Annotated in this window: 56 protein-coding genes, 1 tRNA gene, 1 pseudogene and 3 riboswitches (1 of these 61 cut by a window edge); of the genes and pseudogenes, 23 read left to right on the plus strand and 35 right to left on the minus strand. The window is 69.8% G+C overall.

Features of this window, described 5'->3' with window-relative positions:
- The 5 genes from EFL95_RS17950 to EFL95_RS17970 form a co-directional block, all read right to left on the minus strand.
- Positions 1-246: hypothetical protein (locus tag EFL95_RS17950; RefSeq protein WP_148045099.1), on the minus strand; the 246-nt coding region annotated here is incomplete at its 3' end.
- Between the two features lies 1 nt (position 247).
- Complete coding sequence (locus tag EFL95_RS17955; RefSeq protein WP_123235497.1) at positions 248-2,200, minus strand: M13 family metallopeptidase; 1,953 nt, start codon at positions 2,198-2,200, stop codon at positions 248-250.
- A gap of 82 nt (positions 2,201-2,282) precedes the next feature.
- A complete protein-coding gene (locus tag EFL95_RS17960; protein WP_123235498.1) occupies positions 2,283-2,756 on the minus strand; it encodes a hypothetical protein in 474 nt (157 codons plus the stop codon).
- Positions 2,757-2,883: 127 nt separating this feature from the next.
- Positions 2,884-3,357: a hypothetical protein gene (locus EFL95_RS17965; protein ID WP_123235499.1), complete on the minus strand. Its 474-nt coding sequence runs from the start codon at positions 3,355-3,357 to the stop codon at positions 2,884-2,886.
- Between the two features lie 35 nt (positions 3,358-3,392).
- Positions 3,393-4,370 carry an NADPH:quinone oxidoreductase family protein gene (locus tag EFL95_RS17970; RefSeq protein ID WP_123235500.1) on the minus strand — a complete coding sequence of 326 codons (978 nt, stop codon included), beginning with the start codon at positions 4,368-4,370 and terminating at the stop codon, positions 3,393-3,395.
- 70 nt (positions 4,371-4,440) lie between these two features.
- Between EFL95_RS17970 and EFL95_RS17975 the strand changes: the two genes are divergently transcribed.
- The gene (locus tag EFL95_RS17975; protein ID WP_123235501.1) at positions 4,441-5,199 is read left to right on the plus strand and encodes an ABC transporter permease; all 759 of its coding nucleotides are present in this window, start codon (positions 4,441-4,443) and stop codon (positions 5,197-5,199) included.
- Here EFL95_RS17975 and EFL95_RS17980 read toward each other — a convergent pair.
- The 7 genes from EFL95_RS17980 to EFL95_RS18010 form a co-directional block, all read right to left on the minus strand.
- On the minus strand, positions 5,196-6,383 hold the full coding sequence (locus EFL95_RS17980) for a M15 family metallopeptidase (protein ID WP_123235502.1): 1,188 nt from the start codon (positions 6,381-6,383) through the stop codon (positions 5,196-5,198). The genes EFL95_RS17975 and EFL95_RS17980 overlap by 4 nt on opposite strands.
- Positions 6,384-6,443: 60 nt before the next feature.
- Positions 6,444-7,085, minus strand: a complete 642-nt coding sequence (locus EFL95_RS17985; RefSeq protein WP_123235503.1) for a TetR/AcrR family transcriptional regulator — start codon at positions 7,083-7,085, stop codon at positions 6,444-6,446.
- 34 nt (positions 7,086-7,119) lie between these two features.
- Entirely contained in the window at positions 7,120-7,311 is a 192-nt protein-coding gene (locus EFL95_RS17990) for a ferredoxin (protein WP_123235504.1), read from the minus strand.
- Positions 7,312-7,316: 5 nt separating this feature from the next.
- Complete coding sequence (locus EFL95_RS17995) at positions 7,317-8,825, minus strand: fatty acid desaturase (RefSeq protein ID WP_123235505.1); 1,509 nt, start codon at positions 8,823-8,825, stop codon at positions 7,317-7,319.
- Between the two features lie 119 nt (positions 8,826-8,944).
- Positions 8,945-9,379 carry a hypothetical protein gene (locus EFL95_RS18000; RefSeq protein WP_123235506.1) on the minus strand — a complete coding sequence of 145 codons (435 nt, stop codon included), beginning with the start codon at positions 9,377-9,379 and terminating at the stop codon, positions 8,945-8,947.
- A gap of 9 nt (positions 9,380-9,388) precedes the next feature.
- On the minus strand, positions 9,389-9,982 hold the full coding sequence (locus EFL95_RS18005; protein WP_123235507.1) for a nitroreductase family protein: 594 nt from the start codon (positions 9,980-9,982) through the stop codon (positions 9,389-9,391).
- Positions 9,983-10,054: 72 nt separating this feature from the next.
- A complete protein-coding gene (locus EFL95_RS18010) occupies positions 10,055-10,393 on the minus strand; it encodes a hypothetical protein (protein WP_148045100.1) in 339 nt (112 codons plus the stop codon).
- 251 nt (positions 10,394-10,644) lie between these two features.
- Here EFL95_RS18010 and EFL95_RS18015 point away from each other — a divergent pair, with 251 nt between their 5' ends.
- Complete coding sequence (locus EFL95_RS18015; RefSeq protein WP_123235509.1) at positions 10,645-10,962, plus strand: GNAT family N-acetyltransferase; 318 nt, start codon at positions 10,645-10,647, stop codon at positions 10,960-10,962.
- Positions 10,959-11,855, plus strand: coding sequence for an SDR family NAD(P)-dependent oxidoreductase (locus EFL95_RS18020; protein ID WP_221176499.1), 897 nt, complete (start codon positions 10,959-10,961; stop codon positions 11,853-11,855). The genes EFL95_RS18015 and EFL95_RS18020 overlap by 4 nt, the downstream gene beginning before the upstream one ends.
- Here the strand turns inward: EFL95_RS18020 and EFL95_RS18025 are convergent.
- The 5 genes from EFL95_RS18025 to EFL95_RS18045 all read right to left on the minus strand — a co-directional run bounded on the left by EFL95_RS18025 (position 11,852) and on the right by EFL95_RS18045 (position 17,380).
- Positions 11,852-12,490 (minus strand): maleylpyruvate isomerase family mycothiol-dependent enzyme, encoded by a 639-nt coding sequence (locus EFL95_RS18025; protein ID WP_123235706.1) that lies wholly within the window; start codon positions 12,488-12,490, stop codon positions 11,852-11,854. The two genes, EFL95_RS18020 and EFL95_RS18025, sit on opposite strands and share 4 nt — an antisense overlap.
- A gap of 40 nt (positions 12,491-12,530) precedes the next feature.
- Complete coding sequence (locus tag EFL95_RS18030; protein ID WP_123235510.1) at positions 12,531-14,678, minus strand: MMPL family transporter; 2,148 nt, start codon at positions 14,676-14,678, stop codon at positions 12,531-12,533.
- A gap of 112 nt (positions 14,679-14,790) precedes the next feature.
- Complete coding sequence (locus EFL95_RS18035; protein ID WP_123235511.1) at positions 14,791-15,411, minus strand: response regulator; 621 nt, start codon at positions 15,409-15,411, stop codon at positions 14,791-14,793.
- Complete coding sequence (locus tag EFL95_RS18040) at positions 15,408-16,814, minus strand: sensor histidine kinase (RefSeq protein WP_183407258.1); 1,407 nt, start codon at positions 16,812-16,814, stop codon at positions 15,408-15,410. Before EFL95_RS18040 ends, EFL95_RS18035 begins: the two co-directional genes overlap by 4 nt.
- A gap of 23 nt (positions 16,815-16,837) precedes the next feature.
- Positions 16,838-17,380: a hypothetical protein gene (locus tag EFL95_RS18045; protein WP_123235513.1), complete on the minus strand. Its 543-nt coding sequence runs from the start codon at positions 17,378-17,380 to the stop codon at positions 16,838-16,840.
- Positions 17,381-17,689: 309 nt separating this feature from the next.
- On the opposite strand from EFL95_RS18045, the gene EFL95_RS20085 reads away from it, so the two are divergent.
- Positions 17,690-17,812 carry a hypothetical protein gene (locus EFL95_RS20085; protein WP_281272238.1) on the plus strand — a complete coding sequence of 41 codons (123 nt, stop codon included), beginning with the start codon at positions 17,690-17,692 and terminating at the stop codon, positions 17,810-17,812.
- 168 nt (positions 17,813-17,980) lie between these two features.
- Here EFL95_RS20085 and EFL95_RS20165 read toward each other — a convergent pair.
- The 4 genes and pseudogenes from EFL95_RS20165 to EFL95_RS18065 all read right to left on the minus strand — a co-directional run.
- Positions 17,981-18,133 (minus strand): annotated as a pseudogene (locus tag EFL95_RS20165) (LbetaH domain-containing protein); the annotation flags it as partial.
- A 402-nt stretch (positions 18,134-18,535) separates the two neighbouring features.
- Entirely contained in the window at positions 18,536-18,982 is a 447-nt protein-coding gene (locus tag EFL95_RS18055; RefSeq protein WP_123235515.1) for a TlpA family protein disulfide reductase, read from the minus strand.
- A 71-nt stretch (positions 18,983-19,053) separates the two neighbouring features.
- Entirely contained in the window at positions 19,054-20,226 is a 1,173-nt protein-coding gene (locus EFL95_RS18060) for a thiolase family protein (RefSeq protein WP_123235516.1), read from the minus strand.
- Positions 20,227-20,241: 15 nt separating this feature from the next.
- A complete protein-coding gene (locus tag EFL95_RS18065; protein WP_123235517.1) occupies positions 20,242-20,931 on the minus strand; it encodes an SDR family oxidoreductase in 690 nt (229 codons plus the stop codon).
- Positions 20,932-21,044: 113 nt separating this feature from the next.
- Here EFL95_RS18065 and EFL95_RS18070 point away from each other — a divergent pair, with 113 nt between their 5' ends.
- The 3 genes from EFL95_RS18070 (at position 21,045) to EFL95_RS18080 (ending at position 23,169) form a co-directional block, all read left to right on the plus strand.
- A complete protein-coding gene (locus EFL95_RS18070; RefSeq protein WP_123235518.1) occupies positions 21,045-21,512 on the plus strand; it encodes a winged helix-turn-helix transcriptional regulator in 468 nt (155 codons plus the stop codon).
- Positions 21,513-21,688: 176 nt separating this feature from the next.
- Positions 21,689-22,657 carry a hypothetical protein gene (locus EFL95_RS18075; protein WP_123235519.1) on the plus strand — a complete coding sequence of 323 codons (969 nt, stop codon included), beginning with the start codon at positions 21,689-21,691 and terminating at the stop codon, positions 22,655-22,657.
- A gap of 53 nt (positions 22,658-22,710) precedes the next feature.
- Positions 22,711-23,169 carry a hypothetical protein gene (locus EFL95_RS18080; RefSeq protein ID WP_148045101.1) on the plus strand — a complete coding sequence of 153 codons (459 nt, stop codon included), beginning with the start codon at positions 22,711-22,713 and terminating at the stop codon, positions 23,167-23,169.
- 90 nt (positions 23,170-23,259) lie between these two features.
- Here EFL95_RS18080 and EFL95_RS18085 read toward each other — a convergent pair whose 3' ends face one another.
- Complete coding sequence (locus EFL95_RS18085) at positions 23,260-24,360, minus strand: XRE family transcriptional regulator (RefSeq protein WP_123235521.1); 1,101 nt, start codon at positions 24,358-24,360, stop codon at positions 23,260-23,262.
- A complete protein-coding gene (locus EFL95_RS18090; RefSeq protein ID WP_123235522.1) occupies positions 24,357-25,112 on the minus strand; it encodes a hypothetical protein in 756 nt (251 codons plus the stop codon). Before EFL95_RS18090 ends, EFL95_RS18085 begins: the two co-directional genes overlap by 4 nt.
- A 169-nt stretch (positions 25,113-25,281) precedes the next feature.
- Between EFL95_RS18090 and EFL95_RS18095 the strand changes: the two genes are divergently transcribed.
- A complete protein-coding gene (locus EFL95_RS18095; protein WP_123235523.1) occupies positions 25,282-25,512 on the plus strand; it encodes a DUF2188 domain-containing protein in 231 nt (76 codons plus the stop codon).
- 184 nt (positions 25,513-25,696) lie between these two features.
- Here the strand turns inward: EFL95_RS18095 and EFL95_RS18100 are convergent.
- A tRNA-Leu gene (locus EFL95_RS18100) sits at positions 25,697-25,779 on the minus strand.
- A gap of 154 nt (positions 25,780-25,933) precedes the next feature.
- Here EFL95_RS18100 and EFL95_RS18105 point away from each other — a divergent pair.
- The 6 genes from EFL95_RS18105 to pknB all read left to right on the plus strand — a co-directional run bounded on the left by EFL95_RS18105 (position 25,934) and on the right by pknB (position 33,231).
- Positions 25,934-26,635 (plus strand): FHA domain-containing protein, encoded by a 702-nt coding sequence (locus tag EFL95_RS18105; RefSeq protein ID WP_342773226.1) that lies wholly within the window; start codon positions 25,934-25,936, stop codon positions 26,633-26,635.
- Positions 26,636-27,112 carry an FHA domain-containing protein FhaB/FipA gene (locus tag EFL95_RS18110; protein ID WP_123235525.1) on the plus strand — a complete coding sequence of 159 codons (477 nt, stop codon included), beginning with the start codon at positions 26,636-26,638 and terminating at the stop codon, positions 27,110-27,112.
- Positions 27,113-27,119: 7 nt separating this feature from the next.
- Positions 27,120-28,481, plus strand: coding sequence for a PP2C family protein-serine/threonine phosphatase (locus tag EFL95_RS18115; RefSeq protein WP_123235526.1), 1,362 nt, complete (start codon positions 27,120-27,122; stop codon positions 28,479-28,481).
- Between the two features lie 50 nt (positions 28,482-28,531).
- Positions 28,532-29,917, plus strand: coding sequence for an FtsW/RodA/SpoVE family cell cycle protein (locus EFL95_RS18120; protein WP_425463977.1), 1,386 nt, complete (start codon positions 28,532-28,534; stop codon positions 29,915-29,917).
- A complete protein-coding gene (locus tag EFL95_RS18125) occupies positions 29,914-31,431 on the plus strand; it encodes a peptidoglycan D,D-transpeptidase FtsI family protein (protein ID WP_123235528.1) in 1,518 nt (505 codons plus the stop codon). Before EFL95_RS18120 ends, EFL95_RS18125 begins: the two co-directional genes overlap by 4 nt.
- Before the next feature lie 69 nt (positions 31,432-31,500).
- Entirely contained in the window at positions 31,501-33,231 is a 1,731-nt protein-coding gene (gene pknB / locus EFL95_RS18130; RefSeq protein WP_123235529.1) for a Stk1 family PASTA domain-containing Ser/Thr kinase, read from the plus strand.
- Here the strand turns inward: pknB and EFL95_RS18135 are convergent.
- Positions 33,228-34,460: a YibE/F family protein gene (locus tag EFL95_RS18135; protein ID WP_123235530.1), complete on the minus strand. Its 1,233-nt coding sequence runs from the start codon at positions 34,458-34,460 to the stop codon at positions 33,228-33,230. The two genes, pknB and EFL95_RS18135, sit on opposite strands and share 4 nt — an antisense overlap.
- A gap of 19 nt (positions 34,461-34,479) precedes the next feature.
- A complete protein-coding gene (locus EFL95_RS18140; protein WP_148045102.1) occupies positions 34,480-35,289 on the minus strand; it encodes a DUF881 domain-containing protein in 810 nt (269 codons plus the stop codon).
- Between the two features lie 57 nt (positions 35,290-35,346).
- On the opposite strand from EFL95_RS18140, the gene EFL95_RS18145 reads away from it, so the two are divergent.
- Entirely contained in the window at positions 35,347-35,823 is a 477-nt protein-coding gene (locus EFL95_RS18145) for a cell division protein CrgA (RefSeq protein WP_246005040.1), read from the plus strand.
- A gap of 55 nt (positions 35,824-35,878) precedes the next feature.
- Here the strand turns inward: EFL95_RS18145 and EFL95_RS18150 are convergent, their stop codons facing one another.
- Both EFL95_RS18150 and EFL95_RS18155 read right to left on the minus strand, forming a co-directional pair.
- Entirely contained in the window at positions 35,879-36,811 is a 933-nt protein-coding gene (locus EFL95_RS18150; RefSeq protein WP_246005041.1) for a rhomboid family intramembrane serine protease, read from the minus strand.
- A gap of 17 nt (positions 36,812-36,828) precedes the next feature.
- Entirely contained in the window at positions 36,829-37,341 is a 513-nt protein-coding gene (locus tag EFL95_RS18155; RefSeq protein WP_123235532.1) for a peptidylprolyl isomerase, read from the minus strand.
- Positions 37,342-37,442: 101 nt separating this feature from the next.
- On the opposite strand from EFL95_RS18155, the gene EFL95_RS18160 reads away from it, so the two are divergent.
- Positions 37,443-38,099 (plus strand): hypothetical protein, encoded by a 657-nt coding sequence (locus EFL95_RS18160; RefSeq protein ID WP_123235533.1) that lies wholly within the window; start codon positions 37,443-37,445, stop codon positions 38,097-38,099.
- Here EFL95_RS18160 and EFL95_RS18165 read toward each other — a convergent pair.
- The 5 genes from EFL95_RS18165 to EFL95_RS18185 form a co-directional block, all read right to left on the minus strand.
- Positions 38,085-38,441: a DUF3817 domain-containing protein gene (locus tag EFL95_RS18165; RefSeq protein ID WP_123235534.1), complete on the minus strand. Its 357-nt coding sequence runs from the start codon at positions 38,439-38,441 to the stop codon at positions 38,085-38,087. The genes EFL95_RS18160 and EFL95_RS18165 overlap by 15 nt on opposite strands.
- Before the next feature lie 24 nt (positions 38,442-38,465).
- Positions 38,466-39,200, minus strand: a complete 735-nt coding sequence (gene cobF, locus EFL95_RS18170) for a precorrin-6A synthase (deacetylating) (RefSeq protein ID WP_123235535.1) — start codon at positions 39,198-39,200, stop codon at positions 38,466-38,468.
- Positions 39,193-42,822: a cobaltochelatase subunit CobN gene (gene cobN / locus EFL95_RS18175; RefSeq protein ID WP_123235536.1), complete on the minus strand. Its 3,630-nt coding sequence runs from the start codon at positions 42,820-42,822 to the stop codon at positions 39,193-39,195. The genes cobF and cobN overlap by 8 nt, the downstream gene beginning before the upstream one ends.
- Before the next feature lie 34 nt (positions 42,823-42,856).
- Positions 42,857-43,015, minus strand: a riboswitch (cobalamin riboswitch).
- Positions 43,013-43,588: a GNAT family N-acetyltransferase gene (locus EFL95_RS18180; RefSeq protein WP_123235537.1), complete on the minus strand. Its 576-nt coding sequence runs from the start codon at positions 43,586-43,588 to the stop codon at positions 43,013-43,015. Its footprint overlaps the riboswitch before it by 3 nt.
- On the minus strand, positions 43,589-44,299 hold the full coding sequence (locus tag EFL95_RS18185; protein ID WP_221176500.1) for a (2Fe-2S) ferredoxin domain-containing protein: 711 nt from the start codon (positions 44,297-44,299) through the stop codon (positions 43,589-43,591).
- A 113-nt stretch (positions 44,300-44,412) separates the two neighbouring features.
- On the opposite strand from EFL95_RS18185, the gene EFL95_RS18190 reads away from it, so the two are divergent.
- The 5 genes from EFL95_RS18190 (at position 44,413) to EFL95_RS18210 (ending at position 50,839) form a co-directional block, all read left to right on the plus strand.
- Positions 44,413-46,818 carry a hypothetical protein gene (locus EFL95_RS18190; RefSeq protein ID WP_123235538.1) on the plus strand — a complete coding sequence of 802 codons (2,406 nt, stop codon included), beginning with the start codon at positions 44,413-44,415 and terminating at the stop codon, positions 46,816-46,818.
- Between the two features lie 18 nt (positions 46,819-46,836).
- The gene (locus EFL95_RS18195) at positions 46,837-47,673 is read left to right on the plus strand and encodes a nitrite reductase (RefSeq protein ID WP_183407259.1); all 837 of its coding nucleotides are present in this window, start codon (positions 46,837-46,839) and stop codon (positions 47,671-47,673) included.
- Positions 47,655-47,837: riboswitch (cobalamin riboswitch) on the plus strand. Its footprint overlaps the gene before it by 19 nt.
- 10 nt (positions 47,838-47,847) lie before the next feature.
- The gene (locus EFL95_RS18200; protein WP_123235539.1) at positions 47,848-48,510 is read left to right on the plus strand and encodes a precorrin-8X methylmutase; all 663 of its coding nucleotides are present in this window, start codon (positions 47,848-47,850) and stop codon (positions 48,508-48,510) included.
- The gene (locus tag EFL95_RS18205; RefSeq protein WP_123235540.1) at positions 48,507-50,051 is read left to right on the plus strand and encodes a precorrin-2 C(20)-methyltransferase; all 1,545 of its coding nucleotides are present in this window, start codon (positions 48,507-48,509) and stop codon (positions 50,049-50,051) included. The genes EFL95_RS18200 and EFL95_RS18205 overlap by 4 nt, the downstream gene beginning before the upstream one ends.
- Positions 50,052-50,092: 41 nt before the next feature.
- Positions 50,093-50,839, plus strand: a complete 747-nt coding sequence (locus EFL95_RS18210; RefSeq protein WP_123235541.1) for a DUF2470 domain-containing protein — start codon at positions 50,093-50,095, stop codon at positions 50,837-50,839.
- A 59-nt stretch (positions 50,840-50,898) separates the two neighbouring features.
- Here the strand turns inward: EFL95_RS18210 and cobM are convergent, their stop codons facing one another.
- Together cobM and cbiE are read right to left on the minus strand one after the other, a co-directional pair.
- Positions 50,899-51,675 (minus strand): precorrin-4 C(11)-methyltransferase, encoded by a 777-nt coding sequence (gene cobM / locus EFL95_RS18215; protein ID WP_123235542.1) that lies wholly within the window; start codon positions 51,673-51,675, stop codon positions 50,899-50,901.
- Positions 51,672-52,892 (minus strand): precorrin-6y C5,15-methyltransferase (decarboxylating) subunit CbiE, encoded by a 1,221-nt coding sequence (gene cbiE / locus EFL95_RS18220; RefSeq protein WP_123235543.1) that lies wholly within the window; start codon positions 52,890-52,892, stop codon positions 51,672-51,674. The genes cobM and cbiE overlap by 4 nt, the downstream gene beginning before the upstream one ends.
- A gap of 17 nt (positions 52,893-52,909) precedes the next feature.
- A riboswitch (cobalamin riboswitch) is annotated at positions 52,910-53,072 on the plus strand.
- A gap of 89 nt (positions 53,073-53,161) precedes the next feature.
- Between cbiE and EFL95_RS18225 the strand changes: the two genes are divergently transcribed.
- Positions 53,162-55,135, plus strand: a complete 1,974-nt coding sequence (locus EFL95_RS18225) for a VWA domain-containing protein (protein WP_221176501.1) — start codon at positions 53,162-53,164, stop codon at positions 55,133-55,135.
- Positions 55,135-55,588, plus strand: the 5' portion of a protein-coding gene (gene cobO, locus EFL95_RS18230; RefSeq protein ID WP_123235545.1) for a cob(I)yrinic acid a,c-diamide adenosyltransferase. The gene runs 161 nt beyond the window's last position; 454 of the gene's 615 nt are visible here — the first part of the coding sequence; its start codon is at positions 55,135-55,137; its stop codon lies off the right edge, out of view. The genes EFL95_RS18225 and cobO overlap by 1 nt, the downstream gene beginning before the upstream one ends.

The raw sequence follows: 55,588 nt of genomic DNA on the forward strand, positions 1-55,588 counted from the left end.
TGAACCCGACCCCGGCGCGCACGGTGCGACCGGCGTCCCCATCCGACCGACCGCGGCAGACAGCGTCGCGAGGTGCTCGTCCTCGGAGAAGCGGGACGGCGCCACCAGCGGACTCGTGGCCCGCACCGGGCCCGCGCACCGCGGTGCCGGGCCCGAACCGCGGTTCACCAGCAGCACGACCGCGAGCCCGGTGATGACCAGCGCCGCGACCACTCCGAACGGGAGCCAGGTGCGGCGCTCGTTCACCTCACCAGATCCGGACACGGTCCTCGGGCTCGAGCCAGAGCCCGTCACCGGGCTGGGTGCCGAAGGCGTCGTGGAACTCCTGCAGGTTCCGCGCGATGTTGGCGCGGAACTCCGGCGGGCTGTGCGGGTCGGTGGTCAGGTACTGACTGGCCAGCTCCTTGCGACGCTTGGTCCGCCAGACGTAGCTCCAGTTCAGGAACAGCCGCTGGATGCCGGTCAGGCCCTCACGCTCCGGAACGGCAGCGCCGTCGAGCGAGATCTCGTAGGCCTTGTGCGCGATCGTCAGACCACCGAGGTCGCCGATGTTCTCGCCGACGGTCAGCGCGCCGTTGACGTGCTCGCCCGGAAGCTCCCGCGGCTCGAAGTCGTCGTACTGGGAGATGAGCGCCTGCGACTTCTTCTCGAAGGCAGCCTTGTCGTCCGCGGTCCACCAGTCGTTGAGGTTGCCCGCGCCGTCGTACTGGGCGCCCTGGTCGTCGAAGCCGTGGCCGATCTCGTGACCGATCACCGCGCCGATGCCGCCGTAGTTCTCGGCCGGGTCCGCGTCCGCGTCGAAGAACGGCTTCTGCAGGATGCCGGCCGGGAAGCAGATCTCGTTGGTGCCCGGGTTGTAGTAGGCGTTCACCGTCTGCGGCAGCATGAACCACTCGTCGCGGTCGACCGGGGCACCGATCTTGGCCAGCTGCCGATCGGTCTCGAACGCGGAGATCGCGTTGACGTTGGCGACCAGGTCGTCGGCGGAGATCTCCAGGGCGGAGTAGTCGCGCCACTTCACCGGGTAGCCGATCTTCGGCCGGAACGAGTCGAGCTTCTCGAAGGCCTTCTGCTTGGTCTCCTCGCCCATCCAGTCCAGCGCGGTGATGCTCTGCCGGTAGGCCTGGAGCAGGTTGTCGACGAGCCCGTCCATCAGCTCCTTGGAGCGCGGCGGGAAGTGCCGCGCGACGTACTCGCGACCGACCGCCTCACCCAGGCCGCCCTCGACGAGCCCGACGCCGCGCTTCCAGCGCGCACGCAGCTCGGGCGTGCCCGAGAGCGTGCGGCCGTAGAAGTCGAAGTTCGCCTGGACGAACGCGTCCGGCAGGTACGCCGCGGCCGAACGGACGATGCGCACCTCGAGGAACGCACGCCACGCCTCGATCGGGGCTTCCTTGAGCACCGTCTCCAGGTGCACCAGGAACGACGGCTGGCGGACGACCGTCTCGGCCAGCGTCTGCGCGTCGCCCCCGAGGTTGCGGACGTAGACCTCGAAGTCGAAGGAGGGCAGCGCCGCCTTCAGGTCCGCGTACGACGTCAGGTTGTAGGTCTTGATCACGTCGCGCGTCTCGGCGCGTTCCCAGTGACCCTCGGCGATGCGCTTCTCCAGGGCGAACACGGTCTCCGCGGTCGCCCGCGCGTCGGGGCGCTCGGCGAGGGTGAGGATCTTCTCGAGGTAGTCGACGTACTTGGTGCGGATCTCCTCGAACTTGTCCTCGCGGTAGTACGACTCGTCCGGCAGGCCGAGACCGCCCTGGGTCACGTTCACCAGGTAGCGGTCGGAATCGCGGTCGTCGGTGTCGATGTACGAGCCGAAGATGCCGCCCCCGCCGTCACGCTCGAAGTGGCCGAGGAAGGCGGCGAGGTCGAGCAGGCTGTGGACGTTCTCGACCGAGGTCAACGCAGCCTGGATGGGCTGGGCGCCGAGCTGCTCGACCCGGTCGGCGTCCATGAAGCTGGCGAACAGGTCGCCGATCTTCTTGGCGTCGACACCGTCGACCTTGCCCGCGCTGCAGTCCTCGATGATGTCGCGGACCTGCTGCTCGCACGTGTCGGCGAGCATCACGAACGGCCCCCACGACGCTCGGTCCGACGGAATCTCGGACTCGGCGAGCCAGGTGCCGTTCACGTGGCCGAACAGGTCGTCCTGCGGCCGGATGGAGAGGTCCATGCCCTCGCGGGCGTCATCAAGAATCGTCACCCCGGCAGCCTAACCGGGGACCCGGCACGTCAGGTCGCGAACGGATTCCGCCGTCAGCGAACCTGGCGGGCCGGGGCTGTGCCTACGAGGCGCAGGTGTCCAGACCGAGGTCCTTCGCCTTCTGGTCGGACTCGGCGAACACGCCGTGATCCACGTCGAGAGCGTTCAGGTCGTCGACCGAGCCAACCGCCGAGAACTCCTCACCCGCGGCACGCAGGCTGTCCAGCATGCTGTCGACCTCGGTCTTGAGGTCCGCGGGCACCTTCAGCTCGTCGATGTCGCTGATCAGCTTGGTGTTCCGCGCCACGAGCTGCGTGATCACGGCCTTGACCTCAGCATCAGAGGAGTCCGGTCCGAGATCCGCGCCGATCTTCTCCACGTCGTCGTTGAGATCGCCGCAGAGCTTGTTGGCCTGCTCCTGGAACTGCGCCTTGGTCAGCGTCGTGGCGTCACCGGACTTGTCGTCCGAGGACTTGTCGCTGCTACCGCACCCGGCCAGTGCCGTGCTGATCAGGACGGCCGCGCCCGCGGCGGCAAGCGTGCGGGACAGGGTCATGGCGATCTCCTCGTGTTTGCGCTGACCCGATGTCAGCGCAGCGCGGTCAGTCTGACGGACCCGGTCGGGAACGTCCACGGAAAAGGAAAAGGGGCCGCGTCGCAGCTGCGACGCGGCCCTTCCGCGATCAGGAGGCGCAGGTGTCGAGGCCGAGAGCCGCGGCCTTCTCGTTGGCGGTCTTGAACACGGTCGCGTTCGGGTCGAACGACATCATGTCCTTGACCGAGGAGACCTTGTCGAGCTCCTGGTCGGCCGCGCGGACCGCGTCGAGCATCGAGGTGACGTCGTCCTGGATGTCCTTCGGAGCCTTCAGCGCGGCGATCGCGTCGACGAGCTCGTCGTTGCGCTTCACCGTCTTGTCGATCGCATCCGCCACGTCGGAGTCGCTCGACTTCTCGGTGATGTTGGCGCCGTAGGTCTCGGTGTCCTTGTTCGCCTGGTCGCAGAGCTTGTTGGCCTGCGTCTGGAACTCGGTCTTGGTCAGTGTCTTGGCGTCACCGGACTTGTCGTCCGAGGACTTGTCGCTGCTGCCGCACCCGGCGAGCGCGGTGCTGATCAGGACGGCCGCGCCCGCGGCGGCAAGCGTGCGGGACAGGGTCATGGTGATCTCCTCGCGTCGTGTGTGCCGACCCGATGTCAGCGCACGCGCAGGACAGTCTTGCCGAGGGTCTTCCGCTCGTCCATTTCCTGCAGCGCGCGTCCCATGTCCTCGAGGTCGTAGACCGCGCCGATCGGGGGGTCGATGACACCGGAAGCCATCATCGGCAGCAGCTCGCGCCACTGCTGCGCCATGTAGCCGGGGCGCCGCATCGCGTACTCGCCCCAGGCGGCGCCGCGGACGTCGGTGTTGTCGAGCAGCAGCCGGTTGACCTTGACCTCGGGGATGGCACCGCCGGCGAAGCCGACCACCAGCAGTCGGCCCTGGGTCGCGAGCGTGCGCAGCGAGTCGGTGAAGGTGTCACCGCCGACGACGTCGACGACCATGTCGACACCCTGGCCGCCGGTCAGCTCCTTGACCGCGTCGCGGAACCCCTCGACCATCACGGTCTCGTCGGCGCCGGCCTTCTTCGCGATCTCGGCCTTCTCCTCCGAGGACACCACTCCGATCACCTTCGCGCCGTAGCCCTTGGCGACCTGGATGGTCGCGGTGCCGACGCCGCCGGCGGCACCGTTGACCAGGATGGTCTCGCCCTCGCGCAGGTGACCACGCTCCTGGAGGACGAACTGCGCGGTCAGGTAGTTCATCGGCAGCGCCGCGCCCTGCTCGAAGGACAGGTTGTCGGGCAGCGGGAAGATGTTGTCGGCGCCGAGGCCGACGACCTCGGCGGCGCCGCCGACGCCGCCGCAGGCAGCCACGCGGTCCCCGGCAGCGAATCCGGTCCCCTCCGGCGCGCTGCGGATCACGCCGGCGATGTCGACACCCAGGGTGAACGGCGGGTCCGGCTTGAGCTGGTACTCACCCTTGGACATCAGCAGGTCGGGGAAGCTCACGCCGACGGCGTGCACCTCGATCAGGATCTGGGGTCCGAAGATGCCGTTCTCGGTCGGCTCGTCGATCTCGTTGATCTCGACGGCGAGGGGTCCGTCGAGCCGGGTCACCTGGGCTGCACGCATGGGGCGCACGTTACAGCCCGGCCTCGCCGGTTGAGCCTGTCGAAACCTCGTGACCTCTACTGTGACTCTCGTGACCATCGACCCGGGATGGCAGGTCGGCCTCGCGCTCGCGCTGCTGCTGGCGCTTGCCCTGGTCACCCACCTGTACGCCGGCTACGGGCTGGCGCGGTCGGCCCTGATCGCCGGGGTGCGGGCCCTCGCCCAGCTCGCCATCGTGGCCCTGCTCATCAAGGCGGTCATCGACAACCTCGCTCTCTCGTGGCTGTTCGTGCTCGCGATGTTCGCGATGGGCGTGCTCACCACCTCGAAGCGGATCGAGGCGCCCCAGGCCTGGTTGTGGTCCGCGGCCGCGATGGCCGCCGGCATCGCCCCGGTCCTGCTCATCGTGCTGGGCAGCGGTGCTGTCCCGTTCCAGGGCATCGCGATCATCCCGGTCGCGGGCATCATCGTCGGCAACGCGATGACCGCGAACACGCTCTGCGGGCGCCGGTCCTTCGCGGCGCTCCGCGAGGAGCACGCCCAGTACGAGGCATCGCTCTCCCTCGGCATGCGGCCCGCCGACGCCATCGACCTGAGCATCCACCGACGTGCACCCGAAGCGCTGCTCCCGGGCCTGGACCAGGTCACCACGACCGGCATCGTCACGCTGCCCGGTGCGTTCATCGGCGTGATGCTGGGCGGAGGCTCACCGGTTCAGGCCGCCACCGCTCAGCTGCTGGTGCTGTTCGGGATCATGGCGGCGCAGACGATCACCGTGGTGGTCGGTGAGCACCTGATCGAAGGACGCCGGTTGCTGCCGGAGGACCTGCGGGTCTCGCTGATCGACTAACGAACGGCCACGATCCGAGCCAGTTCGAAGTGCATCGGGTCGGTGTAGTGCCAGTTCCCGCCCCAGTTGAAGCCCCACTTCTCGAAGATCTTCACCACGGTCCGGTCCATCGTGCCGACGGTGCCGCGCTGGTTGCCGGGGACGTTGAGGTCGATGGCCGTGCCGAAGGTGTGGAACGACAGCCCCTGGGCTGGGTCCTTGGCGATGTAACGCGGCACGTAGCAACCGCCGTACTCGTTCTTGTGGATCTTCGAGGCGAGGCCGCGGGCGACGACCTCGTTCAGGGCTGCCCGCAGCTGCGGGATCATCGCCTTGTTGCAGGTGACCCGGCCGATGATGGGCACCGTCTCGGTGCGGATGAAGGCCCGGACCCAGCTCTTGTCGGGGTTGACCGTCCCGTCGGCGTTGGCCGTGTAGGTGAACGAACCGACGGCCCGGGCGACCGACCCACCGGTGAGGATCGCGGTCTGCGGCGCGTTGATGTCGAAGTGCAGGGCCAGCAGAGTCACCGAACCGCGGTTGCCGACGGCCTTGCGGAGATTCTTCTGCGCGGTCAGCGGCGACTTCTCGCCGGTGGAGACGATGAGCGCGTTGTTCTTGACCATGTGCAGCTTGTCGGCCCAGCGCTCGTTGACGATGGCACTGATCTTGGACCGCAGGACCAGCGGGGCGAACGCACCGATGTGCACCGTCTCCGCGTCATCGTCGTTGCCCATCGTGACCGACTCGTGCGTGATCGGCAGCTCGGCCTTGAGCTCCGGGGTGATCGCGATCTCGCCATCGGCGATGCGGTTCCAGACCTCGGCAGTCTGCGCTGTGGCCGGAGCCGCGAAGTACCGGAAGGCACTCGGATCGACAGCGGCGTAGGTGACCTCGTCCTCTTCCGAGTAGAAGCTCGCGAGTGAGAACTGGTCGACCGCGACGACGCTCTTGATGCCCTTGGCCTGGGCGACCAGCGAGGGCGGAAGCGGGTCCTGGCTCTGCACCAGGATGTCCGCGGAGAGGATCGGCGGCTTCAGCTTGCCCGGTCGGGGCATGGCCACGTCAGCGAGCGAGGCCGGAGGCGTGCTCGCGCCGGTGCTGGTGTGGGCCGCAGGCTTCGGATCCTTCGGAGAGGTTCCGCCGCACCCGGCCAGAGCCAGGGCAGCACACAGCGCCAGCACGCCCGCTCCCCAAGACCTCATCAGTCCCCCACTTCCTGACAGTCCATGGTAGCCAGCGGAGGGACAAAGCGGACGTGAGTCTCAGGAGCCCGGCTGCAGCACCCGTTCGGCGATGAAGGCGATGTCCTCGGCAGTGCGCTCGGGCGATCCGCCCGGCGCGGTGACGTGCGAGAGCAGCACCCGGATGACCATGTCGACCAGGGCGCTGACCCGGTCCTCGGTCAGCGGCACGTCGTACGCCGTCAGGTGGCCGCGGATCAGCACGCCCGCGGCGTCGATGATCGGCTCCGCCTGGGTGGTCAGCAGCGGGAGCAGCGAGCTCTCCGCGCCGTGGCTGGCGGAGAGCACCGCGTGCAGCAGCGGGTTGGTGCGCGCGGTGCGCAGCACCTCGAGAGCGGCTTCACGGATCGCGGCGACCAGGTCACCCGGGTGCGCCTCGAAGGCGGCGTCGACACTGCGGAGGAAGACCTCCAGCTCGTGCATGATCATCGCCTCGGCGAGCTGCTGCTTGGAGCCGATCTCGTTGTAGACCGTCTGGCGGCTGACGCCGACGCGGTCGGCGAGCTTCGCCATCGTGATCGATCCCCAGCCGCCGGCCCGGGTGAGCTCGGCGGCCTCGTTGATCAGACGCTCCCGCCAGGCGCTGCCGCTGGCGCCGGCAGCGCCACCAGCGAACCCCGGGAGCAGGGCGGTCAGCCCTGGCCGGGGTGTCACCTCAGTCATCGCGTCTCCATCGTTGGTCGAGCGTAGTCGAGACCTAGTCGTGCAGGGTCAGCGCCAGCGCGGGGCAGGCCTGGACGGCCGCGTGGACCTTGTCCCGGTCCGCCTCGTCCGGGGTCTCGTTGAGGATGGTCAGCTGGTCCTCGTCGTCGAGCTCGAAGAACTCGTGAGCCATCGCCTCGCACATCCCGTGCCCGTCGCACAGGTCGCGGTCGACCACGATCTTCACCGGACTCACACCTTCCCGGAGATCTGCGACGGGTCGATCGGCACGAAGTCGATCTTCTCCCGCACACCGCAGTCGGGGCAGCACCAGTCGTCGGGGATGTCCTTCCACGAGGTGCCGGCGGCGAAGCCCTCGAGCTCGTTGCCGACCTCGACCTCGTAGACGTAGTTGCAGCCCGGGCAGCGAGCCGCCAGTACCTCGTTCATGAAGGTGTGCGCCGAGAGGTCCTCGCCCTGCTCGTGCTCGTGCTCGGTGATGCCGTACTTCGCCAGGATCTTGGCGCGCTTGCTGGGCTGGATGTTGGCCAGCGTCAGGTCGCCGTTGAAGTGGGCGTAGACGCGCTTGTCCATGATCCGGCGGTAGATCGGCGGGAACAGCGAGATCACGATCATCCCGGCGTATCCGGTCGGCAGCACCGGAGACTCCTCGAAGTCGCGCAGCGTCTGGTACCGACGGGTCGGGTTCGCGTGGTGGTCGCTGTGCCGCTGCAGGTGGTAGAGCAGCACGTTGGTCGCGATGTTGTTCGAGTTCCAGCTGTGGCTCGGGTCGACCCGCTCGTAGCGTTGCTTGTCACCGATGCCGACCTTCTGGCGCAGCATCCCGTAGTGCTCCATGTAGTTGACGACCTCGAGGAGCGAGAAGCCCATGATCGCCTGGATCACCAGGTACGGCGTCACGCCGACCCCGAAGACCGCGATGATCGCGCCGAACAGCACCGCGGACATCAGCCAGGCGTTCAGGACGTCGTTGCCGAGGTGGAACGGGTGGGTGTTCTTGCGGGCGTACCGCTTCTTCTCCAGGCTCCACGCGCTCTTCAGCGAGCCCGACACGGTGCGCGGCCAGAAGGCGTAGAAGCTCTCACCCATCCGGCTGGACGCGGGGTCCTCCGGGGTGGCGACGCGGACGTGGTGACCGCGGTTGTGCTCGATGTAGAAGTGGCCGTAGAAGCTCTGCGCCAGGGCGATCTTCGAGAGCCAACGCTCGTTGGCCTCGCGCTTGTGGCCGAGCTCGTGGGCGGTGTTGATGCCGATGCCGCCGATGACGCCGATCGAGATCGACAGACCGATCTTGTCGATGACGTTCAGGCCGAGCGACTCACCCATCAGCCGGTCCGCGAACGGGAGGCCCATGCCCCAGTCGTGCAGGCCGAGGGTGTTCACCAGCCAGCCGGCGGGGTTCTCACCGGCGACGACGGCCATCGCACCGACGAAGCCGAGGTACTGGATCGGCAGGAAGAGGTAGGTGATCCAGCGGTAGTACTTGTCCTTCTCCAACGCCTCGATGGCGTCGTCCGGCGGGTTGGCCCGGTCCAGGCCGACGATCAGGTCGATCGCGGGGACCACGCCGAGAACGATGATCGGGCCGATCCAGAGGATCGCGCCGACGCCGGTGACGATGTAGACGCCTGCAGCCACGAAGGCGAGGCTCGGCACCACCAGGCCGATCAGCCAGAGGTAGCGCTTCTTGTCCTTCCAGACCTCGGTGGATCCGGCCGGCACAGTCTCGTTGACCGCCATCGTTCTCTCCTTATGCCTGGGTCGCTGGGAGGTGAGGACGCGCGACCACTTGACACCAAGGTAGGAGTTGTAAAGCGGTTTGACAAGTACCTACAGCTTGTAAAGTTTGGTGGCCCGGGTCACAGACCCACCGGCCTCGGTCGTGGATCCGGCATGTCCCCCGGATGGCGTCGCCGGTACCAGGCGATCGCGGCGATGAGCGCCAGCACGGCGTCGCCGGCGATGGCGATGACCTTGAACAGCGAGCTCTCGACGAGGCCCTCGGGCCGGTTCGACCCAGGCTTGCCGGTGAGCATCCGCACCCGGAGGCTGTCGCTCGACCTCGCGTACAGGTAGGTGGGCTCGTCGACGCTCGCCGAGAACTTCATCTGCTTCGGGTCCGCGGACTCGGGCAGCTTGTAGTCGACGAGGAAGCGGCCGTTCAGCTTGCGGGCGTCGATGACGATCGCGGTCACGTCATGACCGTGGGTGTTCACCTGGTGCTTGGTCCAGCCCTCGTTGACCGCAGGCAGGTTCACCAGCACGACCAGGACGAGCAGCAGGAGAGCACGCACGGCCCGACCCTACGACCAGCGGGGCTCCCCGAAGCGCTCGCTGAAGACGAATGTGGACAACGGGTTCCGGACCCGCTCGCGCCCGTCCCACTTCGCGTCGACCGACGCCTCGTCCGGGCCGACGTACCGGCCGACAGCGATCCCGGTGGTCACCTTCCAGTTCGCGGGTACGCCGAACTCGCGCGCGACCGCGTCGTGGTCGAAGCCGGCGAACTGGTGGACACCCAGACCCAGCGCCGAGGCCTGGACCGTGAGGTGCGCGACCGACTGACCGAGGTCGTACTCGGCGTAGTCGCTGTAGGTGAAGCTCGGGTCCTCGTCGTCGCCTGCCTTGAACAGCGAGACCAGAACGACGCTCGCGTTCGGCACCCACGGGGTGTTGCCGCGGCTCAGCGTCTGCACGAAGCGGGCGTGGGGCTGCTCGCCGCGCTTCAGCGCCAGGAACGCCCACGGTTGGGAGTTGCCCGCGCTCGGCGCCCACCGCGCTGCTTCCAGCAGCTGCTCGAGCTCACCCTCGTCGAGCTCGTGCGTCGGGTCGAAGCTCCGCGAGCTCCAACGCTCGCGGAGCAACGGGTGGATCTGCGGTTCGGTGCTCGTGGGCATGGCAGCACAACGCCGAGCGGCAGGTCCTGCTTCCCGCACCGGGTTTCGACAGGCTCAACCAGCTCGCGCCGGCTAGGCCTCGAGCCTCGGTTCCGGGACGAGACCACCCGCGCGGACGGCCTCGATGCCGGGGCCTCCAGCCGGGTCCTTGACGGTGCGGTAGGTCTCGCGCGCCTGGGGAGAGTCGATGAGGTGCGCGATCGCGTGCACCTGACGACCCGGCGTGCGCTGGGTCAACGTCACCGTCGGAAGCCCGACGCTGGTGACGATCACCCGGGAAACAAGGCCGCCGAGGCTCCGCACCTCGCGGGCCTGCGTGCGCTCGTCGAGCGGGTAGCGGTCACGGCCGACCTGGAGCCACACGATCTGGCCCTTCTCGTCGACGTAGGTCGCCACGTCCTTGCCGGACAACCGACTGAGGTCCCCCGCGGTTGCGCCGATGTAGGAGCGATTGGGAAAGCCCCGGTTCGCGCCCGATTCGGTGTCGAAAAGGAACACCTGGTTCGTGCTCTTTCCAGTAAGCCAGATCCTGCTCATTGGAACCCCCGTTCCGGTCGACCCTCCCAGGGTCTGCCCACTAGAACGACGAGACTGACCAGGGGCTACGCGTTTCGTTTCCGACACTGGTCGGGACCGCAGGGCAAGTCGGTAGGTTTGCGGTCATGAGCGACATTCAGGTGACCGACAACACCGAGCTGGAGCGCTACGAAGCCCACCTCGACGGCCAGCTCGCGGGCTTCGCGCAGTACGAGCTGCGACCCGGTTCGATCGTCTTCTTCCACACCGAGGTCGACGCGGCGTTCGAGGGGCACGGCATCGGCTCCACCCTCATCAAGGTGTCGCTGGCCGACGTCCGGGCCAAGGGCGAGCGCAACGTGATCCCGACCTGCCCGTTCTACCGCGGTTACATCACCAAGCACCCCGAGTACGACGACCTGGTCGAGCCGCACTACCTGAAGCAGATCGAGGCGGACCGGTGAGCTTCTCTCCCTCCGACCTGCCGGACCTGACCGGCACGGTCGCTGTCGTCACCGGGGCGAACTCCGGAATCGGTCTGCACACCGCCAAGCACCTCGCCGGCCACGGCGCCTCGGTGGTCCTCGCCGTCCGCGACACCGAGTCCGGCGAGCGCGCCGCGAGCTCGATGCCCGGCGAGACCCGGGTCGAGCACCTCGACCTCGCCTCGCAGGCCTCGGTGCGCGAATTCGCCGAGCGGTGGGACGGCCCGCTGGACCTGCTGATCAACAACGCCGGCGTGATGCGGCCTCCCGCGTACCGGGAGACGGAGGACGGCCACGAGCTGATGTTCGGCACCAACCACCTGGGCCACTTCGCCCTGACGGGTCGTTTGCTGCCGGCGCTGCAGCAGTCGTCGACCCCGCGCGTGGTCACCGTCGCCTCGATCGCCCACCTCGGCGGCACCAAGGCCGTCGTCGAGGGCAACCCGGAGACGTCGTACTCACCCGAGGGCAGCTACTGCCAGAGCAAGCTGGCCAACGTCATGTTCATGCGCGAGCTGAACCGGCGTGCGTCCGCTGCCGGAAGCCCCCTGGTGTCGACCGGAGCGCACCCCGGTGTCTCGGCCACCGGCCTGGTCGCCGACCCGAACGGGATGGGAGCGAACCCGGTCGTCCGCGTCGCGGCTCCGGTCGTGATGCCGCTCCTGTTCCAGTCCGCGGCCGCTGGTGCCAACCCGACCCTGTACGCCGCCACGTTGGGAGAGCCCGGCTCCTACACCGGCCCGCAGCGCCGGGGCGAGAGCCGTGGTCCGATCGGGCCGGCGCGGTTCAACAAGGTCGCGCTGAACGACGACCTGTGCGCGCAGCTGTGGGACGTGAGTGTGGAGAAGACCGGGGTCGAGTTCGCGCTCTAGCCGACCGGTCCGCCACCGGCGGCGCGGAGCTGCTCCACCCCAGGACCCTCGAGCTGGTCGCACGCACTGCTGCGGCCGGTCATCGCCATGAGCAGCGGCATCATCGGACCCGCGACCTCCTGACCGCCTTCGCCGTGACCCCAGTCGATGTCGGTGGCGTTCAGCGACAACCCTGCGATCCGGCTCTTGGTGCCGATCAGGGCGTTGGAGCTCTTGTAGAAGTCGGCGACCTGCCGAAGCGCCTCGACCGGGTACTCGTGCCGGATGCCCAGCGGACGGCGGATGTCCTCGGAGTGCACGATCGCCTCGCCCAGCCAGGACTCGCGCGGACCGGGCGGTGCCTTGGTGGAGTGCTGGACCGACCGGAAGGCAGCCAGCGTCTCGGCCGGGTCGCTGCCGCGGTGCTTGTTGATCTGCCGGTTCGCGAAGGTGTTGAAGTTGAATCCCGCGCCGGCGAAGCTGCCCAGGAAGCTGAGCGGGGTCAGGTTCGCCGTCGCCGTCATGTGGGCGAGCACCTGCTCGACCGTCCACTGCGTGCAGAGCGACCTGGTCCGCCACTCCTTCTCGGACAGGTCCGCCAGGTCGTCGGCGAGCGCACCGCGTTCGGCCGCGACGATGTCCCACAGGTCGGTCATGCGCTGATCGTTCCGCGCCTGACCGACCTGCACAAGGGCATCAGGCGGTCGGCTGCGCGGACTCCTGGGTCGGCCTCTCCTCGTGCAGCACCGACGGCTGGATGAAGAGGAGCTTGGCGAGCCAGTCCGGCAGGTACCAGTTCCACCTGCCGAACAGCGAGACCAGCGACGGCACCAGCAGCGAGCGCACGATCGTGGCGTCCAGCAGGATGCCGATACCCAGCGCGGTCGCCAGGATCTTCAGGTCCGTGCCCGGACCCGAGGCCAGGGCAGCGAACGCCAGGAAGAGGATCAGGGCCGCGCTGGTGACCAGGCGGCCGGTGCGACCGATGCCCTCGATCACGGCCTCGTTGGTCGAGTGGCCGGCGTCGTACTCCTCGCGGATCCTCGCCAGGATGAAGACCTCGTAGTCCATCGAGAGTCCGAACAGGAACGCGAACACCATCAGCGGCACCCAGAAGGTGATCGCGCCGGTCTCCTGGATACCGAACAGCGCGTTCGATCCGTGGCCGTCCTGCCAGAACAGCACCATCGCGCCGTACACGCCGGTCAGCGAGATCAGGTTCAGGATCACGGCCTTCAGCGGGAGCAGCACCGAGCGGAAGGCCCGCACCAGCAGGATGAAGGTGAGCAGCGCGATCAGGCCGAGCATCAGCGGGAAGTTCCCGTAAACACCGTGCAGGAAGTCGACCTGGGCGGTGCCGAGACCAGCCACCCCGTAGACGCCCGGCAACGTGTCGGCCAGCTTCTTGACGTCCTTCACCGGCTGGACCGTCTTGTTGTTGACGGTCTCGTCCTTGGGGATCACCAGGATGACGGTCTTGCCGTTGGCGTTGCTCGTCGGGCCGTTCGAGACCAGCGCGGTCTGGATCCCCTTCACCGCCGCGAACTTCGCAGCGGCAGCGGGCGCGTCCGAGGTCTTCGCGATCACCTCGATCGGCGTCAGCACGCCGGTGCTCACGCCGCCGTCCTCCAGCACGTGCAAGGTGTCGTAGGCAGCACCGTTCTTGGCCAGCGAGTCGGACGCCGGAGCGCCGATCTTGATGCCGGTGAAGGCAGCGAAGAGCAGGCCGAGCACCAGGAAGGCGGACCCGGCCGCCAGCCAGCGGTGCTTGACCACTCCGCGCGCCCAGCTGCTCCAGCCCTTGCTGGCGGTGTTCTCGTGGCGGATCTTCGGGCGGTCCAGCCACGGGCCGATGCTCGAGAGGATCGCCGGCATCAGCGACAGCGTCACGGCGACGCTCGCGAACGGGATCAGCGCGCCACCCATGCCGATGCTGCGCATGAAAGGCACCGGCAGGACGATGAGGGCGAGCAGTCCGATCGCCACGGTCAGTCCGCTGAACAGCACCGCGCTACCGGCGGTCGACATCGCCGCCACCACCGCTTCGTGGTTCTCCTTGCCGTGGTCGCGTTCCTCGCGCCAGCGGGTGACGAGGATCAGCGAGTAGTCGATCGCCACACCGAGGCCGATGAGGGCGACGAGGAACTGGACGATGAAGCTCACGTCCGTGGCATAGGTGAGCGGCAGCAGCAGGAGGAACGTCGCCATGATCGAGAACAGCGCGATGATCAACGGGAGGACCGCCAGGAACGAGGCGAACACGAACGCGAGCACGGCCAGCGCACCCACCGCTCCGATGATCGTCTCGACCAGGACGCTGTTGCCCTGGTCGTCGCTGCCGACCGCGAGTGCGTCGAGGCCGGTCACCCCGGCCGTGGCACCGGCCGGCTTGTGGGCGTCCAGCGACTTCTGCAGCTTCTTCGTCGGCGCGAGATCGGTCTGCGACTTCGGGAACGGGTAGAAGACGTAGGCGTAGGCGGTGCGGTGGTCCTTGCTGACGAAGGCCTTGTCGCCGCCGGCGTTGACCTGGTCGACCATCCGGGTGTTCGGGACGTCCTTGGTGACCTGGTCGAAGGCGGCGTGGATGTCGGCCGCGCTGTCCTCGACGGTGGTGCCCTTCTTCACCGTGATCGTGACCAGCGCGGGGCTGGTGTTGCCGCCGTTGTGGAAGTTCTCCACGATCAGGTCCGCGGCCTTGGTGCCCGGCTCGTGCGGCAGCGAGAAGTCGATGGTGAGGCGGTCGGTCGTCTTCTGCGCGACCCCGCCACCGGCGACGAGGATCACGACCCAGAAGAGGACGACCCAGAGTCGGTGGCGGAGGACGAAGCGGGCCCAGCGTTCCATGGAAGGTGACTCCTTCAAGCGGCGGTCAGGGGGTGGCCGAGAGACAGTCTGCTGCCCCTTTGTTAACAGCAGCCACCGACTTTCCGACGTACAGAAGTGACAGTTCGACCTGTCAGTTCTTGAGGTTGTCCCGCGCCCACAACGCCGCGCTGGTGCGGTCGGTGACCCCGATCCTGCGGAACACGCTGCCGAGGTGCACCTTGACGGTCCGCTCGGTGATCCCGAGCCTGCGTGCGATCTGCTTGTTGGCCAGGCCCTCGGCGACCAGGTCGAGCACCTCGCGCTCGCGAGCGCTGAGGTCCGCGCCGGGCGACGGCGTACGGCTCGGCAGCAGCGCACCGGCCACCCGCGGGTCGATCGGGGCGTGCCCGCTGGCCGCCGCCCGCACGGCCGAAAGGACGGCCTCGGGCTCGGAGTCCTTGAGCAGGTAGCCGACCGCTCCCGCCGACAGCGCATCGGTCACCCGATCGCGATCGGAGAACGAGGTCAGCATGACGACCGCGCCCTCGAACCCGCCGTCGAGCAGTGTCCGGGTCGCTTCGATGCCGTCCATGCCGGGCATCGAGATGTCCATCAGCACCACGTCCGGCGCGAGCGAGCCCGCGGACGCCAGCGCGGCCTCACCATCCGCGGCTTCCCCGACGACCACCAGGTCCTCGGTCGCCGAGAGCAGCCCGGCCAGTCCCGAGCGGACGACCGGATGGTCGTCGACGAGCAGCACGTTGATCGTCACGCCTTCTCCTTGATCGTGAGTCGCCAGCGACAGCCGGCCCCGGGCGCGCTCAGGACCGCGAGCTCTGCACCGGCGGAGTTCGCGAGGTCCGCCAGCACGCGGAGGCCGAAGTGGCCTTCTGCCGGACGCTCCAGAGCCGCCGCGGCGTCGAAGCCGACGCCGTCATCACCGATCTCGACCACGGTCTCGTCGGTGCCCTGGGTCACCGACAGCCAGGCGTGCGTGGCCGAGGAGTGCCTGCGGATGTTCTGGAAGCACTCGTGCACGATCCGGAAGACCAGCCGGTCGGCCTCGGCCCCGAGTCCGGGGTCGCTGTCCGGAAGAGCCAGGTCGACCTCGATCTCCCGCGAACGGAGGGTGGCACCGAGGTCGCGCAGCACCTCGAGCAAGCCGGCTGTCTCGAGGGTCTCGGGGTAGATGTCGACCAGCAGGGTCCGCAGACCTCCGATGCTGTCGCGCAGCGTCCCGGCCGTGCCGCGCAGGTCGGTCACGAGCCGCTCGTCGCCCAGACCTCCGGCCCGGTCGGCGGCACCGCTCACCGAGAACGACGCACCGGCGAGCTCCTGGACCACGCCGTCATGAAGGGTCGCGGCGATGCGGCGGCGCTCGTCCGCCGAGGCGTCCACAGCCCTGCGCAGCAAGGCCTCCCGCTGTCGCTGGGCCGCGCGGATCCGGCTGTTCAGGCGCCACAGCACCGGGATCATCAGCGCGACGAACAGCAGCAGGCTGCTCACCGTCACGCCGGCGAAGCCGCGCCAGAGCTGACCCGCGCGCTTGTCGACCTCGGTGTAGGGCGAGTACGTCTCGAAGAGGAGTGGGCTGCCGTTCGGCGTCCACACCGGTCGGTAGGCCTCGAGCAGCCGGCCGTTGCCGCGCTCGAACCGGTTCTCCGGCTGGTCCAGGTCCGAGACCTCGGCCTTGGTGCGGGGCTTGCTGAAGACCTCGGTCTCCTCCTGGTCGAGCTTGAACCGTTCGCCGATCAGGCGTGGCTCGTCGGACCACAGGATGGTGCCGTCCGGGGCCCAGAGCTTGACCCGGACGAGGGACGAGGTGGAGAGGTAGTCGCCGAGTGCGTCGGCGAGCTCGGACATCGCCTTCGGGTCGCTCTGGACGATGGAGTTCTGCAGGTGGGGCTGGACGACCGCCTCGGCCAGCAGGTCCGCGGTGTTCGCGGCGTCGTTGACGGCCTGGCGCTCGGCGAGGTTCCGGGCGGCGAAGACGCCGAGGATGCTGACCACGATCAGGACGACGAGGGCCCCGGTGCCCACGATGAACAGCAACCGGCGCGGCTGGTCGGCGTCCTCGGCGGTGCGTTCGGTCTCGGAGGAGACGACGATCCACGGCGCCAGCCCGGGAAGCTCCCGGGTGGCGCCGTCGTCAACGCTCGGTGGATCGCTGGTCATCGCGTCCATTCTGCTCCGCGCGCTCAGTGGTGGCCCGAACCGTCGTCCGAACCGCCCGAGCTCTTGCCGGATCCGGAGTGGCCCGAGTCGTCGCTGCCGGAGTGCCCGGAGTCGTCGGACGAGTCGTCGGACGAGTCGTCGCTGCCGCCACTGCCGGACCCGCTGCTCGTCGAACCGCTACCGCTGTTGGACGAACCCGAGGTGCTTCCCGAGCCGCTGGTGCCGCCGTGGTCGTCGCCCGCGTCGTGGGTGGCCGGGTCGTCGCTGCCGCTGCGGGTGCCGCCGTGGTCGTCACCCGCGTCGTGGGTGGCTGGGTCGTCGCTGCCGCTCCGGGTGCCGCCGTGGTCGTCGTTCTGGTCCTCGCCGGCGCCGGCGGTACCAGGCGCATCGCCGTGACCCTGGTCCGCCGTGCCGTCGTCGTCGCTGGACGCCGCCGGTGTCAGCTGGACCTGGTCGGGCACGCGAACGGGGATGTCCCGGGTGAACGAGGCGTTGCCGGCCAGGCCGAAGGCGGCCGGGATGCCGGCAACCACGAGGGCGGCGGTGGCGATCAGGTACTTGATCATCGGAAGAGTCCTTTCTCTGTCTTCTTGGACTGCTTCCACGATCAGGCTCGCCGGGTACGGATCGCCATCGGACCATGGTGCTAGTACTCGCCCGGGACCTTCGTCCCGCGTTCAAGCCCAGTGGCGCGCGTCACGTCGCGCGGCCGTGACCTCGCCCGGGGTCACGCGTTGATACAGGTACACAACCGCAGCGCGGCCTCACTCCCTCCTTCGTGGCCGCGCCGGTAGCCCGCCCGGCCCTCCCTGCCGAGGCGGGCAACGTGTTTCTCGGGCCACGAAGGAGAGCCGACAGGCTCAGGAGAGAGTGCGGTGACGCCCTTCCGCGCGGGCCTCGACCCGCATCGGGCGCCGCAGGCTCAGGACGCCGACGACGATGAGAAGGACTCCGATGCCAATACCAACAGCCACGTGTTGCCCCCGTTTGGCGAGTAGGTAGCGGTGCCCGAACCCCGCTCATTGCGGGGATGAAACGGGTCCGGAGGAAGTTCGTGACGCCGTTGCATCCAACTAGGACCGAAAGTCCCACCGGCTCGGACCGGGTGTCTATGACTCGATCGGGCTAGTTCCGGAACCAGGGACTGCTCGCGGGTTCTCCAAGGTGCGGATCAGCTTGGCCGGTGAACCGGCGACCAGCGTGTAGGGCTCGACGTCCTTGTTGACCAGCGACTGGGCTCCGATGATCGCCCCGTCACCGACGGTCACCGGGCCCATCACGTAGGCATCCAGGCCGATGGTCACGTCGTCCCCGAGCACGGGGCAGGCCGTCCCGGGGGTGACCCCGCGGCCCAGGTCCCCGGCGATCGTGCAGCCGTGGTGGATGCGCAGGTTGGACCCGATCACGACGCCAGGACCGATGACGACCTTCTGGCTGTGCACGATGCAGAGTCCCGGGCCGATCTTCACCGACGGGTGGATCTCGGTGCCGGCCCAGATGATCGCGAACGTGCGCAGCGGGAACGCCAGCGGCAGCGTCAGCGGGAACTTGTAGAGCGCTGCGGAGATCCGGTACAGCACGGTCACGTGGATCGCCGGGGTGAAGAGCGCCTTGGCGACCACCCGGATCCAGTAGTTCAGGCCGGTGAAGTTCGGGTGGACGTGCGATCGCAGGTCGGCCGTTACGTTCCGGAACACGGTCGTCAGCGTATCGGGAGCGGGTCAGCCGATGGCCGAAATGGTCCGGGTCACGATGTCCTTGGTCGGCGCACCCACGGCGCGGGTCACCTCGCGTCCGCTCGCATCAAGGATCAGCGTGGTCGGCGTACGGGTGATCCCGGTACGCCGCACCAGGTCGAGGTGCTGCTCGGCGTCGATCTCCACGTGGGAGACGCCCTCGTCGGCAGCAGCGACGTCGGCGAGGATCCGCCGGGTCGCACGGCACGGCGCGCAGAAGGCGGAGGAGAACTGGACGAAGGTGACCCGCTCCCCGAGCTGGTCGGCCCACGGCGTGCCGTCGAGGACCGACGTTGCGGGGGCCTCCTGGTCCTCGGTGACCCCGCGCAGCTTGTGCGTGCCACGGAAGTGCCCGTCCGTCAGCGCGCGGTAGGCCCCGAACGCGACCGCCAGTACGACGGCCACGACGACGACCCAGGCTCCGCTGCTCATGGTGTGCTCAATCGATCGGTGGGCGGGAACATTCCGCGAAACGCTACAAGGTTAGTGCACTTTCGGGACCCTCAGAGCCGCTCGATGATGGTCGCGTTCGCGAGGCCGCCGGCCTCGCACATCACCTGGAGCCCGTAGCGACCCTCGCGCTGCTCCAGCACGTTGAGCAGCGTCGTGGTGAGCCGGGCACCGGAGGCTCCCAGCGGGTGGCCGATCGCGATCGCACCGCCGTTGACGTTGACCTTGTCCAGATCAGCACCGGTCTCCGCCTGCCAGGCGAGCACGACGGACGCGAAGGCCTCGTTCACCTCGAAGGCATCGATGTCCTCGATGGTCAGGCCCGCGCGAGCCAGCACGTTCTCGGTCGCCGGGATGATCCCGGTGAGCATCAGGATCGGGTCGTCGCCGACCACGGCAAAGGAGTGCACTCGCGCTCGCGGCTTCAGCCCGAGTCGCGACGCGGCGTCCTCGCTGGTCACCAGCACCGCGGCCGCGCCGTCGTTGACCGGCGAGCTGTTGCCCGCGGTCACCTTCCAGTCGATCTCCGGGTACGCGGTCGCCCAGTCCTCGGACCAGAAGGCGGGCTTGAGCCCGGCCAGCACCTCGGCGGTCGTTGCGGGGCGGATCGTCTCGTCGGTGAGCAGGTCGTTGACGAACGTGACCTGGCTGTCGAAGAGGCCGTCCTTCCAGGCCCGTGCAGCGCGCTCGTGCGAGGTCGCGGAGAACTCGTCGAGCTGCGCGCGCGACAGGTTCCACTTCTTCGCGATCAGCTCGGCGCTGATGCCCTGAGGCACCAGGCCCCGCTGCTCGGCGTACCGGGCGTGCACCTGCGGCCCGGCGAAGTCCTTGCCGAGCGTCTGGCTCCCGATCGGGATCCGGCTCATCGACTCGATGCCGGAGGCAACGGCGACGTCGTACGCGCCGGCGATCACGCCCTGGGCCGCGAAGTGCAGGGCCTGCTGGCTGCTGCCGCACTGCCGGTCGACGGTCACGCCGGGCACCGACTCCGGGTATCCCGCCGCGAGCAACGCCCAGCGTGCGGTGTTCCCGGACTGCTCGCCGACCTGCCCGACCGCGCCGCTGATGACGTCGTCGATCTCGGCCGGGTCGAGGTCGTTGCGCTCGGCAATCGCCCGCAGTGCCTGTGCGTGCAGGTCGACCGGGTGGATCTCGGAGTACGCGCCTCCGGGCTTCCCCTTCGCCAGGGGCGTGCGGACGGCGTCCACGATCACTGCTGAATTCATGGTGCTACCTCCTCGTCAGGCCGCCGGCGCCCCGAAGGCACCGATGGTGTTGTTGGACAGCCCGGCCCTGACGGCCAGGCTCGTCTCGTCGGCCAGCGCCTCGTCCTGCCCCGCCTCGAGCGCGTCGTAGATCCGCGCGACGATGTCGGCCGGGTCCGCCTTCGGCACGTCGAGGCCCGCCGTCATGGGGGTGTCGGTGTAGCCGAGGTGTGCCCCGAGCACCTGCGTGCTCTGGCCCGCGAGCTCGACGCGCAGGCTGTTGGTCAGCCCCCAGAAGGCCGCCTTGGTGACGCTGTACGCGCCGGGGATCGCGATCCAGCTCAGCGCCGAGTGCACGTCGACGACCGCGCCGCCCTCGAGGCCGGGTGCGAAGGCCCGGGTGAGCTCGAGCGGTCCGAAGAGGTTGGTCTCGAAGGTTTCCCGGATCTCCTCGATCGGCGAGGCCAGCAGCGACCCCGCACCGGTGATCCCGGCGTTGTTGACCAGCACGGTGACATCTGCCGCGGCCTCGGCCGCGGCGCTGATCGAGGCGGCATCGGTCACGTCCAGACGAAGAGCGACCACGCGCTCGTCACTCCAGCTGTCCGGCCGACGTGCGGCGGCGTAGACCTTGGTCGCGCCACGCTCCAGCGCCTGGTTGACGAACTCCCGACCCAGACCACCGTTCGCCCCGGTCACCAGGACGACGCTTCCCGCGAGCTCCATGACTGTATCTCCTCTTGTCGTTGTGCTGGCTTCGGAACTTTGAAGTCAGGTCTGATGACGTTAACATCTGACTACAAGCATTTGAAGTCAGAGACAGGTGTGAGGTGGGCGACATGGAGCTGCAACCGCCGTTGGACGACCGGACCCGGTGGTCGGCGATCGGCCAGTGCCCGATCGAGAAGGCGATGGGGCTCGTCGGCTCTCGTCCCGCGATGCTGCTGCTGCGCGAGGCGCACTACGGGACCCAGCGCTTCGACGACTTCGTCGAGCGGGTCGGGATCGCGCCGGCGACGGCGGCCGCGCACCTGCGGGCACTGACCGAAGCCGGGCTGCTGGAGCGTGCGACGTACCAGGAGCCCGGGGACCGGGCCCGCGAGGGCTACTCACTCACCCGGGCGGGATCGGACCTGATGCCGGTGGTCATCGGACTCTTCGAGTGGGGCGTCCGGTACGCCGACGGCAACGACGCGCTCGAGTACTCCCACGTGGGGTGTGGCGCCCCGGTCACCGTCAACGTCGCCTGCGCCGAGGGACACCTGCTGTCGAGCGACGAGGTCGCGGTGCGGGTCGCGCACGACTGACGGTCGCCAACGACAAAGGCCCCGAGGAGAACCTCGGGGCCTTCACACGTGCGCGAGGGGGCGATAGAACACCGAGACACGGGGAAATCCCCGTTCGGGGTGTGTGAACCCGCAGGTCGGTCGACAGTAGAACCAGGCTCCAGCAGCGTGCAGGGGGTCTGCTCTACGGTTTCGGGGTGACTCTTCTGGAGACGTACTTCGAGCTTCCGCACACGGTCGGGGTCGCGTTCACCACCCTTGGTACCGACTTCACCTGCGACGTCGACCGGATGCCGGTCACGATCCGTTTTCCGCGCGCTGAGCACACACGGAACTGGCCGCTGCTGGTGCCGCCGGCGTTCGTGAACGTGTTCTCCGATGACGGCTTGTCCAAGCTCCTCGACAAGGTCGAGTGGGGTTCGGAGTCCGGCACCTCCGGTGATGACCCAGCGACGAAGCACGCTTGGGTCTCTGCCGTCGGCCTCGCCACCGAAGCGGCCGACGGTCAGGAGCAGGAGGTGGCGGACCGGCTCATTGACGCCATGGACGAGTGGTGGCCCAACGTGTGTGACTGGATTGAGGTCCTGACCCGGCAGGTGCACTCCGGTCCGAGCAAGACGCTCATCCTCGGGCCGCATCACCCGGTCTGGGCCAGGACCGATGGTGCCGTCGAAAGGTTGTACCGGCAGGGCCCGGCCAGCATCACCGTCCGCCGGAACAACGGTCCGGATGCTCCCACTGCATTGGGTGCTCACGAGTTCGAAGCCGCCTTGCGCAACGCCGCGGTTGGTCCTCCCCCGCTGGAGTGGCTGTTGGTTCGCGATGCCCGACTCGCCCACGAGAACGCGTCTCGGAGAGTTGCTGTCATCGACGCCGGCACCGCGACAGAGCTCGCCATCTCGAAGCTACTGAAGGACCAGGTAGCCGGCTTGCCAGACGTCGTTGTCGAGCAGCTCCTCGCAGGGCATCGCATGTTGGGCGCCAGCGCCAAGCTATTGAAGAAGCTCGGCGGGACGTCGCCCGAGAACACCACCAAGGACCTCATCGAGCCCCGCAACAAAGCCGCGCACCAGGGATGGGTCCCCTCGGCCAAGGAGTCGTACACCGCGCTCATGGTCGCGGTCGAGATCGTGGACGCCGCCTACCCGCTCAGTTCGTTCGTCTGATCGAGCACATTGGTTGTCTTGACTACTTTTGTTGTCTCGTCCACACTGGTTGCATGACCACTGAGATGATCACGAACGCCGTGGAGCAGGTCCGGCTCGCGCACGAAGGGTTCCTCGCCTCCGACGCGCGCCGGCAGGCAGCTGTCCTCGAGGCCCGCAGGGTCGGGGCGAGCTGGACCGCCATCGCCGACGTCATCGGCACGACTAAGCAGGGCGCCCGCCAGCGGTACGTCGGTGCCGAGGAGATCGGGAAGATGGCCGCGATGCTCGACGACCGGCTGAAGGTGTACGCCCAGGGGCAGGGTCATCTGCTGACGTACGCCGAGGCGCTCGAGCTCGCCATCTCGCGCGGCGTCCTGTCCGAGCACCAGGGTAAGTCGGTCCGTGCCGTGTACGAGGCGCACGCCGAAGCGTCCCGCGGGAACCTGGTGCCGTCGAAGAACGCCGACCTGCTTGCCACGGACTGCATCTCGATCTCCGCCAAGCTGTTCAGCGCTGCTCCGAGCGTCTAGCTCCGCGGCCGCCGTTCAGTAGAGGGGCCGTACAGCAGCGACGCGAGGGCGTCTTCGCCGCGGAGACGTTCCGTCGGTTGCTGGCATCGTCTAGTCGAACGAGAGCTTGGGTTTGTCGTCGGTGCCCGAGGCGAGGATGTCCGCGGTGACGTCGGCAACGATGCGGCGGGCGGTGAGGATGCCGTCCAGGTCGATCTCGTGGGCGGCAAGGAGGTCGGTTGCCTTCCCGAGGAGTTGCGGTGACTCTGCACGTCCGAGTTCGCCCGGTTCGGGGAGGCCCCACATCGAAAGCTGCTGGTTGGCTCGCCGGTAGGACGCTTGGGACAGCTTGCCGAGGGCGTGGGCTCGGAACACGAGGGCTCGCAGGCTGACGCCCCAGTCCCTCTTGAGTTGGTGGAACGTGGGCCAGTCGATGCGGCGGGGGAGCAGTGGCCCGATCTCGGCGGCCGGCATCAGGAACTCGGCTGCGAAGGCGTGGGCTTGGTTCTCGATGATCTTCGACCCGGGCTCGGTGTCGGGGTGAAGGATCAGGTGGCCGAGTTCGTGTGCGGCATCGAACCGACTGCGTGCACGGTCGTCACTACCGGGGTTCAGGAACACGAGCGGTCGGTGGCCGGCGTTGGTGGAGAACGCATCGACCTTCCGGTCGGTGTGGATAGGTAGGCGCAGGGTCACGATGCCGTGGGACTCGAGCAGCTGAACCATGTTCCCGATGGGGCCGGAGGGCACGCCCCACGCGGACTTCACCTCCGCGACGGCGGCGCCAATTGTCTCGGTGGTGATGTCCTCGGGGACAGCGAAGTCGGGTAGTTCGGTGGTCGGGAGTTCGACGTAGTCCTCGATGAGCTGGACGATCTCGAGACTGAGCTCGCCGTACGCGAGCGCACGTTCCCTTTCGACCGCGGACGTGGAGCGCAGTGAGCGGAAGTGCGCGTCCGATGCTGGGAGCAGCGTCAGCGGGTGGCCTGCACCGAAGAACTCACGCGGCATCCCCAGCGCCATGCAGATCTTCGCGAGGACCGCCTGGGACGGGTTCGCCGGGCCCTTCTCAAACTGAGCGATGGCGGTGGGCGTGAGGTCCACTTCGCGGGCCAGCGCCGACTTCGTCTTCCCACGGAGGCGGCGGGCAACGGTCAGCCGCGTTCCGTCGAAGTCGGTCGAGGCGGCTGGCTGCTTTACGGGGCCGTTCACGCCTCACCCTCGGCCACCGGGCGCGGCTTCATCGCGATCTGGGGCTCGACGGCCGGCTGCTGGTCGAAGCTCGGGCCGTCGTACTTCGGGGTGCGGACCGGCTTGCTCGGGCTGTCGCCGGCTTCGTCGCGCCACAGCGGCGTCTTGGCCGCGAACGTCATGGTGGACCAGGAGACCGGGACGGTGAGCCAGGCCGAGGTCAGGCTGGCGTCGGGCTCGCCCGCCCAGACGACCATCATGCGGCGGACGACGCCGATCGGGGTGTCCTCGGGGAACTCGAGCTCGCTCTGGGTCTCGCTCTGGAGCATGGACCCGCCGAGGACGCGGGCGTTGTCCTTGGCGATGCCGTCACGGATCTGGCTCGAGGTCTCCCAGTTCGGGAACTGCTCCCAGATGGGGCTGCGGCCGTGGGCGTAGGGCACCTTCATGAGCACAATCTCGAGACCGGGCAGGTGCAGCGTCAGGACGCCGCGCGGGGTGGTGAACTGCAGGCCAGGGACGTCCCAGTGGTCCTCGGGGGCGGCGAGGTCGCCGCCCTGGATGCGGCGGACGGCGATCTCACGGATGTTCTCGCTGCACTGGAAGCCGAGGGACTTGGTGGTGTCGCCGCGCTCCTCGGGCTCGTACCGCTCGAGGTTCGCACCCCAGACCTCGCTCACGAGGTCGCCGAGGACGCGGGTGAGCCCGACCTCGGTCATCAGCTCTGCCGCCGCGTATGCGGCCGTCTCGGCCGCCTCCATCCGCTTGTTCACGAACTCATGTAAGCACAGGCGCGACCGTTGCGTCGCGACGTGCGCTGGCGTGTTGCGACGATTTTGTTTGAAAGTGAAGCAGAAGTGTCGGTGGTGGGTGTGAGACTGGCGTTGCGGCAGATGCCGTCAGGGACCCAGAGCGGGCGCCTGCTTCCAGATGGAGGTTCAGATGAGCAAGACCCCCGGGGTTCACGTGACCCCTCGAGATGACGGGCGGTGGAACGTCATCCGGGACAACGCGGACCGTGCCTCGTCGGTCCACGACACCCAGTCATCGGCCGAGCAGTCGGGCCGCGGCACCGCGAAGCGCGAAGGTGCAGAGTTCTTCCTTCACGGTCGCGACGGGCAGATCCGGGAGCGCGACTCCTACGGGAACGACCCGTTCCCGCCCCGCGGCTGAGCTGACGGTCGCAACCGGGCCGGTCTCGAGGAGCGAGACCTCCCCGGGCCCGGCTCGGTCACGTTCCGCCGGCACCGAGGACCAGCGACGTCGTCCGTACCGACCCTGGAAACAGCGAACCGGCCCTGAGGAAGTCACCCTCCCGGGCCGGTTCACAGTAAACGGGGAACTCCCCGTTTCAACGTGCGCGAGGGGGGATTTGAACCCCCACGCCCTTTCGGACACTGGCACCTGAAGCCAGCGCGTCTGCCGTTCCGCCACTCGCGCAAAAGAAGCGGGCACAGGTTATCCCAGACCGCCCCGCGCGCCCAAACCGGGTGGAACCACTCGCGACGCCGCGCCCGATACGATCAAACCGACCACGTGGAAACCGGCCACGCGCTGACGCATGTGCTGAAAGGGGGCGAAACAGCTGAGCGGCCTGCAACGCTTCGAGAACCGTCTCGAGCAGATGATCTCCGGCGTCTTCGCGCGCACCTTCCGCAGCGCGGTGCAGCCGGTCGAGATCTCCTCGGCGCTGGCGCGTGAGGTCGACAACTCCGCCCAGGTGCTCAGCCGCGACCGCCGGCTGGCCCCCAACGACTTCCACGTCGAGCTCTCCGAGCCGGACCACTCCCGGCTCTCCTCGCTCGGCTCGGCGCTGACCGACGAGCTGATCGGTCTGCTCAAGGAGCACGCCGCCGCGCAGTCCTACGTCTTCACCGGGCCGGTGAGCATCACCCTCGAGGTCGCCGACGACCTGACGACCGGCCGGTTCCGGGTGCGCAGCCAGGCGATGGCCAAGGTCAGCTCGGCGGCGCCCGAGGCCAGCGAGACCCAGGTGCGCCGGGCGACCGCGTTCCTCGAGGTCAACGGCGAGCGGCTGCCGCTCGCACCGCCGGGCATCGTCGTCGGGCGCGGCAACGACGCCGACCTCCGCGTCAACGACCCGGGCGTCTCCCGCCGGCACATCGAGATCCGGGTCACCCAGGACGACAGCGGCCCCCGGGTCAGCGTGCACGACCTCGGCTCGACGAACGGGGTCCTGGTCAACGGCAAGCGCGTCGAGAACGCGGCGATCTCCGACGGAGCAGTGATCCGGGTCGGCAACACCACGATCACCCTGCACCAGAGGCAGGTGTAGATGTCCGAGCTGTCCTTGGTCCTGATCCGCTTCGGCTACCTCGCCGTGCTGTGGATCTTCGTGCTGGCCACGATCTCGGTGATCCGGACCGACATGTTCGGTGCCCGTGCGGCACGCACCGCCGGCGGTCAGGAGCGCAAGGCGGCCAAGCCGACCCGCTCCAAGCCCGCCAAGCCGCGCAAGGGCGACCCGACCTCGGTGGCCATCCTCGAGGGTGGCAACGCCGGTGAGGTCGTCTCGCTCGCGAACGCCCCGCTGCTCATCGGTCGCGGCAACGACGCGGCGATCCGTCTCGACGACGACTACGTCTCCACCCGGCACGCGCGCATCGCCGTCTCCGGTGACCAGTGGTACGTCGAGGACCTCGGTTCGACGAACGGCACCTACGTCGGGAGCAGCCGGATCACCCAGGCGACCGCGATCTCGCTGGGCACCCAGATCCGGATCGGCAAGACGATCCTGGAAATGCGGAAGTGACCCAGGAATGACTCTGGCGCTGCGCTTCGCCGCCCTCTCGGACGTCGGTCGTGTCCGGAAGGACAACCAGGACTCCGGGTACGTCGGACCGCACCTGATCCTGGTCGCCGACGGCGTCGGCGGCGCGGCCCGCGGTGACATCGCCAGCAGCGCGACCGTGGACGCGATGCGGACCCTCGACGTCCCGCCGGGCAACGACGCGCTCAGCCAGCTGTCCGCCACCCTGCACCTGGCGCACGACCGGCTCGCCGAGATCGTCGAGCAGCACCGCGAGCTCGACGGCACCAGCACGACCGTCAGCGCCGCGGTCTTCGACGGCACCCACCTCCAGGTCGCGCACGTCGGCGACAGCCGCGCCTACCTGCTGCGCGACGGCGTCCTGACGCAGATCACCAGCGACCACACCCTGGTGCAGAGCCTGGTCGACGAGGGCCGGATCACCGAGGAGGAGGCGCGGGTACACCCGCACCGGAACCTGATCCTGCGTGCCGTCGACGGAGTGCACGAGCCCGAGCCCGACCTGTTCCCGGTCGAGGTCCGTGCCGGCGACCGGGTGCTGTTCTGCTCCGACGGGTGCTCGGGGTCGCTGAGCACCGAGCAGATGGCGGCACTGATGGCCGGCGAACCGCTCGAGGACGTCTGTGCGCGCCTGGTCCGCTCGGCGCTGGACGCCGGTAGCTCTGACAACGTCACCGTCCTGGTCGCCGAGGTCACCGAGGGAGAGGGCGACGTCGCCCCGCAGCTCGTCGGCGCCGCAGCCCTGGCCCCGCACCGGTCGATCGTCAACGATCACACCGGCAACCTCTCGGAGTCGGACCTCGCCGGGCTCGCCGCGCACGAGATCGACCCGGAGGAGCTCCGCTACGCGCCGCAGGCACCACCGCGCGGTCGTTGGGGTCGCCGCCTGATCGTGCTGCTCGTGCTGCTGGCCCTGATCGGCGGCGCCGGCTACGGCGCCTACCGCTACTCCCAGACCCGCTACTTCGTGAGCGACGACCACGGCAACGTGGCGATCTTCAAGGGCGTGAACTTCGACGTCCCGGTCGTCGACCTCAACCACCTCGTCGAGCGCACCGACATCAAGCTGAGCGACATCCAGGCCTTCGCCGACGACGTCCGCAGCGGCAAGGACTTCAGCAGCCTGGAGAAGGCGCGCGTGTACGCCGCCGGGCTGAACCCGGTCTGCGCGGAGCCGTCCACGCCGTCGACGCAGACCTTGAAGTCCAAGGTCCAGGGCAAGCTGCAGCTGCTCGGCCTGCACCAGGTCACGGTGGAGACCTTCAGCACCGCGGGCATGCCCGCACCCCCGCACCCGCTGACCTACTGGACCGGCGACCCGGCCGTCCTGGACTGCCCGGGAGCGTCATGAGCTCCGCAGCCGCCACCTCGGGGACCTCGGCACGCAAGCCGGGGCCGCTGATGGAGTTCGTGCACCGCAGCCGGCGCGGTGCCGAGCTCTTCCTGCTGCTGCTCAGTCTGGCCGTCGGCATCGGCGCCTACGCCGCCGTCGGTCTCGGCGCCCAGGGCAAGGTCCCGGCCGACATCTACACCTACGGCGGCATCCTCACCGCGCTCGTCGTGGCCGCGCACGTGACGGTCCGGATCAAGGCCGCGTACGCCGACCCGATCCTGCTGCCGATCGTCTCGGCGCTGAACGGCCTCGGGCTGGCGATGATCCACCGGATCGACCTGGGCCGGCAGGCGCGCACTCCCGGCTCGCACGAGTTCGCGCCGAGCCAGCTGATGTGGATGACGCTCGGGGTGCTGCTCTTCATCGTCGTGCTGGTCGCCATCCGCGACCACCGGCGACTCCAGGCCTTCACCTACACCGCCGGGTTCAGCGCCCTGGTGCTGCTGCTGCTGCCCCTGCTGCCCGGGATCGGGAAGACCGTCAACGGCGCCCGGATCTGGATCGGCATCGCCGGGTTCAGCTTCCAGCCGGGTGAGATCGCCAAGCTGCTCCTGGTGATCGCGTTCGCCGGCTACCTGGTCCTCTACCGCGACGCCCTGGCGCTGGCCGGCCGCCGCGTGCTGTTCGTGGACCTGCCCCGGGGCCGCGACCTCGGGCCGATCCTGGCGATGTGGGCGGTCAGCCTCGCCATCCTCGTCTTCCAGAACGACCTCGGTTCCTCGTTGCTCTTCTTCGGCCTGTTCCTGGTGATGCTCTACGTCTCCACCGAGCGCCCCGGCTGGCTGGTCGTCGGCGGGACGATGTTCGTGGTCGGCGCCTACTTCGGCTACCTGGTCACCGCGCACGTCCAGGTGCGGGTCGAGGCCTGGCTGCACCCCTTCGCGAACACCCCGAGCGGTGAGGCGGTCACCGGCACCTACCAGATCCGGCAAGGCCTGTTCGGGATGGGCTGGGGCGGGCTGACCGGTCGCGGCCTGGGTCAGGGCTCGCCGCAGAACACCCCGATCTCGTGGTCCGACTTCATCCTGCCCTCGCTCGGCGAGGAGCTCGGTCTGACCGGCGTCATCGCGATCGTGCTGCTGTACGCGCTGATCGTCGAGCGCGGCCTGCGCACCGCACTGATCTGCCGCGACAACTTCGGCAAGCTGATGGCCACCGGACTGGCGACGGTCTTCGCGCTCCAGGTCTTCGTCGTCATCGGCGGCGTCACCAAGCTGATCCCGCTGACCGGCCTGACCACCCCGTTCCTGTCCCAGGGCGGATCCAGCCTGGTGGCGAACTGGGCCCTGATAGCCCTGCTCATCCGCGTTTCCGATCAGGCCCGGCGCCCACCGCCGGAGTTCTTCGACGACGGAGCCGACATGGACGCCACCCAGGTGGTGAGTCTGCGATGAACCGCCCGATCCGCAACGTGGCGATCGCGGTGATGGTGCTGTTCCTGGCGCTGATGATAAACGCGACGTACCTGCAGTACCTGCAGGCCGACAACCTGACCTCGCTGTCCAAGCACCCGGACAACAACCGGGTGAAGGACGCCGCGTTCTCCGAGCCGCGGGGCAAGATCCTGGTGGGCAACCGGGCGATCGCGCTGAGCCGCAAGTCCGACGACCGCTACGACTTCCTGCGCGTCTACCCGGACGGCGCGGAGTACGCGCACATCTCGGGCTACTTCGCGCGCAACCTCAACCTGGGCGGCATCGAGTCCAGCCAGAACGACGTCCTGACCGGGGACGCGCCGAACCTGTTCGTGAACCGCGTCATCGACCTGCTCGGCAACGAGACCCCGCAGGGCGGCAACGTCAGCCTGACCCTCAACGCGAAGGCGCAGAAGGCGGCGTACGACGGGCTGCGGGCTCTCGGCACGCAGGTGCGCGGCGCCGTGGTCGCGATCGAGCCGGCGACCGGCCGGGTGCTCGCGATGGTCTCGAGCCCGAGCTTCAGCCCGAACCGGCTCGCGACCCACGCCCACAACTTCACCTCGGCCGGCCACTACTACCAGAAGCTCATCGACGACCCGCTCAGCCCGCTGAACAACCGGGCGATCGAGGAGAGGCTGCCTCCAGGCTCGACCTTCAAGCTCGTCACCGCGGCTGCGGCGCTCTCGAGCGGCAAGTACACCCCGAGCACGATGGTCGACGGCGGCGCCAGCCTGGACCTGCCGCTGACCTCGAAGAACCTGGTCAACGAGAGTCGCGGTGGCTGCGGCGGCGCGAAGATCACGCTGACCCGCGCGCTGGACGTCTCCTGCAACGTGGCCTTCGGTTCGGTCGGGCTCAAGCTCGGCCCCGACGCGCTCATCAAGCAGGCCGAGAAGTTCGGCTGGGGCCAGGCGCCGTTCAAGGACCTCGACGACCCGCTGACCCGGATGGCCGTCAGCGTGATGCAGGCCAGGGACAAGGACGGCAACCCGGTCCCGATCGACAAGCCGCAGACCGCGTTCACCGCGATCGGCCAGTCGAACGTCGCGGCCACCCCGATGCAGATGGCGATGGTCGCGTCCGCGATCGCGAACAACGGCCGGCTGATGAAGCCGTACCTGGTCGACGAGATCCGCTCGGCCGACCTCGACGTGATCAAGACGACCAAGCCCGAGGCGCTCAACCCCGAGGCGGTCAGCCCGTCGGTCGCGCGGCAGCTGACCCAGATGATGGTCTCGGTCGTCGACAACGGCACCGGGGTCAACGCGCAGATCCCGGGCATCAAGGTGGCGGGCAAGACCGGTACCGCGCAGAGCGCGCCGAGCCGGCCGCCGTACGCGTGGTTCGTGTCCTTCGCCCCGGCCGACGACGCCCGGATCGCGGTCGCGGTGCTGATCCAGGACGCGGGCGTGGACCGCAACGCGATCTCCGGCAACGGACTTGCGGCCCCCATCGCCAAGCGCGTCATCGAGGCGGTGCTGAACCCGTGAGCCACCAGAAAAGTCTTCTGCTCGGCACGAGCAGGCCAGTACAAAGGGAAGCAAAGATGAGGGGACTCGATGTCTGAACAGCAGCGCGTCGGCGGACGCTACGAGCTGGGCGAGATGCTCGGCCGCGGCGGGATGGCTGAGGTGCGCAAGGGCACCGACATCCGGCTGGGCCGGACGGTCGCGGTCAAGCGCCTGCGCACCGACCTCGCCAGTGACGCCACCTTCCAGGCCCGGTTCCGCCGCGAGGCCCAGTCGGCCGCGTCGCTGAACCACCCGGCCATCGTGTCGGTCTACGACACCGGCGAGGAGCTGTCCGAGGACGGCACCAACGTCGCGCAGCCGTACATCGTGATGGAGTACGTCGCGGGCCGGACCCTGCGCGAGATCCTCCGCGAGGGACGCAAGATCCTGCCCGAGCGTGCCCTGGAGATCGCCTCCGGTGTGCTCGGCGCCCTGGACTACAGCCACCGCGCCGGCATCATCCACCGCGACATCAAGCCCGGGAACGTGATGCTCACGCCGGCCGGCGACGTGAAGGTGATGGACTTCGGGATCGCCCGCGCCGTCTCCGACGCGCAGAGCACCATGACGCAGACCGCGGCCGTGGTCGGCACCGCGCAGTACCTCTCCCCGGAGCAGGCGCGCGGCGAGACCGTGGACTCGCGCTCGGACGTCTACTCCACCGGGTGCCTGCTCTTCGAGCTGCTCACCGGTCGGCCGCCGTTCGTCGGCGATTCCCCGGTGGCCGTGGCCTACCAGCACGTGCGTGAGCAGGCGCCGACGCCGTCGTCGCTGGACGCGGACCTGCCGCCGGAGGTCGACGCGATCGTCGCCAAGGCGCTGGCCAAGCGCCTCGAGGACCGCTACCAGAGCGCCGCCGCGATGAAGGAGGACATCGACCGGTTCCTCGCCGGCCGTCCGGTGCAGGCGCCGCCCGTCGTCGCAGAGCCGGTGCCCGCGTTCGTCCCGCCTCCGGTCGCTGCCTACGACACCGCTGCGACCTCGGTCGTGCCGGGTGCAGGCGACTGGGCCGAGGAGGACCGGAAGAACCGCACCGGCCCGCTGGTGCTGCTCGGACTGCTGCTCGTCGCCGCGATCGTCGGCGCGATCCTGCTGATCCCGCACCTGATCGGCTCCTCGCCGCAGAAGGTGTCGAACCCGCACGTCGTCGGGCTGTCCCAGGCCGACGCGGAGGCGAAGATCAAGGACGCCGGGCTCACCGTCGGCCAGGTCACCGAGGAAGCCAGCGACACGGTCGAGAAGGGGAAGGTGATCTCGCAGAGCCCCGACCCCGACAACCAGAGCTTCATCGATCCGAAGACCGCGGTCGACCTGACCGTGTCCACCGGCAAGCCGGACGTCGAGATCCCGGACATCATCGGGGACAACAAGAACGCCGCCGCCCAGCAGCTGGAGGACCTCGGTCTCAAGGTGGACCTGCGGCAGAAGACGTCGGACGAGAACAAGGACGACGTCCTGGCCGTGAACCCCGACGTCGGCACCAAGGTCAGCGCCGGCAGCAAGGTCATCGTCTACTTCTCCGCCGGCCCGAAGGCGGTGCCGGACGTGGTGGGCAAGACCGTCGAGGAAGCGACCCAGATCCTCAAGGACGCCGGTTACCAGGTCAGCACGCTGCCCGACTCGCAGTCGACGGAGCCGTCCGGGACGGTGACCCAGATGAGCCCGCCGGCCGGCAGCACGCAGAACCGCGGCACGGTGATCACGCTGCTCGTCTCGAGCTTCACCGCGCCGCCGGTCGAGAGTCCGACCGACACCCCGACCGAGACGCCGACTCCTTAGCGGTCCGCCGGCGCTGACCGTGGTCCGACCACGGTCAGCGCCGCGATCGCGGTCGTGATCGGCACGGCGAGCACCAGGCCGATGCCGCTGGCCAGCGTCCGGACGATCTCCTCGGAGATGCTCTCCGAGGACAGCAGCTCGACCAGCGGCCGGTCGTAGAGCGAGAGCAGCAGCAGGACCGCCAGCGCGCTGCCCGCGTAGGCGAACACGATCGTGTAGATCGTCGAGGCGATGTGGTCCCGCCCGATCCGCATCGCGCTGGTGAACAGCGTGCGGCGCGACAGGTCGGGTCCGGCCTCGCGCAGCTCCCAGACGGCCGAGGCCTGGGTGATGGTCACGTCGTTGAGGACGCCGAGCCCGGCGACGACCAGCGCGCAGGTGAGCAGCCCCTGGAACGACAGGTTGTCGGCGAACGCCGAGAGCAGCCCGGCGCTCTCGTCACCGAACCCGGACAGCGTCGCGCCGTGGATGGCGAGCTGACCGACGGCCGCCGTCACCCCGACCCCGAGCAACGTGCCGGCCAGGGCGGCGCTCGTGCGGATCGACGGGCCGTGCGCCAGGTAGAGCACCACGAACATGATCGCCGCGGAGCCGACCAGCGCCACGGCCACGCCCGAGGAGCCCGACAGCAGCGCCGGGAGCATGAACTTGAAGAGCACCGCTCCGCCGATGCCGAGGCTGACCAGGGCCAGCACGCCGCGCAGGCGGGCCACCGCGGCGACGACCAGGACGAACAGCGCGGCCAGCAGCCACAGCGGCTTGAGCCGGATGACGTCGTCGAACGAGTACGTCGCCGGCGCTCCGTTCGTGCCGGGGATCCGGACCAGCCGGACGTGGTCGCCCGCCGCCAGGCCGGACTGCGCCACGGCGGTGGGGACGCCGACCTTCTCGGTCGCACCCAGTTCGGGGCCGTCGGTGAGCACCGCGGCGATCTGGCCGCAGCTCGCCGAGCTCCCGGACGTGTTCGGATCGCCCTGACCCTGGTCGGGCGGGCACGGCTTCTGCACCGCCGTCACCCTCGCCTTCTGGAAGGTGACTCCGGGGGCGGCGTACTGGGCCTGGTTGCGCAGCGTGTCGACCGCGTGCGCGTCCGGCCACAGCGCCACGACGCCGATCACCGTCGCCACGGCGGTCAGGGCCAGGAAGGTGAGCAGCACCGTGACCGGTCCGCGGGCGACGTCGACGGACGACGGACCGTGCCGATGGGCATGGGAGTGCGAATGAGCCATGGGGTTCTCCTCGAACCGCTCAGCGGGGTGCGTCGGTCGGCTCTGGACCCGGCCGGGCGTACTTCAGGGTGGCAGCGCCGGTGTAACCAGGCATGTCGAGCGACGAGCTCTCCGTGACCTTGTAGCCGAGCTGGTAGGCATCGACGAAGGTCAGGTACGCGTTCACGTAGTCGCTGTTGTCCAGGCTGGCCTGGAGGTCGGAGGCATCGCCGATCGCGGAGATCCGGTACGGCGGCGAGTACGGCACGCCGTGCAGGATCACGGTGTTGCCGACGCACTTGATGCCGGTCGTGGAGATCACCCGCTGGCCCTGGATCGTCATCGCCTCGGCTCCCCCGGACCAGAGCGCGTTCACCACGGCTTGGATGTCCTGCTGGTGGACCACCAGCTCGTCCTGGGTGACCCCGCTGTCGGGGTTGTTCCGAGCCTCGTCCAGCTCGCTCTTCGGCGCGTCGTCGAGGACGACGGTCAGACCCGGGCCGGTCACCGGCGAGAACCCGCTCGGGCCGCGGAGCAGGTCGACCTGGTGCTGGAGCTCGGTGACCTGGGAGTCGTTGACCTGGTGGCTCAGGCCGCTGATCTGCGTGTTCAGGCCGGAGACCTGGGACTGGAGGTCGTTGACGTGCTCACGCTCGGCGCGGACCACGTGGTCGAGGTCGGTCACGCTGGCCGCGCGCAGGTCCAGACCCTTGGAGTTGATCGAGGTGGTGACGAAGAGCAGGCCCGCCACGACGAACATCGAGACCGCCACCGGGCGCCAGCGGCCCCGGACCCGAAAACGGAGCAGCTCGCGCCAGCTGCCCCCCATCGGCTCGCGATCCGGTCCCACCCGACTACGCTAACCGACGACCCCAGCAGTTCTCCCGTACCGATCTGGAGCTCCACCGTGTCCAAGCGCACCGCCCGCAACCCCTCGATGTCGATCAGCGGCTACGAGACCTCCCTGGTGCGCTGCGCCGTCGTGCTGCTGCTCGTCGCCGCCGGCATCGCCTGGATCACCGTCTACACGAACTTCGCGATGGACGCCGCCGAGTGGACCAAGGGCTTCGGCAAGAAGCCGCACACGCCGTTCCCGTGGATGTCCGACCTGCACAAGTGGAACTACCTGATCGGGTTCGGACTCTCGTTCCTGGGCCTGATCGTCTCCGCGCACCCGAAGACCCCGATGGGTCGCGGCCGCGGCGTCGTCGTCGGGATGCTCGGGTGCTTCCTGCTCGGCCTGGCCTGGATCGTCACGTACTACTTCGTGGCGCAGAGCTCCACCGCGCACATCCCGGTGATGGACAAGCTCGACCAGATGAACCTGATCGTCGGCGTGGCCTTCATGGCCGTGGGCTTCACCTTCGCCACCAAGTGGGAGTGACCCGGCGAGTTACACGTGTGTAGTTCTCCACAGGGTTGTGCACAGCTGGGGATAACTACTGGAGCCCTCGGCTGAAGGTGGAGGGGTCCTTCGGGTAGAACTCGTGCTCGTGCAGGTACTGCGCGCGGACGACGATCAGCCCGATCGACAGCGCGAGGACCGCGCCCGCGACCGTGAACTGCACCAGGGTCCGCCTGGCCTTCGGCGCGTAGACCATGGCGATTCCGACCAGCGTGCCGCCGACCAGGCCGCCGAGGTGGCCCTGCCACGAGATGCTCGGCACCGTGAAGGTGATCAGCAGGTTGATGGCGAGCAGGCTGAGCAGCCCTTGGTAGTCGCCACCGGTCTTGTAGGCGACCACGGCCATCGCCCCGAGCACGCCGAACAGGGCGCCCGAAGCGCCGACCGTCCCGCCGTGCGCGTTCGAGAACAGCATGACCGCCGCCGAGCCGGTGAGACCGGACACGAGGTACAGGGTGAGGAAGCGCAGCCGGCCCAGGATCTGCTCCAGCGCTGGGCCGAACAGGTAGAGCGCCATCATGTTCAGCGCGATGTGCCAGACCTCGATGTGGGTGAAGTCGGCCGTGATGAGCTGCCACCAGGCACCGTGCGCGACGCCGTCGACGACCTCGGCCGTCTCTCCGACCCCAGGGCTCCGCAGACCCCAGTTGGGAACCAGGGCCAGCTTCGAGGCCAGCACGGAGTTCCCACCGCCCGCAGCCTGGATCGCGAGCCAGATGACGATGTTCACCCCGAGCAGGATCGAGGTGATCAAGGTCGGGTTCCCCACCCGGATCCCGCCGTACGGCAGCCGCGCCGTGCGCACCGACTTCGCACCCTCCTTGACGCAGGAGGGGCACTGGAAACCGACCGCCGCCGAGTTCATGCAGTCGGGGCAGATCGGCTTCTCGCAGCGCTGGCACCGGATCCAGGTCTCCCGGTCCGGGTGTCGGTAGCAGACGGGCGCGGCCGCCGAGGGATCGCTCAACGGAGTGTCACCCGGGCTCAGCCTCGGGTGATCTCCACGGACTCGATGACCACCGGGTCGATCGGGCGGTCGCCCGGGCCGGTCGCGGTGGTGCCGATGGCGTCGACCACGTCGCGGCTCTCCTGGTCGGCCACCTCACCGAAGATGGTGTGCTTGTTGTTCAGCCAGGTGGTCGCCGCGGTGGTGATGAAGAACTGCGAGCCGTTGGTGCCCGGGCCGGCGTTGGCCATCGCGAGCAGGTACGGCTTGGTGAAGGCCAGCTCCGGGTGGAACTCGTCCTTGAAGGTGTAGCCCGGGCCACCGGTGCCGGTGCCGAGCGGGCAGCCGCCCTGGATCATGAAGTTGTCGATCACGCGGTGGAAGCCGAGGCCGTCGTAGAACTTGCCGGTCTTGCCGCCGTCAGCCTGGTACTCCTTGGTGCCCTCAGCGAGGCCCACGAAGTTCTCCACCGTCGCCGGTGCGTGGTTCGGGAACAGGTCGATGACGATGTCGCCGCGGTTGGTGTGCAGCGTGGCCTTCAGGTCTGACATGGATTGCCTTCCACAGGGGTGAATGAACCCCCAGATCCTCGCATGCTCGGGCAATCGCGCGGGTATGGGTCGCTCAGAGAGCCACCGAGGAGGAGGCAGCGATGTCGCGCACCAAGAAGGCCCACCGACTGATCGACCAGGCCGCTGGCCAGGCCACCACGCTCGTCGACCACGCAGCCGTCCAGGCGAACGCGCTGGTAGACCAAGTGGCTCCGCTCGCCGAGGCGGCGCGCGAGCGGGTCGTGACCGAGTACGTCCCGCAGGCCCGCAAGGCCGGGCGGAAGGCGCGCAAGCAGATGATGGAGCAGTACGTCCCGCAGGCGCGGGCGAGCCTGGACGACGCCCGCGAGGCAGTCGCTGCCGCCGCGGCCACCGCAGCCGCCAAGTCGCCCGTCGGCCCGAAGCCCAAGAAGAAGCGCGGCCGCACCGTCCTCAAGATCGCAGTCCTGGCCGGTGTCGGCACCGCGCTGGGTCAGTGGTTGCGCAACCGGAACGTCTCGCCGGTCTCGATGTACGAGGCCCCGGAGCCCACGGGCAATCGGGTGCCGCCGCAGCCCGGTCCGGACCTCGACCTGGACGTCGACCCGGTCCCGCCTGGTGCCGTCGGTGAGCACGACCCCGAGCCGGAGGACCTGAGCCGGTTGGAGGGCGAGGCGCCGATCACCCCGGCCACGACCACGGAGTTCCCGGACGACTCGCTCAGCTCGTTCTTCTCGGACGCGATGGACGAGCCGGCGAAGGGGTCACGCCGGCGCTGAGGCCGTGGGTTCGTTCAGCTCGGGGAACTGCTCGCGGAGCTTGCGCACGACGACCCGCTCGACGAAGAAGATCAGCAGCGGGATCAGTCCTGCGAGCAGCACCAGCACGGAGAACTGGACCGTCCACCGTGCCCGGCGGGCGATGAGGAACGCCACGATCACGTAGGCGATGTAGAACCAACCGTGGAAGACCCAGCCGATCGAGATGTCCTCGCCGAACTTCTGACCGCTGCTGCCCTCGGTGAGCAGGTACTTCATCGGCAGCGCCACGGCCGACATCACGGTGAGCAGGACGCCGACGATCGGGGCGAGGATCCGGTAGGCGTTGAACAGGTTTCGCACGTCTGAACGGTACTGGGGGGCTGTTCAGGCCCGACGCAGCAGGTAGGTGTCCATCACCCAGCCAGCAGCTGCCGCGGCTGTCCGCTCGCTCTCCAGCTGCTCGGCCACCGCGTCGAGTCGGCCGTGGACCAACCGCTGCGAGGGAGTGCCGAGGTTCGCACCCCACCAGATCTGCCACTCCTGCGGGTCCTCGAGCTCCAGGCACGACAGCCGGCCGTCGAGCATCACCACCAGGTTCTCGTGCCCCGCGGCGACGTCGCCCGCCAGCCGACGCCCGGTGGTGATCAGCACCGGGCGACCGATCGGGTGCAGCACGATGCCGTGCGCCGCGGCGAGCAGCTGGGGCGAGGACAGGCCGGGGATCACGTCGTACGGGACGCCGAGCGCCTCGACGACCCGGATCGTCGAGTCGTAGAGCGACGGGTCGCCCCAGACAAGGAAACCCACGGGTCCGGGTCGGGCGTCGAGCACCTCCCGGTACGCCGCGACGCGTGCCGCGTGCCAGTCCCGCACCGCGCCGTCGTAGTCGGACTGCTTCTCGACGTGCGCAGCGTCCCGGTCGCGCTCGGGATCGGCCACGGCGACCAGCTCGACGCCGTACCGGTCGCAGAGCTCCTGCCGTACGGCGAGCAGCGGGTCGTCCGCGCCCTTGGACGCCGCGACGACGTAGGCGACCGAGCTGAGCGCGTCGGCCGCCTCGCTGGTCAGGTGGTCGGGGTGGCCGGAGCCGATCCCGATGATCCGCACGACGTCAGCCATGGCGATCCTCGAGATCACCCTCCACCTCGAGGTAGACGGCCTGCAGCTGACCCAACAGCTCGGGGTCGGGCTCCTCCCAGAGCCCGCGCTCGGCGGCCTCGTGCAGCCGCTCGACGATGCCGCGCAGCGCCCACGGGTTGGCGTCCTTGAGGAACTGCTGGTTGGTCTCGTCCAGGACGTACTCCTGGGCGAGCTTCTCGTACATCCAGTCGTGCACCACGCCGGCCGTGGCGTCGAACCCGTAGAGGTAGTCGACGGTCGCGGCCAGCTCGAAGGCGCCCTTGTAGCCGTGCCGCTGCATCGCCGCGATCCACCGCGGGTTCACGACGCGGGCCCGGAAGACGCGGGCGGTCTCCTCGGACAGGGTCCGCGTCCGGACCGCGTCCCGAGTGGTGGAGTCGCCGACGTAGGCGCGCGGTGCCGTGCCGGTCAGCGCGCGGACCGTGGCGACCATCCCGCCGTGGAACTGGAAGTAGTCGTCGGAGTCGGCGATGTCGTGCTCGCGGGTGTCGATGTTCTTGGCCGCCACCGAGATCCGCCGGTAGTTGCTGCGCAGGTCCTCGGCCGCGCTGACGCCATCCAGGCCGCGCCCGTAGGCGTAGCCACCCCACTGCGTGTAGACCTCGGCCAGGTCGTTGTCGTCACGCCAGTTGCCGGCCTCGATCACCTGGAGGATGCCGGCTCCGTAGCTGCCCGGCTTCGACCCGAAGATCCGGGTGGTCGCTCGTCGCTCGTCGCCGTGCTCGGCCAGGTCCGCCTGGGCGTGCGCCCGCACGTAGTTGCGCTCGTGCGGCTCGTCGGCCTCCGCTGCCAGCCGGACCGCGTCGTCGAGCATCGCGACCACGTGCGGGAAGGCGTCCCGGAAGAAGCCCGAGATCCGGACGGTCACGTCGATCCGCGGGCGGCCGAGCTCGGTCAGGTCGACCAGCTCCAGGCCGTTGACCCGGCGCGAGGCCTCGTCCCAGCTGGGTCGGACGCCGAGCAGCGCCAGCACCTCGGCGACGTCGTCACCGCTGGTGCGCATCGCGCTGGTGCCCCAGGCCGAGAGGCCGACCGAGCGCGGGTACTCGCCGGTGTCGGCGAGGTGCCGCTCGAGCAGCGAGTCCGCCATCGCCACACCGGTCTCCCAGGCGAGCCGCGAGGGCACCGCCTTCGGGTCGACGGTGTAGAAGTTCCGACCGGTCGGCAGCACGTTCACCAGGCCACGCAGCGGCGAGCCGCTCGGACCAGCCGGGACGTAACCGCCCTCGAGCGCGTGCAGCACGGCGTCGAGCTCGTCGGTGGTCCGGCGCAGCCGCGGCACGACCTCGGTGGCCGCGAAGGTCAGCACCCGGCGTACCTCAGGGTCGTCGTGCAGACCGTCGACGGCCCCGGGGTCCCAGCCCGCGTCCTCGAGCTGCTGGACCAGCGCCCGGGCTCGTTCCTCGACGTCGTCGACCTCGGCGGTCGAACCGTCCTTCAACCCCAGCGCCGTCCGCAGCCCCGGCACCGCGGCGTGCTCACCGCCCCAGATCTGCGTCGCCCGCAGGATCGCCAGCACCAGGTTGACCCGAGCCTCACCCTCCGGCGCCTGGCCCAGCACGTGCAGGCCGTCGCGGATCTGCGCGTCCTTGACCTCGCACAACCAGCCGTCGACGTGCAGCAGGAAGTCGTCGAACTCCTCGTCGTCGGGCCGTTCGTCCAGGCCGAGGTCGCGGTGCATCTGGGCGGCCTGCATCAGCGTCCAGATCTGCGCGCGCAGGGCCGGCAGCTTGGCCGGGTCCATCGCGGCGACGTTGCCGTACTCGTCGAGCAGCTGCTCGAGCCGGGCGATGTCTCCGTAGGACTCGGCCCTCGCCATCGGCGGGACCAGGTGGTCGACGATCGTGGCGTGTGCACGCCGCTTGGCCTGCGCGCCCTCGCCCGGGTCGTTGACCAGGAACGGGTAGATCAGCGGCAGGTCGGCGATCGCAGCGTCGGTCGCGCACGACGCGGACAGCGCTGCGTTCTTACCGGGCAGCCATTCCATCGAGCCGTGCTTGCCGAGGTGCACGACGGCATGCGCGCCCCAACCCCCATTCTTGGCAGGTGCCGCGACCCACCGGTACGCCGCCAGGTAGTGGTGGCTGGGCGCCATGTCGGGGTCGTGGTAGATCGCGACCGGGTTCTCGCCGAACCCGCGCGGCGGCTGGATGAGCAGCACCACGTTGCCGGCGCGCAGGGTGGCCAGCACGATCTCGCCGGAGTCGTTGACGAACAGCGAACCCGGCGCCGGACCCCACGCCGCGGCGATGTCCTCGCGCAGGTCCTGCGGCAGGTCGGCCGTCCAGCGGGTGTAGTCGTCGACCCCGATCCGGACGTGGGAGTCGGTGAGCTGCGCGTTGGTCAGCCACTCCTCGTCCTGGCCGCCGGCCGCGATCAGCGCGTGGATGAGGCCGTTGCCGGCCTCGGTGTCGTCCTCGAGGTCGAGGAAACGGGTGATCTCGCCGCCCGGCTCACCGAGGTCGTAGCCGTCCTCGCGCAGCCGGCGCAGCAGCCGGATCGCGGAGACGGGGGTGTCCAGGCCGACCGCGTTGCCGACCCGGCTGTGCTTGGTCGGGTACGCCGAGAGCATCAGCGCGACCTTGCGCTCCGACGGGGCGAGCCGGCGCAACCGTGCGTGACCGACGGCGATACCGGCCACCCGGGCGCAGCGCTCGGGGTCGGCGACGTAGTGCGGGAGTCCGTCCGGATCGATCTCCTTGAACGAGAACGGCACGGTGATGATCCGGCCGTCGAACTCCGGGATCGCGATCTGGTTGGCCGAGTCCAGCGGGGTGACGCCGTCGTCGCTCGCCGCCCACTCCTCGCGGCTGGAGGTGAGGCACAGGCCTTGCAGCACGGGGATGTCGAGGGCCTTGATCCGCTCGACGTCCCAGCCCTCGTCGTCACCACCGGCACTCGCGCTGGACGGCACGCTGCCGCCGGCGGCCAGCACGGTCACGATCAGGGCGTCCAGGTTGCCCAGCTCCTCGAACAGGTCGTCCGGAGCGGACCGCAGGCTGCCGGCGAAGACCGGCAGGCCGACCGCCTCGCCGGTCGCGTCGATCGCGTCCGCCAGCGCGTGCGCGAACCCCGCGTTGCCACTGGTCTCGTGAGCTCGGTAGAAGAGCACGCCGATGCGCGCGAGCTCGGGCTGGTCGAAGGTGGTTGCCACCGCGCCGCTCGGCGCCGGGCGTTCGCTCCAGCCCCACTCCGGCACCACCACCGGCGGCTCGAAGACCTCACCGGTGAGCAGCACCGTGTCCGAGCAGAACGCGTGCAGGTTCGTCAGGTTCGCCGGTCCGCCCTGGGCCAGGTAGGCGTGCGCTTGGGCGGCGATGCCGACCGGAACCGTGGACATCTCCATCAGCGAGGCGTCCGGCGCCTGCTCCCCGCCGAGCACGATGACCGGGATCTCCAGGCCGAGGACGACGTCGAAGCCGTCCTGCCACGAGCGCGGCGTCCCGAGCAGTCGGACGATGACGAGGTCGACGCCGGTCAGCAGCGCCTCGAGCGCCTGAACCTCGAGCCGGGCCGGGTTCGCCAGCAGGTAGTCCGCACCGCAGGCACGGGCACTGAGCAGATCGGTGTCGGACGTGGACAGCAGCGCGATGCGGGCCATCGGACGGAGCCTCCTGAGGGGTTCTCGCCCCTCGTAGAAAGGTGGGTCCGTGGACAGTGTCTGACTCCACCCCCGGCAGAAAGGTGCGGCGGTCGCAGTCGCGACCGACTGGACCCCCAGCCGAAAGTGTCACAGTGGCGGAACCGTCTCGGACTTGCACCGAGTTCCTGGTCCCACGGACGTGGAGCGGTCAGCCTACTTCTGCCCGCCACTCCTCAGCGAGGAGGGCGTAGAACATGCCGTCCATCCACGCACCCGAGCGGTGCAGCGAGTCCTTCACGTTGTAGGCCTCGCGCCGCATCCCGAGCCGCTCCATGATCCGCCAGGACGGCTCGTTGTCGGCGAAGCACTGGGCGACGAGGCGCCGCAGCCCGAGGTCCTCGAAGCCGATCCGGATCAGCTCGGCCGCGGACTCGGTCCCGTAGCCCCGGCCCTGCACCGACGGATCGAGGCACCACCCGATCTCGGCCTGGGTGTCCTTGGCCTGGTCCTGGACCTCGCCCTGGGCCCACGGGCTCTCGACCCGGACCATCAGGTCTCCGACGAGCCGGCCGTCGGCCTCGACGATCAGCGTGCTCGCGAGCCGGTCGACCTCGGTCGACTTGGCCACGAACGCGTCGAGGTCCTTCGAGGCGTCGGTCATCCACATCCCGACGGGGTCCAGCCGGCGGTACTGCCAGATCGGCTCGAGGTCCGCCTCAACGGCGAGCCGGATCGAGAGGCGGGCGGTCTGCTTGGGCCAGGTCAGGTCGGCGAGGGTCGGCACTCAGCGATCATCGCCGACCAGCGACCTGCGGGGCAGCCGCTTTTCCGCCAGCGGCTCACCTCCGAGGAGGTGCTCGGTCACGATCCGCTCCGCGGTGGCCGGATCCACACCGCCGTACCAGACGTCGTCGGGCTGGACGCTGACCACCGGCGCCTGGTTGCAGGGGAACTGGCAGCCGGTGTGGGTCACCAGCACGTCGTCGTCACCCAGTCCCGCGCGCATCAGCGCCAGGACCAGGGCCTCGGCCGAGGCGTCCGCGCCGAGTGCCGAACAGCGCGGGCCCCGGCAGAGGAGGACCTGGTGGCGGTGGTCCGGCACGTCCTCCCACGCTGGGGAGGTGAGTCCGGCCTCGTTCCCGGTCAACGGGCGCAGCACGTCGCGGGCGAGCTCGAGGTCGGCGAGCGACGTACCGGAGGCGAGGGCGGTGGCGACCTCGACGGCCGGGGCCCCGGGGCCGCGCTCACGCCACCACGCGGCCGCGATCCGGCGCAGCCACGACGCCGCCGGCGCCATCGAGCCGAGGCTGACCCCGACCAGGACGATCCTGCGGTGCCCCTCGTCGGCGAGCCGGGTGAGCTCACGGGAGAGGCTGGGATCGGCGAGCTGGAGGAACGCCAGCGAGCCTCCTGCGGCTCGCGCGGACGCGGCCAGCTCGTCGCGTGCGGAGACCTCGCGCGACGACATGCCCACCACGACCAAGACCTCGTCCATGGTCCGAGATACTCCTTTCGCCATACTTAAAAGAGCAAACCTGCCGTGTGGAGCCGCCTGGCACGGGAAGATCAGTACTTGAACAACACGCAGGCCATGATGCTAGGGATCCGATGAAACGACTGCTCGCGGGAATCGTTCTCGCCGTCCTGGTGATCCTCGGCCTGCCGTGGGTCGCCTCCGCCGGACAGAACGACCCCTACTTCAGCGTCCCGTCGACGAGCTACTCGGGCCAGCCGAGCAAGTTCAGCGTCCGGATCATCAACAACGTCGAGAACAGCACGCTCTCCGCGAGCGTCAGCGGCGCCGCCAGCGGCTCGATGAGCTGCGTCTCCGCCGGTGCGATCGGCGGACTGGGTCCGTACAAGTGCACCCTGGGCGGCAGCTACCGGCTGAACCCGGGAACGCTGACCGTGACGGCCCGCTCGACCAAGAGCGGCAAGACGGTCGGCTCGACGACGCACAGCGCCACGGTCTCGAGCCGGTTCGGGATCTCGGGCCACACCAACCCGACCGAGGGTGACACCTTCTCGGTCAGCGGTCGCTACGACCACATCTCCGGGCAGAGCGACTTCAGCGTGCACGCGCGGGTCAGCGGCTCCGGCGGCACGGTCGCCGGGCAGTCGAGCACCTCGTGCAGCGCCTCGAACGGCTCGTACCGGTGCTCGCTGAAGTCCGCCAAGGGCAGCGGCAGCTCCTACACCGTCACCGTCACCGAGTCGCGCGGCGGCTTCTCGCGCAGCGCCTCGACCGGCGTCAGCGTGGCCGTCACCAGCGCCCCCCAGACCCCGGTGATCACCAGCGCCTCGAGCTACGACACCAAGAACGTGCCCACCTCGGTCTTCGGGACCGCCGGCCGGGCGGGGCTGCGCATCGAGGTCGCGGTCGACTCCGGCACCAGCTTCGCCTCGCCGACGAGCACCTGCACCTCGTCGGGTGCCAACGGCTTCTGGACCTGCTCGCTGCCCAAGCTCACCGTCGGCAAGCACACCATCGCGGCCCGGTCGATCGACCCGACCGACCCGACGAAGATCTCGCCGGTCGCGTTCCAGACCACGACGATCGTCAAGAAGGCCGGTCACAAGCCCAAGCCGACCGCGACGCCCACGCCGACCGCCACCGAGTCCCCGGTGGCCGAGCCGCCGGTCGTCCAGGTCCCGCCCGTGGTCACCCCGCCCGTGGTCAAGAAGGCGTTCGACGGACTGTCCCACCAGTTCTCCGAGCTGCTCGCGCTGCTCATCCTGGCGCTCGCGGTCACCGCACTGGCCCGCCCGGGCACCGTCTCGGCGGCCACCGGCGGGCGATCGGTCACCTTCGCCGACGAGAACGACGCGATCGCCGGCTTCGAGCTGTCCCAGCGCCGCGGCATCGGCATCGGCGACAACTCCCCGAGCTGGCGCGCCTTCGGCCACGACGCGACCGACTACTGGAGCCGGACGATGCCCGGCCTCCTCAACCGGTACAGCCCGTTCCTGGCGCGGCTGTCCGTGGACGGCATCGACCTGCGCGCTGCGTTCGGGGCGCTCTGGTGGCTGTTCCCGTTCACCGGCGCCGCCCTCGGCCTGGTCGCGATCAACCAGGTCAGCGGCCCGGCGCTCGCCCCGAAGGTCGGGGTCCTGGTCGGCGTGATGGTGATCTCCGCCTTCGACGCCTTCGCCGGCTTCGTGGCCTCGGTCGTCTTCGGCGTCCTGCTGCTCGGGGACGTGCTCACCGACAAGCACACGGCGCTCACCGTGCTCGCGGTCGGCTTCCTGTGGACCTCGCTGCCACTGGTCGCGACCTCGATCCGTCCGTTCCGCCGACCCGGCGTGCTGTCGCTGCGCTACGGCTGGGACCGCGTTGCCGACCTGCTGATCACCTCGCTGCTGTGCGGGTGGATCGCGCAGAAGATCGCGCAGTCGATGGACCTCTTCGCCGGTCGCGACACCGGCATCCCCGCACACGCGAACGCGATCGGCCTCGCCGCCGTCGCCGCGATCGCAGTCCGGGTCCTGTTCTCCCAGGCGGTCGAGGTCTGGTGGCCCGAGCGGCTGCGGCAGACCGAGGTCCAGGAGGACCTGCCCGAGACCGCGCTGTGGGCGGTGCTCGGCGGCATGTTCGTCCGGGTCTTCGTCTTCGCCTTCCTGGGCCACGCCTTCATCGGTGGTTGCTGGCAGTGGTACCTGGGCGTGCTGCTGTTCGCGTTGCCGGACCTGCTGCTGCTGGCCCGCGACTACTTCGGGCTGGCCTGGCAGGTGAAGGTCCCGCTGCCGGTCGGCGTGACGCACATCTTCCTGGTGGTCGTGGCCTGCACCCTGCTCGTCGCGTTCTCGGTCTCCAGCACGGACAGCCAGAGCGCTGCGTTGCGCTGGGCGTTCCTCGCGGCGGCGCTGGTCCCGGCCGGCCTGGCCGCGGCCCGGGTGTTCCGCGACGACGAGGACGGCGAGCAGCACGAGGGCTCCAGCTGGGACATGCAGCTGGCCGGTGCCGGCATCCTGCTGACCACGGTGATCCTGGCCGTGCACGGGTGGAACTTCTAGGTCGGCAACAATGGCCGGGTGCCTGACGCCCCGACCGCCCGCACCCGCGGCGACCTCTGCCCCGGTGTGCTGCGACCCTGGCCCGCCGAGGACGGCGGCCTGGTCCGGCTGCGCCTGATCGGCGGCGCGCTGGAGTCGGAGCAGCTGCAGGCGTTGAGCGGGGTCGCGGCCCGGTACGGCGACGGCGACGTGCACCTGACCGCCCGCGCGAACCTCCAGGTGCGCGGACTTCCTCTCGTGGACGGGCACCTGGCGGGCGAGGTCGTGGACGCCTTGGTCGCGACCGGACTGCTCCCGCACCCGACCCACGAGCTGGTCCGCAACGTGATGCTCTCGCCGTTGAGCGGGGTCAACGGCGGAGTCGCGGACCTGCGCGACCTGGCCCGTGCGTACGACGAGCTGGTCTGCGCCGACCCGATCCTCGCGGGGCTGCCCGGCCGGTTCCTCACGGTGCTGGACGACGGCCGCGGTGACCTCCAGGCCCGCACCCTCGACCTGGGAGCGATGGCTGTCAGCGAGTCCGAGGTCCAGCTGCGCGCGGGCTCGGCCGGGTGGGGGGACGTGGTCGATCTGGATGCGGCCCCCGCGCGGCTGGTCGCACTGGCACACGAGTTCCTGGACCGCCGCGGCGCGGGCGACGCTGCCGCCTGGCACGTCGACGAGCTGGACCAGCCGCTGCTGGACGGCAGCCGCGACGTCCGGACGCTGCGCAACGCCGGGCCGCTCCCGTACGGGCCGTTCGACGGCGGTGTCCACGTCGAGGTGCCGGACGGGGTGCTCACGCCGACGCTGACCGACGCGCTCGAGGGACACCTGGTGGTCACCCCGTGGAACGGCGTCGTCGTCACCGCTTAGGGTGCTGCTGATCCGCGGCGCAGGAACCCGGTGCAAGTCCGGGGCGGTTCCGCCACTGTGACGCTGCCGATGGTTGAGGTGCGGTCGTTCTGCGACCGCCTCGAAACCCAGCGAAGTCAGACACTGACGCGGGTCAGAACATCCCCCTGACGGGCGAGAACCCCGAGGAGTGTCATGGACCTGGTGCGACCACCCCGCCGTTACGACTACATCGACGACGGCGCCGCCATCTACGTCGACTCGTTCGCGACGATCCGCCGCGAGACCGGGCTCGCCCACGTGCCGGCCAACGCCGAGAAGGTCGTGGTCCGGATGGTGCACGGCAGCGGCCAGACCGACCTGGCTGCCGACGTCGCGGTCCACCCCGACCTGGTGCCGGCAGCGCGGGCCGCTCTGGAGGCCGGTGCGCCGATCCTCACCGACGCCCACATGGTCGCCTCCGGCATCACCCGCGCACGGCTGCCGAAGGACAACGAGGTGTTCTGCACCCTGCGCGACCGACGGGTCGCGGACCTGGCGACGACCTTCGGCACCACCCGCTCAGCAGCCGCGCTCTCGCTCTGGGGCGACCGTCTCGACGGAGCGGTCGTCGCGATCGGGAACGCTCCCACCGCGCTGTTCCACCTGCTGGAGATGCTTCTCGACGGCGCCCCGCGGCCGGCCGCGATCCTCGGCATCCCGGTCGGGTTCATCGGAGCTGCGGAGTCGAAGCGTGCGCTGGCGACGTTCGCCGACGAGCACGGCATCGACGTGCCGTTCCTGACGGTGCACGGGCGCCGCGGTGGCTCCGCGATCACGGCGTCCGCGATCAACGCGATCGCCCAGGAGCGCGAGTGAGCGGCCGGTTCTACGGCGTCGGCGTCGGCCCCGGCGACCCCGAGCTGACGACGCTGAAGGCGGCCCGCCTGATCGCCGAGGCGGACGTGGTCGCGTACCACTCGGGCGTCGGCAAGGAGTCCAACGCCCGGCGGATCGCGGCCGACCTGATCCCCTCCGACGTCCTCGAGGAGAACCTCGTCTACCCGGTGACCACCGGTCTGACCGAGCACCCGGGCGGGTACGCCGGCGCAATGGCCGCGTTCTACGAGCAGAGTGCCGACCGGCTCGCGGCGCACCTCGAGGCCGGCCGCACCGTGGTGCTGCTCGCCGAGGGCGACCCGCTGTTCTACGGCTCGTACATGTACATGCACGACCGGCTCAGCGAGCGCTTCGAGACCGAGATCGTGCCCGGCGTACCGTCCTTCGCCGCGGCGACCGCGAGCGTGGCGACGCCCCTGGTGCGGCAGACCGACGTCCTGACGATCCTGCCGGGGACGCTGCCCGAGCCGGAGCTCGCCCGCCGCCTGGCCGACACCCAGGGCGCGATCATCATGAAGCTCGGCCGCACCTTCCCGAAGGTGCGCTCCGCCCTGGAGCAGGCCGGACGCCTCGACCACGCCATGTACGTCGAGCGCGCGTCGATGCCGGGACAGCGCTGGCTCCCGGTCGCCGAGGTCGACCCGGAGACCGTGCCGTACTTCTCGCTGATCGTGGTCGCCGGTGACTCCGTCGCTCCCGACCCCACCGGCCGCCGTTCGGTGGTCGAGCAGTCCCCCTTGTTGGTTGAGCCGCGCCCTTTGTTGGTTGAGCCTGTCGAAACCCGCCGAGCTCAGGAGCTGGTCGTCGTGGGTCTCGGTCCCGGACCCGACCGGTGGCTCACCCCGGAGGCCTCCGAGGTCCTGGCCGTCGTCGACCACGTCGTCGGGTACGCCCCGTACGTCGACCGGGTCCCGCAGCGCACCGGCCTGAAGCGGCACTCCTCCGGCAACACCGTCGAGGTCGACCGGGCCCGGTTCGCGCTCGACCTGGCGCTGGCCGGCGAGAAGGTCGCGGTCGTCTCCGGTGGCGATGCCGGCGTCTTCGGGATGGCCTCCGCCGTGTTCGAGGCGGCCGAGGATCCGGCGTACGCGGCGGTTCCGATCCGCGTGGTGCCCGGGGTCAGCGCCGTCCAGGCCGTCGCCGCTCGGGCGGGGGCGCCGATCGGTGGCGACTTCGCGGTGATGAGCCTCTCGGACCGGCTCAAGCCGTGGCCGGTGATCGAGCGGCGCCTGCGGGCGATCGCCGAGGCCGACCTGGTGCTGGCGATCTACAACCCGGCGTCGCGGTCGCGGACCACCCAGGTGGCGGAGGCGCAGAAGGTGCTGCTGGAGACGCGGTCCGCGGACACCCCGGTGATCGTCGGACGCGATGTCGGGCGACCGGGAGAGTCGGTCACGGTCACCACCCTTGCCGAGCTCGAGGCCGACACGATCGACATGAAGTGCCTGCTGATCGTGGGGGCCCGGGGCACCACCACGACCCGCGACGGACGCGTCTGGACCGCCCGCTTCGTGGAGTGACCCCTCTTAGTGAGGCTGATTAGTTAGGTTAGCCTTACCTCATGCGATCCACCACGATCCCCACACTCACGCCGGCCGAGCGCGCCCGGACGATCGTCGCCACCGCCTCGACCTTGCGGGTGCAGGGGGCTTCGATGGGGCTGGACGTGCACCGGCACGGGGTGGTTCCCGACGGCTCGGTCCTCTTCCAGGCGCCGCCCGACCTGGCGGAGTCCCTCGCGGGTCGGACCGCGACCGCTACGGCCGTCGACGTGGCGACCGTCCCCCAGGCCGACCGGATCCGCGGGACCGTGACTCTGGCCGGCCCGGTCCTCGAGGTGGACGACCCGCTGCCCGTCGGCCTCCGGGCCCACCTGACCGGAACGGAGAAGCCGGATGACCGCACGCGGATCGTGCGGTTGGTGCCCGAGCGGATCGGGCTGACCTGGAACTGTGAGCGGCGCTCCGGTGAGCCCCCGTGGGAGCGGGTGAAGATCGCGGACTACCGGGTCGCACACCCGGATCCCCTGCTCAGCTACGAGGCGGAGTGGCTCCCGCACCTGCAGGCCGACCACGGCCAGGTGCTCTCCGCGCTCGCCAGCTACGAGCTCGGGGTGGACCAGGAGCCCGAGGACGTCCGGGCACTGTCGATCGACCGCTACGGCCTGGTGCTCCGCGTCAGCGACCACGGCTGCCGACGGGACCTGAGGATCGCGTTCGACCGACCCGCGTGCTGCGGGTGCGACGTGCGCGAGGCGCTGAGCGCGATGGTCGAGCGCGCGGTCCCGGGAGCCGGCCCGCTCTGCTAGCCAGCCTCGGTGGTTGAGCTCAGTACGTGCTGGTTGAGCTCAGTACTTGCTGGTTGAGCTCAGTACTTGCTGGTTGAGCCTGTCGAAACCTTCGCCGAGCGATCGCGCTCCACGCCGTACAGGTAGGACTCTCCGACCCGGACCGGGTCGAGCACCCGGCCGACCAGGATGACCGCCGCCTGACGCAGCTGCGCTGCCTCGACCTGCTCGGCGATCGTCGCCAGGGTGCCGCGCAGCACCAGCTGCTCGGGCTGGCTCGCCCGGTAGACGACGACCACCGGGCAGTCGGCGCCGTAGTGCTCGATCAGCTCGCTCGCGAGCTCGCCGATCCGGGTGATCGCCAGGTGGAGCACGAGCGTCGCGCCCGTCGCGGCGACGTTCGCGAGTGACTCCGACTCGGGCATCGCGGTCGAGCGCGCCTGCGCACGGGTCAGCACCACCGACTGGCTCAGCAGAGGAACGGTCAGCTCGCGACCCACCACCGCAGCGGCCGCCGCGTACGCCGGCACCCCCGGCGTGACGTCCCACGGCACCCCGGCCGCATCCAGCCGGAAGGCCTGCTCGGCCAGCGCCGAGTAGAGCGACGGGTCGCCGGAGCAGAGCCGGACCACCTCGTGCCCGGCGAGGTGCGCGGTGACCAGCTCGGCGGTGATCTGGTCGAGGGTCAGGTCCGCGGAGTCGACCAGGCGGACGTCCGCGCGGCAGTGCGCCAGCACGTCGCGGTCCAGGTAGGTGCCGGCGTACATCACCACGTCCGCCTCGCCGAGCAGGTTCGCCGCGCGCACGGTGATCAGGTCGGCTGCACCGGGGCCACCTCCGACGAAGTGGATGGTCATGCGTCTCCGATCGTCAGCGCCCACTGGGTGATGGCGCGGGCCGGCGTCCAGCCGGTGAAGGTGCCGATCGGACCGGCGGTCTCGACCTGGAGGCGGGTGAGCTCGCCACCGAGCTCGGCGTACCGGCTCACGAGCAGGGACTCGGTCTGGTGGGTGACTCCGTGCACGACCAGGCGGCCTCCGGGTCGAAGTGCCGCCAGCGCTGCGTCGAGGACGCCGGGGCGGCTGGCTCCGCCACCGATGAAGATCGCATCCGGTGCCGGCAGGTCGTCCAGCGCGTCCGGAGCCGACCCGACGACGACGTCGAGCCGCGGGACACCGAGGGTGCGGGCGTTGCGTCCGATCCGCTCCCCGCGCTCGGGATCCGCCTCGATCGCGACTGCCCGCAGGCTCGGGTGCACGCGGAGCCACTCGATGCCGACCGAGCCCGCACCAGCGCCGACGTCCCACAGCAGCTGGCCCGGCGTCGGCGCCAGGCGCGCCAGGGCCGAGGCGCGCGCGTCGCGCTTGGTGAGCTGACCGTCGTTCTCGAAGGCGTCGTCGGGAAGCCCGGCAGTCCACCCCAGCACCGGTCCGTCGGTGCGGCACTCGATCGCGATCACGTTCAGGTCGGGCGAGTCCCCGGACCAGGTGGCCGCGGTCGCCGCTCGCCGGCTCTCGGTCGCCGCGCCCAGGTCGCCCAGCACCGTCAGCGCGCTGTGGCCGTACCCGGCAGCGGTCACCAGCGCGGCCACCGTCGCGGGAGTCTCGGCGTGCGAGGAGAGCACCAGCAGCCGGTGACCCGGAGCGAGCGCCCGCACGACGGCCGCCGGATCGCGCCCGACCAGGGTGATCACCTCGACGGTCTCGGCGGACCAGCCCAACCGGGCCCGGGCGAGCGCCGGCGAGGAGACCGCCGGCTCGATCCTGACCCGCTCCGCGCCGAGCAGCTCGACCAGGGTGCTGCCGATCCCGGAGACGAGCGGGTCGCCGGAGGCGAGCACCACCACGCTGCAGCCTTCGTACTTCTCGAGCAGGGCGGGCAGGTTCTCGCGTAGCGGCACGGGCCAGGAGACCCGCTGCTGACCGGGTCGGTCGGGAAGCATGTCCAGGTGCCGAGACCCTCCGAGCACGACCTCGGCGCCCAGAATCGCCTGCTGGGCCTGGGGATCGAGGCTCGCCCAGCCGTCGGCACCGATGCCGTAGACGCCCAGGGATCCAGGCAGGGTCGACTCCATGGCCGGAGACGATATCGTGGCCGCACCAAGCACGAGGTGCCCCGGAGGACGGTCGCGAGACCGGACGATGGGGAGAATCTGGGAAGCCGGTGAGAGTCCGGCACAGGGCCCGCTGCGGTAACCGGAGCGTCGTACGACGACTCCGGAAGTCCGAAGACCGGCCTCGCGCTGACGAATCATCCACTGGCTGAAGCGCGGGAGCCCCCATGCCACTGCAGTTCCCTTTCAGTGCCGTTGTCGGATCCGACACTGGTGTCGATTCCAACGACATGGCACTCGCCCTGATCCTGACCACGATCTCGCCCGACGTCGGCGGCGTCCTGGTCCGCGGCGAGAAGGGCACCGCGAAGTCGACGATGGTGCGCGCCCTGGCCGGCGTGCTCCCGCCGATCGAGGTGATCGCCGGCGACCGGTTCTCCACCGACCCCGCCGAGCCCGGTGCGACCTCGCCCGACGGCCCCTTCGCCTCCGACGCCGAGACCGAGACCCGGCCGGTGCGGCTGGTCGAGCTCCCGATCGGCGCCGGCGAGGACCGGGTGCTCGGCTCGCTGCACCTCGAGCGCGCGCTGGCCGACGGCAAGGCCGAGTACGAGCCCGGACTGCTGGCCCGTGCCCACCGCGGGATCTTGTACGTCGACGAGGTGAACCTGCTGCACGACCACCTGGTCGACCTGCTGCTGGACGCCGCGGCGATGGGTCGTTCCACGGTCGAGCGCGACGGCATCTCGGTCGCGCACGCAGCGCGGTTCGTGCTGGTCGGGACGATGAACCCCGAGGAGGGCGAGCTCCGGCCGCAGCTGCTGGACCGGTTCGGGCTGACCGTCGAGGTGAGCGCCCCGAGGGACCCGGCCATGCGGGTCGAGGTGGTTCGCCGGCGGATGGCCTTCGACGCCGACCCGGCCGCGTTCGTCGCGGCGTACCAGGGGGCCGAGGCGGAGCTGACCGGTCGCATCGAACGCGCCCGAAAGCGGATCGCCGACGTCGAGCTCACGGACGCGGCCCTGCTGAAGATCGCCGAGGTGTGCGCGGCCTTCGACGTCGACGGCATGCGCGCCGACCTGGTCACCGCGCGCGCTGCGATCGCCCACGCCGCCTGGCACGACCGGACCTCGGTCACCCGGGACGACATCCGCGCCGCCGCCCGGCTCGCGCTCCCGCACCGCCGGCGCCGCAACCCGTTCGACGCCCCGGGCATCGACGAGGACCTGCTCGACCAGATCCTCGGCGACGACGAGCCCGACCCGACCCCTCCCGACGGCTCGCCGGACAGGCCCGTCGAGACCCCCGCTTCCTCGTCGGCTGAGCCCGTCGACACCCCAGCACCCGAAAGCCTCGCCGAGGACTCGTCCGCTCCGGAGGTTGCCCAGCACCCGAGCCCGTCCGAGGCAGGAGCCGGGACCGGCGCAGGAACCGACACCACGACCGTCGGGACCACCACCCCCTACCGCCCCAAGCTCGTCGCCGTCCCGGGCCTCGGCACGGGCGAGCAAGGCCGCCGCAGCCGCGCGATCACGAGCGCGGGTCACCGCATCGCGGCCCGGACCGCGAACGGGACCGGCGGCTCGATCGACCTCGTCGAGACCATCCGCGCCGCAGCCCCGCACCAGGGATCGCGCGCCCGCGTCGGAACCCGGCTCACCCTGCGTCCCGACGACCTGCGGGTGGCGATCCGCGAGGGCCAGGAGGCCAACCTGATCCTGTTCTGCGTCGATGCGTCCGGCTCGATGGCCGCACGGACCCGGATGCAGCAGGTGAAGACGGCGGTCCTGTCGTTGCTGCTCGACGCCTACCGCCGTCGGGACAAGGTCGGCCTGGTGACGTTCCGTGCCGAGTCCGGCGTACTCGCCCTGCCGCCCACCTCGTCGGTGGAGGTCGCCGCGGCTCGGCTGGAGGAGCTTCCCGCGGGCGGTCGCACCCCGCTCGCCGAAGGGCTGCTGACCGCGGTCGAGACGCTGCGCGTCGAGGCGTTGCGCGACCCGAACCGGCGCCCGTTGCTGGTGCTGGTCACCGACGGGCGGGCCACCGCAGGCCCGGACGCGGTCGAGCGGTCCCGTGCCCTGGCCCGACAGATCGCCGGGACCGGGCTCGCCGCGCTGGTCATCGACTGCGAGAGCGGTCGCTTCCGCCTCGGCCTGGCCCGCGACCTCGCCGCGGACCTCGGTGCGGAGTACCTCCCGCTGGGCGAGGTCAGTGCCACCAGCCTGGTCGGAGCCGTTCAGCACAGGTTCGGGGGGGCTGCCTGATGCCGCAGGGACAGCCGACCGTCGTCCCCGAGGACGGCCTCTCCACCCGCCAGCGCCGCAACCGCCCGATTCTCGCCGTGCACACGGGAGACGGGAAGGGGAAGTCGACCGCCGCGTTCGGCCTCGCCCTGCGCGGCTGGAACCAGGGCTGGAGCCTGGGGATCTTCCAGTTCGTGAAGTCGGCCAAGTGGCGCCTGGGCGAGCAGACCGCGTTCGAGCAGCTCGGCGAGCTGCACCGCACGACCGGCGCCGGCGGTCCGGTCGACTGGCAGAAGATGGGCTCCGGCTGGTCGTGGTCGAAGAAGGCGGGCACCGAGGACGACCACGCTGCCGCGGCTGCGGAGGGCTGGATCGAGATCAAGCGGCGCCTCGCCGCCGAGGAGCACGACCTCTACCTGCTGGACGAGTTCACCTACCCGATCAACTGGGGCTGGATCGACGCGGACGACGTGG

Source organism: Nocardioides marmorisolisilvae (assembly GCF_003725775.1).
Taxonomy (GTDB): domain Bacteria; phylum Actinomycetota; class Actinomycetes; order Propionibacteriales; family Nocardioidaceae; genus Marmoricola; species Marmoricola marmorisolisilvae.

Bases quoted from the DNA above. Each gene is read 5' to 3' on its own strand.
- EFL95_RS18135 (WP_123235530.1), bottom strand. From the start codon at position 34,460: ATGGCTCATTCGCACTCCCATGCCCATCGGCACGGTCCGTCGTCCGTC.
- EFL95_RS17985 (WP_123235503.1), bottom strand. From the start codon at position 7,085: ATGACTGAGGTGACACCCCGGCCAGGGCTGACCGCCCTGCTCCCGGGG.
- EFL95_RS18120 (WP_425463977.1), top strand. From the start codon at position 28,532: ATGGAGTTCGTGCACCGCAGCCGGCGCGGTGCCGAGCTCTTCCTGCTG.
- EFL95_RS18125 (WP_123235528.1), top strand. From the start codon at position 29,914: ATGAACCGCCCGATCCGCAACGTGGCGATCGCGGTGATGGTGCTGTTC.
- EFL95_RS18200 (WP_123235539.1), top strand. From the start codon at position 47,848: ATGGACCTGGTGCGACCACCCCGCCGTTACGACTACATCGACGACGGC.
- EFL95_RS18060 (WP_123235516.1), bottom strand. From the start codon at position 20,226: ATGAATTCAGCAGTGATCGTGGACGCCGTCCGCACGCCCCTGGCGAAG.
- EFL95_RS18115 (WP_123235526.1), top strand. From the start codon at position 27,120: ATGACTCTGGCGCTGCGCTTCGCCGCCCTCTCGGACGTCGGTCGTGTC.
- EFL95_RS17995 (WP_123235505.1), bottom strand. From the start codon at position 8,825: ATGGCGGTCAACGAGACTGTGCCGGCCGGATCCACCGAGGTCTGGAAG.
- EFL95_RS18045 (WP_123235513.1), bottom strand. From the start codon at position 17,380: ATGATCAAGTACCTGATCGCCACCGCCGCCCTCGTGGTTGCCGGCATC.
- EFL95_RS18030 (WP_123235510.1), bottom strand. From the start codon at position 14,678: ATGGAACGCTGGGCCCGCTTCGTCCTCCGCCACCGACTCTGGGTCGTC.
- EFL95_RS18110 (WP_123235525.1), top strand. From the start codon at position 26,636: ATGTCCGAGCTGTCCTTGGTCCTGATCCGCTTCGGCTACCTCGCCGTG.
- EFL95_RS17965 (WP_123235499.1), bottom strand. From the start codon at position 3,357: ATGACCCTGTCCCGCACGCTTGCCGCCGCGGGCGCGGCCGTCCTGATC.
- EFL95_RS18210 (WP_123235541.1), top strand. From the start codon at position 50,093: ATGCGATCCACCACGATCCCCACACTCACGCCGGCCGAGCGCGCCCGG.
- cobN (WP_123235536.1), bottom strand. From the start codon at position 42,822: ATGGCCCGCATCGCGCTGCTGTCCACGTCCGACACCGATCTGCTCAGT.
- EFL95_RS18095 (WP_123235523.1), top strand. From the start codon at position 25,282: ATGAGCAAGACCCCCGGGGTTCACGTGACCCCTCGAGATGACGGGCGG.
- pknB (WP_123235529.1), top strand. From the start codon at position 31,501: ATGTCTGAACAGCAGCGCGTCGGCGGACGCTACGAGCTGGGCGAGATG.
- EFL95_RS18080 (WP_148045101.1), top strand. From the start codon at position 22,711: ATGACCACTGAGATGATCACGAACGCCGTGGAGCAGGTCCGGCTCGCG.
- EFL95_RS18070 (WP_123235518.1), top strand. From the start codon at position 21,045: ATGGAGCTGCAACCGCCGTTGGACGACCGGACCCGGTGGTCGGCGATC.
- EFL95_RS17980 (WP_123235502.1), bottom strand. From the start codon at position 6,383: ATGAGGTCTTGGGGAGCGGGCGTGCTGGCGCTGTGTGCTGCCCTGGCT.
- cobM (WP_123235542.1), bottom strand. From the start codon at position 51,675: ATGACCATCCACTTCGTCGGAGGTGGCCCCGGTGCAGCCGACCTGATC.
- EFL95_RS18155 (WP_123235532.1), bottom strand. From the start codon at position 37,341: ATGTCAGACCTGAAGGCCACGCTGCACACCAACCGCGGCGACATCGTC.
- EFL95_RS18185 (WP_221176500.1), bottom strand. From the start codon at position 44,299: ATGGACGAGGTCTTGGTCGTGGTGGGCATGTCGTCGCGCGAGGTCTCC.
- EFL95_RS18040 (WP_183407258.1), bottom strand. From the start codon at position 16,814: ATGACCAGCGATCCACCGAGCGTTGACGACGGCGCCACCCGGGAGCTT.
- EFL95_RS17960 (WP_123235498.1), bottom strand. From the start codon at position 2,756: ATGACCCTGTCCCGCACGCTTGCCGCCGCGGGCGCGGCCGTCCTGATC.
- EFL95_RS18190 (WP_123235538.1), top strand. From the start codon at position 44,413: ATGAAACGACTGCTCGCGGGAATCGTTCTCGCCGTCCTGGTGATCCTC.
- EFL95_RS18160 (WP_123235533.1), top strand. From the start codon at position 37,443: ATGTCGCGCACCAAGAAGGCCCACCGACTGATCGACCAGGCCGCTGGC.
- EFL95_RS18005 (WP_123235507.1), bottom strand. From the start codon at position 9,982: ATGCCCACGAGCACCGAACCGCAGATCCACCCGTTGCTCCGCGAGCGT.
- EFL95_RS18025 (WP_123235706.1), bottom strand. From the start codon at position 12,490: ATGACCGACCTGTGGGACATCGTCGCGGCCGAACGCGGTGCGCTCGCC.
- EFL95_RS18065 (WP_123235517.1), bottom strand. From the start codon at position 20,931: ATGGAGCTCGCGGGAAGCGTCGTCCTGGTGACCGGGGCGAACGGTGGT.
- cbiE (WP_123235543.1), bottom strand. From the start codon at position 52,892: ATGGAGTCGACCCTGCCTGGATCCCTGGGCGTCTACGGCATCGGTGCC.
- cobF (WP_123235535.1), bottom strand. From the start codon at position 39,200: ATGGCTGACGTCGTGCGGATCATCGGGATCGGCTCCGGCCACCCCGAC.
- EFL95_RS17970 (WP_123235500.1), bottom strand. From the start codon at position 4,370: ATGCGTGCAGCCCAGGTGACCCGGCTCGACGGACCCCTCGCCGTCGAG.
- EFL95_RS18015 (WP_123235509.1), top strand. From the start codon at position 10,645: ATGAGCGACATTCAGGTGACCGACAACACCGAGCTGGAGCGCTACGAA.
- EFL95_RS18225 (WP_221176501.1), top strand. From the start codon at position 53,162: ATGGCACTCGCCCTGATCCTGACCACGATCTCGCCCGACGTCGGCGGC.
- EFL95_RS18055 (WP_123235515.1), bottom strand. From the start codon at position 18,982: ATGAGCAGCGGAGCCTGGGTCGTCGTCGTGGCCGTCGTACTGGCGGTC.